The following is a 56,158-nucleotide window of genomic DNA, read 5'->3' on the forward strand; positions in this document are numbered from 1 at the left end:
CACGATCGCCAGATAGCTGAGTTTGGCTCTCTTTTTGTCAACGCTACTGGATCGGTTGAGCAAATTATACTGCGGTGTCTTCGACCGATATCGATGACTGAGAGTGTGAGAATTCTTAGACAGGCTCCCTATCAATCGAATTTCGCTCACCGGGTATCAGGTCGACGGAACACCGGGTCGACAGTTGCTGGAGACCGGCCGGTGTGAACTCAACGGCGGCATTTATCCGGTGTCGACGAAAACGGAGCTGTTCGACTTCTCGGCGCACGCGGATCACGAGGGGCTGCGGGCCTTTTTAAAGGAATATGACGGGTCGACGGTGCTGGTCAATCACGACGATTCCTGTGGAGCGTTCGCCGAGGAATTGCGTGAGGACGGATACGAGGCACGCGCTCCCGAGGTAGGCGAGACAGTCGAGTGTTGATCAGTGTGGTCGACTGAACCACCTGCAGTTATCGAGTCGTCAACATCACACGAGGTACCATCTTCAAGCGACGGGATCAACAGCTCATCTCTTCCATCGTTTCAGTCAAACCGCCTCACTCACTGAATTACCCAACCCAAGCACCGTCGACCCGATCACGGCGGCGATGATCACCGTCACCGCGACCATCAGTATCACACCGTTTACTGGACTGACGCCCGAATTGTCATTGAATAAGTCTTGTACCCGATTTACATTAACAAATATTATTATTACTCATTTATTAAACATTCAGGTGACTGGATAGATTTGTGCCGCAGATGTTCAGTGAATACAATATGATATTCTGCAAGACCTGCGTCACCAACTACCCAGCGGCGACTTTTGCCGTAACTGACGTGCATAAACCGCTACAGAGATATGCGTAGTATACATGACCGAGGGTTTCAACACGCGGAGTCTCCACGCTGGCACCGAGCCGGACCCCGCGACCGGCGCACGGGCACCGCCGATCTATCAGACGACATCCTACGTCTTTGACGACGCCGACGGCGCGGCCGAACTCTACGCGCTCCGCGAGGAGGGCGACGTCTACTCACGGGTCTCGAACCCGACCGTTCGCCAGCTCGAAGCCCGCCTCGCAAGCCTCGAAGGCGGCGTCGGTGCGGTCGCCACCGCCGCGGGAATGGCCGCGCTCGACTCTGCAACGACGATTCTGGCCGAAAGCGGCGACAACATCGTCGCCAGCAGGGATATGTACGGCGGTACAGGAGCCTACCTCTCGAAACTCGCCCCTCGGCGCGGCATCGAAGCCCGCACGGTCCCGACCCTCGACTACGACGCGTATGCGGCGGCCATCGACGAGAACACCGCCTACGTCCACGTCGAAACCCTCGCCAACCCCTCGCTGGTCACCCCGGATTTCGAACGCCTCGCAGACGTTGCCCACGACCACGCCGTCCCGCTGGTCGTCGACAATACCTTCGGGACGCCCTACCTGTGTCGACCGCTCGAACACGGTGCTGACATCGTCTGGGAGTCGACCACGAAATGGATTCACGGCTCGGGGACCACGGTGGGTGGGATTCTCGTCGACGGCGGCACGTTCCCGTGGGACCACCCCGACGCGGACTACCCCGAACTGTCGGGCGAGAACCCCGGCTTCGGTTTCGACTTCTCCGAGCGATTCGGCGACCGCGCCTTTACCCTCGCAGCCCGGCACCGCGCCGTTCGAGCCCTCGGCAACCAGCAGGGCCCGTTCGACGCCTGGCAGACGATGCAGGGGCTCGAAACCCTCCCCCTGCGAATGGATCGGCACTGCGAGAACGCGGGGGCTGTCGCCGGGTTCCTCCGCGAGGACCCCCGCGTCGCGTGGGTCATTTATCCGGGCTTCGACGAGCATCCGACCCACGACAACGCCACCGAGTACCTCGACGGCTACGGCGGGATGGTCACCTTCGGCGTCGACGGCGGCTTCGAGCCAGCCAAAACGTTCTGCGAGAGCGTCGACCTCACGAGTTTTCTCGCCAATATCGGCGATGCGAAAACGCTCGTGATCCATCCAGCCTCGACGACCCACGCCCAGTTGAGCGCTGACGAACAAAAAGCCGCAGGCGTCGGCCCCGATATGCTCCGGCTGTCGGTGGGCATCGAGAACAGCGAGGATATCATCGCGGATCTGGATGCGGGACTGGCCGCGGCGGCGAACCAGCAGTGACAAATGCAATCAACCCAAGAGGAATAAAAGAATGAGCGCGACTGACGTCGACCGGGAGGCCGTCGAACTCGGGGAGTTCCACTTCGAGTGCGGCGAAACCATCGAGCAGTTAGAAATTGCCTACGAGGCCTACGGCGAGTTTACCGGTGACAATGCGGTGTTAGTCTGCCACGCACTGACGGGCAGTCAGAACGTCGCCAGCTACAACACGCCGGGCACTGCGGGCCAGGCCCGCGCCTGGTGGGGCGACATCGTCGGCCCCGGCAAGGCCATCGACACCACCGAGTACTACGTGGTCTGTGCGAACGTCCCCGGCTCCTGTTACGGCTCGTCGGGACCCTCCTCGACCAACCTCGAGACAGGCGAACCATGGGGGTGCGATTTCCCACCCGTCACGATTGGCGACTGGACACGCGCCCAGCGTCGGCTCCTGGATCACCTCGGCGTCGGCCGCCTCAAACTCATCGTCGGCGGCAGCGTCGGCGGCATGAACGTTTTAGAGTGGGCCAAACAGTTCCCCGACGACGCCGAGCTGATCGCGCCGATCGCCGCGGCAGCCAAACTCGATCCGCAGTGTCTCGGCCTCGATGCCATCGCCCGGCGAGCAATTCGGAGCGACCCCAACTGGAACGGCGGTGACTACTACGGAACTGGCGACGAGGACGCAAGTCCGCCGCGGCAGGGACTCGCTATTGCCCGGCAGATTGGCCATCTAATGTATCTCTCGAAGGCGTCGATGGACCGCAAGTTCGGTCGGCGGTCGGCAGGCCGCGACAGCGGAATCGAGGGCAGCGACGCGCTGTTCCCGCCGGACAAGGCCGCCGCGTTTTTCCCCTATCGCGAGGTCGAATCCTACCTCGACTACAACGCCGAGCAGTTCACTGATCGGTTCGATGCGAACAGCTACCTCTACCTGACGCGGGCGATGGACGACTACGATCTCGCCGAGGGGTACGGCACCCCGGATCGCGCCGTCTCGGCGTTCGAGGGCGAGGTGCTGTTGATCTCGTTTACGGGCGACTGGCATTTCACCGTCGAACAAAGCGAACTGCTCGCCGAAGCTTTCAGATCGGTCGACATCCCCGTCGCCCACCACGTGGTCGACTCGGACCACGGCCACGACGCCTTCCTCGTCGAACCCGAGAACGTCGCCCCGCCAGTGGCGGACTTCCTTGCAAGCGGCATCGAGGGGCGGGCGATCACCGATACGAACGACGAAGAGGAAAACGTCGACGGCGGCGAGACGGATTTCGCGCCGGTCCACACGAGCCTGTTTTCGGGCTAGGCGACGAGACCATCTTTTCTCGGTGAGATTGAGCGGTGGGCTTTAGGTTCGCAGCAGTTCTTGAGGCAGATACTATGTCCGAAGACAGTCACCGATTCGACACCCGAAGCATCCACGACGGAACCGCCCCCGACCCCGCAACCGGCTCTCGGGCACCGCCGATCTATCAGACCACGTCCTACGTGTTCGATGACGCCGCGGACGCCGCCGCCCAGTTCGCCCTCGAAAAGCCGGGCCACATCTACTCGCGGTTGATGAATCCCACGGTGGGGAGCCTCCAGGAGCGACTGGCCTCCCTGGAAGGCGGCGTCGGTGCGGTTGCGACGGCCTCCGGAATGGCGGCGTTCGATCTGACGACGTTTTTGCTAGCTGAGGCGGGCGACAACATCGTTTCGGCCTCGGCGCTCTACGGCGGCACCTACACCTATCTCACCCACACCGTCGAGCGTCGCGGCATCACCACTCGATTCGTCGACACCCTCGACTACGACGCCTACGAGGAAGCCATCGACGAGGACACCGCGTTCGTACACCTCGAAACAATCGGCAACCCCGCGCTCGTCACGCCGGATATCGAGCGGATCGCCGAGATCGCCCACGACCACGACACGCCGCTGTTCGTCGACAACACCTTCGCCACACCCGCACTCTGCCGCCCACTTGAGCACGGTGCGGATCTCGTCTGGGAGTCGACCACCAAATGGATTCACGGCGCGGGTTCGACGGTTGGCGGTGTCGTTGTCGACGGTGGCTCGTTCGACTGGGCCGAACACGCCGACAAGTACCCCGAAATCGGGGCTGACAACCCGGCGTATCACGGAATCAACTTCGCCGAAACGTTTGGGGACGCCGCGTTCACGTACGCGGGGATCGCCCGCGGGCTGCGGGATTTGGGCAATCAGCAGAGTCCATTCGATGCGTGGGTCACGCTCCAGAAATTGGAGACGCTACCGATGCGGATGGATCGCCACTGCGAGAACGCCCAGGTCGTCGCGGAGTTCCTAGAGAATCATGACGATGTCTCGTGGGTCAACTATCCCGGCCTCGAAAGCCACGAAACGCACGAAGAAGCCACCAAATACCTTGACGGCGGCTACGGTGGGATGATTTCGTTCGGGCTGGCAGATGGGTATGAGGCGGCACGGGGCACTGTCGAGTCGACCGAACTTGCCTCGCTACTGGCGAACGTGGGCGACGCGAAGACGCTGATCATTCATCCGGCGTCGACGACCCACCAGCAGTTGAGCGACGAAGAAAAACGCTCGGCGGGCGTGACGAACGACCTGGTTCGGCTGTCGGTCGGGATTGAAGACCCTCAGGATATCATTGAGGATCTGGAGCAGGCAATTTCCGCGTCGAGTTAGACGTTAGACGACCTGCTCGCCGTCGTCATCGTAGAGTGCGATTGCGTCGACCGGACACGACCGAGCAGCGAACTCGGCGTCGAACTCCTCGCCGTCGGGTACCTCAACGACGAACAGATCGTCCTCTACCTCTTGGCTGCCAGCCAGATCGGCTTTTCCGGCGTCAAGGTTCTTCTCAAACGCATCCCACTCCTCTACGCACTGGTACATTCCGATACAGGTGTCGCGGTCGAATTCGATCTTCATGGGTCCGTGTTGGCGGGTGGGCTACAAAGCCATGTTGGAGCGCTACCGCGCAGTCGTTGGGGGCGTGGACTGCATCGAATCGCTACATCGAGTCGAATACAACTGTAATCGAGTCGAGTACGGTTATATACCACACCGCGATTGCTCTCCGTCGACACTGACGCGACCAATCAGTTTTTGAGAGTGGCCCACGCGGCTGTAGCTGTGACGCTCGATCCGATCCACGTCGACGCTATCGCTCGCCTCGCAGGGTCGGTCGCCGAGACGGCCGACGACAGCGACCACGGGGGGTTCGCTACGACAATCTTCGAGGAGTGGCTCGATCCGCTCACCGATTCACGGGGAAAACGCGTCATCGAACCGCTCGGTGACCAGCAACTGCGCCACGTCGACATCGACACGGTCGCGCTCTGTGATCGACCCTTTTCGACGGTCCACGGCATCGACTCGGGGACGATCAACCCGACGGCATTTAAAAACGGACTGGTCTTGGACCTCGCGCACGCTGCGATGGGTGTCGAACCCACGGATGTCTCGAGCCATCGAGCCCGAACCATCGTCGCGACTGCCCACACGAACGATCCGACTGATGTTACCGATGGTCAGTGGATCACATACGACGGGGGCCACAGCCGGTATCGGCTGATCAGAGCCCCATCGATCAGCGGCTACGCCGAGGTAGTCGTTCACGCGCTCGCGCTCTACTTCGCCGAAGGCTCACATGCGCTCGCACACGCCGACGCGGTCGACGAGCTACTGGTTCTCGATGGTCCGCTGTACCCCAAAGAGATCTTGACCTGGCGGGATCGAACCCCCGAACTCGAAGAGCTCACGTACGAAGCCCGACCCAAACGTGTTCTCGAATTCTACATCCGGCTGGTCGAGCGGTTCGCCGAACGCGAGGTGCCGCTTGTTGGCTTTGTCAAAAACCCCTCGGCGCGTGTGATCACGAGTACCATCGCGAACAAACAGACCGGCTTCGACGCCCCGTGGCCCGACGACACCGCCTTCTTTACGCGTCTGCTCGAACGCCACCACCTGTCGGAGGGAGGTTCGAAATCGGCCGCCGAACGCCGACGGACCGATGAACTCACCTTTACTTCGTGGTTCGTCTCGCGCGGCGGGCCGGATGGCACGATGGCAGCGGCGGGTGATGCGCTTGGCGTCGACCGGAAGCTCGATCCAGAGTGCTACGAGGTGACGTTCTGTATCATCTACGACCCGCGCCACGACATCTGCTACAAACTCGAAGCACCCTATGCGGTGACACGGGACCCCGAGGTTCGACACCAGCTCACCACGCAGGTGCTCTCTGAAGTCGCTGCCGAGCGCGGACCGCCCCGGGCGGTCGCCAAAGCCGACGAACTCGCCCGGATCAGCGCGGCAGAAAAAACCTCGCTCCGCCGGAAATTCGAAACTCAGTTCGACAGCGAATCGCTTCGGACCTACGACTCGGTTCGGTGGCCTGAGGCCGAAAACTGAACAGCCGCGATCACTCGTCGAACACGAACCCAGTATTATAACGTAGCTTTCACGTAGGCGCCGTCGAGATAGGTGACGATTCGGTCGACGATGCCCGGATCGTCGCTCCAAAAGCCGTAAAACTCGTTGGGTGCCCGTTCGGTCGCCAACAGCGCGGTTTTCGACAGTTCGTGGCCGCCGCCATCGAAGACGACGAACCACGACCGTGCAATCTCCTCGGCTGACTCGGCGTGGTGGGTTACTCCCTCGATTTCGACCGCCGGGCCGTCGGCGACCGCGAACGTGTGGATATCGACCCCTGTGGCCGCCAGTCGTTCGTATGGCTCGCGCTGGTTCAACAGCTTCGTGGCGGTCTGAAAGCCTGCATACAGTCGACCATCGCCGACCCTGAGCGCCCGATCTTCGATCTCGTGAGAGATGGCGATCAGCTGGGCCTTGTCGTAGGAGGTAAACGTCGTTTCTTTTAAATACTGGAGGATTTCATGGTAGGCCGAGTCGTCCGTTCCGAGATCAGTGGTTCGGAGCGCCCCGCCCGAGACCAGTGATTCGAGCTGATCGGCGGGCACTGCCGACAGCACCTCGTCGTCGAGCTGAAGAACCACGACCCCTTCTGGCTCACCCGAAGTCGTGTACTGGCTGGCGATCTCGACGTTCTGCGTCGCAAAATACTCCCTGAGGTCCTCGAACAGTGTGCTGTCTGCTGGCGGGTTGAAAACGACGAGCGTTTTCTCGTTCCCTTTGACATACTGGATAACATCCCTCAGGGACATGCTACACGTAGTTTGTCCATCTACATAAACATTTTTCAGACATGATCGGTTCGGGCACCACCCTCCTTTGCGATCCGCTACGCAGAAGCTGGCATATATTTAATAAATTTTAACCCTAAAATATATACATCATTGGTAACGAGTGCCAAGCATGAGGCACCTACTCAGCCGACTAGTGGTCACGGATACGGAGGAACGCACCGAGCCTGACGAGACAGCAACCACAGGGCAGTCGAATTCGGTTGAGTGGGCAGACGTTACGACGACCGGATCCGATGTCGACCGAGGCGAACCGGCTGACTCGACGGCGTCGGACCAACCGAAGTCCACGACCGAGACACTGACCCCGGAGGACAGCGGACTCGTCGAAAGCGTCGTCGAGGCGATGGGGGAGCCGACGATGCTCGTCGACGAATCGGGGCGGATCACCACGATCAACAGCGCGGCCTGCGAGCGGTTCGATACAGCTCAGGAGGACGCTGTTGGCGAGCGACCGGCGACGATCCACGGTGGTAGGAGCCTGTGTGCAGAGGTTTTGGAGACAGGCGAGGAGATCGCCGAGCAGCGCGAAACAGTCGACGACGGCGAGACCGAAACCATGCTCAACAGGACGGTCACACCGCTGGTCGACGGCGGGAGTATTGTCGGTGCCATGGAGACGGTCACGCTGCTGACCGACGACAGCGACCTCGAAACGAAAACCAAAGAACTCGAAGCCTACCAAGAGATCGTTCTGGAGGACTTGCAGGACAAGATCGTCCGGCTTGCCGAGGGCGATCTGACCATGGAGTCGACAGTACCTGCACCAAGTGCAGAGTTCGAAGAAATGGAGGCTGTCCATGATGAGTTCGTAGAGCTCAACGAGTACCTGATGACTGCGGTCGAGAACTACCGAGAAGTGCTCTCGCGGCTCACACTCCTGGCGGACGATCTCGACGACACGAGCGGCGAGCTAAGCGCTAACAGCGAAGAGGTGACCGCTTCGATCGAGGAGATCAGCCAGTCGACCGAAGAGATCGCCGGCGGCACCCAAGAGCTTGCCGAACAGACCGACGAGGCGGATATGGCTATCTCGTCGCTGACCGCCACCATCGAGGAGATCACTGCCTCGGTCCAAGAGATCGATGCTGAGACCTCCGAAGCAAGCAAACTCGCACTCGAAGGCGTCGAAGAGGGCACCGAAGCCGTCGACCAGATTCGAACGGCGACCGAGTCGACCGGCGAAATCACTGAGGAGGTTCGGACGCTCGAATCGAAGATGGAAGAGGTAGGCGAGGCGCTTGAGGTCATCTCGTCGATCGCCGAACAGACCAACCTCTTGGCGCTGAACGCGGCGATCGAGGCTGCCCGCGCCGGCAAAGAAGGCAACGGCTTCGCGGTCGTCGCCGACGAGGTCAAATCGCTCGCCGAGGAATCCAAGGAGTCGGCCGAAGATATCGAGGCGATCATCACAGATGCCCAAGACCAGACCGCCGAAGTCGCCGACCAGATCAGCCACACCAACGACGAGGTCACCGAAGGAGCCGACGCTGTTGAGACGGTGGTCGACCAGCTCGAAGCCATCGAGGCGTCGGTCGAAGGAACCAGTGCGGCGACCGCCGAAGTCAGCGACGCCGTCGAGAGTCAGGCCGAAAACATGGACAGCTTCGGCGCGACCGTCGACAGCGCCGCCTCGATGGCCGAGGAGCTATCAGCGTCCGTCCAACAGATCTCCGCGGGTATCGAACAGCAGTCGACCGCGACCGATCAGGTCGCCGACCGTGCAGTCGATCTGAGTGCGACCAGCGAGGAACTCTACGAACGGATCGACCAGTTCAGACTCGCCAAAGACGAGTCCGCGAACGTCGACAGTATCGACCAACAGTAACGACCGTCTCTACCGGTCGAGAAGTATTCGGAAACGGTTTTTGTGGAAATTTTCTAGATTTTTTCTCTGAACTGTCAGAAAACGGTCGCCGATGCGCCGTAGAAATCTCAGTACTGAGAATTTACGGGCGACAGTTAAACCCGCTCCGGATTTAGCCGTTTCATGACTGACTACACGGTTCTCTGTGTCGCACCCGACGCCGACGAGATAGCCACCGCACTGGCGACCGCTGATCGGCTCCGGCCGCTGGTTCGAACCACGGCCGCGGGGGCGATCGAGGCTCTCGAAACAACGTCGGTCGACTGCGTCGTGACCGACAATGTGCTCGAAGATGGCTCCGCGGTTGCGGTTATCGATGCGGCACGAGAGTGCTCACCACCGATACCAAGCGTGCTGTTCACCGATATGGATCCCGAGTCGATCGAGACGGGCGAGTTCGACTCAGTCGGGATCGAGTACGTCAACAGCGCCCGATCCGACGGGTTGGATCGGCTCGCGTTCGTCGTCGAGGATGTCATCACACACAACACGCAGGCTGGATTTTTGTTGCCACCGAACGAACAGGATCGAATCGAGGCGCTGAGACGGTACGATGTCGACTCGCTGCCGATCGAGCAGAGTTTCGATCGACTGACCGGACTGGTCGCCAGTCATTTCGACGTCGCTGTCGCCTTTATCGGACTGATCGACAGAGCAACCGAACGGTTCGTCGCCTGTACGGGCGCAGACTGGACACAAATGGACCGAGAAGAGTCGATCTGTACGCATAGCATGCTCCAAGACGAGGTAATGGTCGTCGAAAACATCGACGAGGACCGACGCTTCCAGGACAATCCTGCCCTCGAAGCCCGTGGAATCGTTTCCTACGCAGGCACAAATATCAATACACCAGAGGGTCAAACAATAGGACAACTATGTCTGATCGATCACGACCCCCGAAGCTACTCGGCCGACCAACGGGCCGATCTTCAGGAGTTCGCTGAGGTCGCTATGGAGCTTCTCGAACTCAGATACAGGGTGGAGGATGTCGACACGGAGGCCCGCTAATGAGGACCGCCCAAAAAGAAGGCTTTGAGGTACCGTCGCTCCCGCTCGACCCGATTCCCCAGGGGACGAGCATTCTGTTGACCGGCGAGCAGACCGAGGCAATCGAGGCCGTCTTCTATCAGCTCGTTGGCGCACAGGAGAACGAACGGAGCCTGATTTTGGCGACCGAAGCCAACGGCCGAACGGTCAACCGGGAACTCGACCGCGTCGACTACGGTACGAGCAGTCGCTCGACAGTGCTCACCTGTGGCGGGGCAACCGCCGACGAGTCAGTCGAAACCGTCGACGACATCGCCGACCTCACCGGCGTCGGGCTGCAGTTTTCGGCACTGGTGACCGAATCGGGGGCGATGGGTGCCTCCCAGCGTGCAGGCATCCTGCTGTGTTCGAGCATCTGCCGGCAGGTCGACGACATCCGGTCGGTGTTCCGGTTTTTAAATAGTAACTTCCTCGCTCACCTCCGCCGTGAGGGGATCATGGGCGTCTGTGCGGTCGATACCAGCACGAACACGGATGGTGGAATCGACGGCATCGTCGACAGCATGGCAGGGGCGTTTTCGGCCCACATCGAGATCGAAGCGGTCGACGGCGACGAACTACTGCTCCGGTGTCGGGGTCTCGACGCGCCCGACGAGTCGGTCACGGTTTCGCTGGCCGACTAACACACCCGAGAGAAGCGACAACTTATGCGGGATCGACGGGAACGGTTTCGGTTTCGACGGAGTCGGGGTCGACGCCGATTCGGGCGAACTGTGTTTTGATGTGCTCTTCGGCTGCCTCGAGCGCCTGCTCGCGGGTTTCGAAGCCACGAGCCATCGGTGACTCGAAGGCGACGCGGATCTGTTCGCCATCGATCTCGATGGGCGAACCGCCGCTTTCGACCTGGTAAAACGAATCACAGACCCAGACGTACGGCGCGTCTTCGTCCGGTGCGCCCCTGTAGGTCGGCGGCTCTTCGCCTCGCTCGAAGACAGTCCCGGTGAGCGCCGTTCCACCGCCGTGGCCCCGGACGAGTAACATACACACCATACAACGCCGAGACACAAAAGGTAGTGCAGTCAGCGCCGCTGTTCCGGCTCGGCGGCGGGTTCGGCCACGAAATCGAGCAGGTGTTCGACGACCGTCGCGGGTTCTTCGTGGAGAACCCAGTGGCTTGCGTCAACCAGTTCGAGCCGCCCGTCCTCGCAGTACTGGCGGCTCTCGGTGGCCATCGACTGCTCCAAGAACTCGTCGTCAGCGCCCCAGACAATTAACGTCGGCGTCGAGACCGTCTGGCGAGTCGGCGTTGGTCGGTGGCGGACGATCGCCCGATACCAGTTGATCATGCCAGTCAGCGCGCCAGGCCGGGACCACGCCGATCGGTAGCGTGCGAGATCGGTCTCCGAGAACGCGCCGGGGTGGCTGGTCGACGTCAGCGAGCGTGTCAGCAGCCGGTGGTCACCCAGTTGTGAGGAAAGTTCAGGAAGCAATGGAAGCTGAAACCACAGCATATACCAACTCTTGCGGCGCTGGCTCCAGCTTCTGCGGAGAGTTCGTTCGAAAACGGTGGGATGTGGGACGTTGATGATACACAGTTTCGACAGGCGATCGGGATGCTCCAAGGCGAGCCACCATGCGACTGCGGCCCCCCAGTCGTGGCCCGCGACGATCGCGCGGTCGCGGCCACAGGCATCAATCAGGCCAACGATGTCGGCCGCCAGTTCGCGGATCTGATACTGATCGACACCGCTTGGTTTGTCGCTGAGGTTGTAGCCGCGCTGGTCGGGGACGACGACTCGATAGCCCGCTTTGGCCAGTGGTCCGATTTGGCGGTGCCAGCCGTACCAACACTCCGGAAAACCATGTAAGAGGACGACGAGTGGGCCGTCTTCGGGACCGGCCTGGACCGTATGAAGCTGAATGCCGTTTGTTTCGACGAACACCGAGTCGGCCGACATCGATTCCGGGAGGACAGCAGCGTCGACGGCAGGCATCATAGAGAACGCTACGACGAGCGGAGACCTAAACGCTGTGGCAACCCGTTCAAAACGTGAACAGCGATTCGGCGTCGAGCTTCTGTTTCTCGTAGAAGCCACGACCTTTCAGCCGTGGAACTGGGTGAGTATGGAGCGTTTGGGTGTCGAGATCGTAAATCAGCGGAAAGACGCTCGTCCGGCGGTCGGCGACAGTGTAGGATTCGGTCGCGAACTCGATTAGATCGGCGCTTGGATTCGAAACCGCTACGACGAGATAGCCAAAGAGGTTCTCGACCGATCCGGGAGCCGATGGCGCAGTCGTCGCCACAAGGGTTCGAAACTCATCGGCGAGGTCCGCGATCGAATCACGGTCGACGGTATCGATCGCATCGGCGTCGACGACCGTTATGAAGACCGACGTCACGCCGATCGTCGGATCTTCGGTCCGTGTGTGCCACACCGGGTCGAACCGTGTGTCCAACTGCTCGGTGATCGCTTCGAACTCCGCATCAAGAACTGCGTTCTCGACACTCTCATGATAACTCTGTGTGTCCATACTGTCATCTGTGAGTTTCAGAGTATATGTTATTCGGTGTACGATAGCCACCACCGATCTATCGGCTCCCCAGTGGTGTCTTCGAGCAGATACTAACGACGTTCTACAGAATTGACGCAACGACGGGAGGGTTTTTTTGCTGGCCACCATTTGGGCACACATGAGGTTCGATCCAGCGACCACGGCGCTTGTCGTCGTCGACATGCAAAACGGGTTTTGCCACCCCGATGGCTCGCTGTACGCTCCCGCAAGCGAGGCCGCTATCGATCCCGTCACGACCCTCGTCGACGGTGCCCACGACGCCGACGTGCAGGTGATCTACACCCGGGACGTCCACCCGCCTGAACAGTTCGCCGAGGCCCACTACTACGACGAGTTCGACCGCTGGGGCGAACACGTCCTCGAAGGTTCGTGGGAGGCCGAGATCGTCGAGGAACTCCCTGTCGAAGAGGAAGATCACGTCGTCGTCAAACACACCTACGACGCCTTTTATCGAACTGAACTGGAGGGCTGGCTCCGCGCGCATGGCATCAAGACGCTGCTGCTCTGTGGGACGCTCGCCAACGTCTGTGTGTTCCACACCGCGGGCAGCGCGGGCCTCCGGGATTTCAAGCCTGTCGTCGTCGAGGATGCGCTGGGCTACATCGAGGAGGCCCACCGCGAGTACGCCGTCGACCACTCGGCGTTCCTCTACGGCGAGGCGATCACGCGCGAAGCTATCGAATTCAACTAACTCGGCTCGCCCGAACAATTAACGCCCTTGCAGCGAACACACTGTGTATGGCTCCCGGCGATCTCACTGCAGTCGACGGTCATCCGGACATCTACGCTCTCGACACGGGCATGTACGATGTCGCAGACTACGGCTCGGTCTACATTCTCGACACCGACCGACCGGCGATCGTCGACACCGGAATTGGGACGAATCGACAGCATATTTTCAACGCACTCGACGAACTGGGAATCGACGAGCTTGCGTTCGTCGTCGTGACCCACGCACATCTAGACCACGCTGGCGGTGCGGGTTTTCTCGCTGAGCGCTACCCGAACGCGCAGGTGGTGACCCACCAACGAGCAGTTCGCCACCTCGTCGACCCGAGTCGGCTGATAGCTGGAACCAAAGCCGCCGTCGGTGAGATGTGGACCTACTACACCGACCCCCAGCCAGTGGCCGACCACCAGATCAGTGGACTGGCAGACGGCGACCGCGTCGACCTCGGTAGCATCAGCCTAACGGCCCACGAGGCCTCGGGCCACGCCCCCCACCAACACGTTTTCGAGACTGACACGGGCGTGGTCTTCACGGCTGATGCCGCCGGACTCTACGTTCCAGCGCGCGACGAAATCCACGTCACCTCACCGCCGCCGCAGTTCGACATCGATGGCTGTCTGGCTGACGTATCGATGATCCAATCGCTCGAACCCGAACGACTGTGTTTCGGCCACTTCGGTCCGAGAACCTACAATGAACGACTGTTAGACGGCTACAAACGCTCGCTGGTCGAGTGGGTCGAAGCGATTCGTCAGCGCCGCGAGACCCTCGAAAGCGACGAAGCCGTCATGCAACACTTCGTCGACCACACGGAGTTCACCGAAATCTGGGGCGACGAGAAGGGCCGCGAAGAAACCAAACTCAACGTCCGCGGTGTGCTTGCGTTTCTCGATCAACGAGAGTAGGCCATCACAATGAGTCACTGACGCCGGATGTCCGACGTTTATACCGATTGGCGCTATCGCTCGGATATGGACCTGCGACAGGTAGAAGCCGCCGTCGATCACGAGCCAATGGGGTCGACAACGATCCCGGAGCTGTTTTTCTCGACGGCGCAACGTCACCCCGCTGCGACCGCCCAGTCGTACAAGGGCGGCGTCTACGACCGTTCGCTCAGTGCGGTCGGAGCCGTGGCTGCGGCTCCCGATGGCCAGTACGCCGAGCTCACCTACAGTGAGGTCGAAACGCTCGTTCGTCGGATCGCCGCTGGCCTTCTCGAGCTCGGGCTCGGCTCCGGCGACCGGCTCGTGATCGTCTCGCAGACGCGCATGGAGTGGACCCAGATCGACCTCGCAACCCTGGCGGCGGGCGGCGTGGTCACGACAGCCTACCCCTCGTCGACGGACGACCGTCTCGAATTCCTGTTGACTGATCCCGAACCGACTGGCATCGTCGTCGAAAACAGCGACCTCCTTCGCCGTGTGCTCTCGCTCGACGCGGTCGATCCCGAGTTCATCGTCGTTATCGACTCCCTACCGGACGGCAGCGGCATGGCGGGTGCGGTTCGCGACAGTGACGACATTCTGACAGTAGGAAGTCTTTACCAGCGTGGATCGAACACTATCGACTCGGAAACGGCGACGCGTGAGCCGAGTGACCTGGCGAGTGTCATCTACACGTCAGGAACCACTGGCCAGCCGAAGGGCGTCATGCTGAGCCACCGGAACCTCTGTGCCAACATCGACGGGATGATCCGTCGGTTGCAACCGTCGTCGACTCTCACCGACGCTCCACGACTCGACCACACCAGTCGACAGCTGTCAGTGCTGCCGCTGGCGCACGTCTTCGAGCGACTCGTCGGGTCGTATCTACCGCTTGCCGCCGGGGCGACCATCGCCTACGCCGAGTCTCCCACGACGCTCGTCGCCGATTTTCAGTTGGTCAAGCCGACCTACTTCACGGGAGTCCCACGGCTCTACGAACAGTTGATCGAGGGGTTCGCCGCCAACGCTGGCGGTTCGGCATTCGCCGATCGAGGGTTCGACTGGGCGATCGACATTGCCGCGCGCTATCACCGCGCCGACCCAGCCGGTCGACGGCTGCGAGCGGCCCACGCAATCGCAGATCGCCTCGTGTATTCGACGATCAGAGACGCCCTTGGCGGCCAACTGGAGTTGTGTATATCCGGCGGCGATAGCCTCCCAGCCGATCGCTGTGCGACGTTCCACGGAATGGGCATCCCGATTTTCGAGGGGTACGGCTTGACCGAAACCGCTCCGGTCGTGAGTGTCAATCCACCGGGAGCCCCGATTGCTGGGAGTATCGGCCTCCCGCTGTGGAACGTCGAGACCTGTCTGGACACCACTGTGGCCGAGTCGACCGACTCGGTCGGCGAACTATTGGTTCGTGGGCCGAACGTGACGTCGGGCTACTGGAACAGCCACGGCTCGACCGACAGCAGTGACAGCTTGTCAGTACAAATTAATGACGCATCTGGCCGGAGCAACGACTTCGTCGACCGAGATGACGGCCGATGGTTTCGTACGGGTGATTTGGTCGAAGAGCTTCCGAATGGCTATCTCGTGTTCCACGGTCGACGAAAGGAGATTGTCATCCTCTCGACGGGAAAAAACGTCTCGCCAGTTCCGCTCGAAGTTGCGGTCTGTGCAGAGCCACTCGTCTCGCAGTGCTTGGTCGTCGGTAACGGTCAGCCAGCAGTTGGCGCGCTGATCGTTCCCGATTTCGAGGCCGTTCGGCGATGGGCCGCCCAAGAGGACCTCAATCTCTCGGATGACCCAATAGAGATCATCGCAAACGAGCGAGTACAGACACGGATCGAGCGTGCTATCGAGTCGGCGACCGAACGGTTCGAACCACACGAACGAATCACGCGGATTCGTCTCCTCGAAACGTCGTTTACAGTCGAAAACGGACTGCTGACTCCGACCGGGAAAGCCAAACGCCAGGCGATATCAACCCGGTACGCCGATCGAATCGCCGACCTCTACACGAACTGAACTGCCAGACAGATCCCACGGGGCCGACAGGAGGTCGACGAGGGACTGTCATGAACCTCTATTTAAATAGACGGTGTCTACTAATAAAGGCCACGAGGGCTCGTGATGGAACTGCCATGATGGACGCTAACCGGTTGTGTGGTGGGTTGGATCGTTGCAGTCGACTCGACCGAGAGACAAGTCTCACGGAGAGTGACAAGTACCACACAGATTATCTTCTGTGCTGCCAATGGAGGGGGTATGGCTCGTGTTCCGTACGTCGACGAGAGTGGACTGCCGGCAGATCGTCAAGACCTGCTCGTTTCGGCCCTTCAAGGCAAACAGCTCAACATCTATCGTGCAATCGGTAACAACCCTGCAGTGTTGTACGGCCTGCGGACGTTTGTCGGCAGTCTCTGGCAGGATTCGGGGCTTGATCCCGAACAGCGTGAACTGGTGATTCTGGCGGTTACCTGCGAGACCGAGTCGGCCTACGAGTGGCACCAACACGTCGCCATCGCTCGGGACGTCGGTGTCTCCGACAGCGATATTCTCGCGATTGCAGCGAACAACCTCGACCACTTCGACCGAGGTGACCGACGGCTCATCGAGTACGCTCAGGCAGTCGTCCGTGATTCGGTCGACGACGAAATCCACGACGCTGTGGCGGCCACGTACGACCCAGCGACGGTCGTCGGCATTGCCTCGCTCGCCGGCGGCTATCTACTGGTCGCCCGCCTGCTTTCGGCGCTCGACGTCGAGACCGAAGGCTCCTTCGTCGGTTGGCGGCTCGAGGCCGACGAGTAGTTACCGGGTTGGTTTCGAGCGATTCAAGTAGTTGCTGGCACTTTCCACGGTATATGAAAGATCAGGGACGCTCGACGCGAAAGCGGACAGGCGGTCGACTCAAACACTTCAACAAAAAGAAACGCGACCAACTAGGCCGCGAGCCCGCCGAGACGACCGTCGGCGAGCCGAGACTCCAGATCATCGACTCGCGTGGCACCGAACAAAAACTCCGCGCGCTGTCGACGAACGTTGCACAGCTCTCCGATGGAGATGAGACGGTTGAAGTCGAAATCGAGGACGTCGTCGAAAACCCCTCGAACGTCAACTACGTGCGACGAAACATCATCACGAAAGGTGCAGTCATCCGCACCACCGAGGGCGAAGCCCGCGTGACTTCACGACCCGGTCAGTCCGGCCAGGTCAACGCCGTCAAACTCGACTGAGCGTCCGTTCTTTTTGTATCGGGTTTACAAGCATTCCGCCCCGTAGCCATCGGTATGAATCTCACGACGCTAACCGCCCGGTTAGACGACGAACTCGACACAGAGGCCTACGCCGACGTCGACGCCAGCGCCAACGGCCTCCAGGTCGGCCCGTCCGAAGCCGACGTAAGCCACGTCGCCTTCGCGGTCGACGCTGCCGAAGCGACAATCGAAGCGGCCGCCGAGGTTGGCGCTGACGTCCTTGTCACCCATCACGGCCTGTCCTGGGGTGGCATCGAGCGTGTGACGGAACGACAGTACGGCCGAATCGCGCCACTGATAACCAACGGGATTGCGCTCTACGTTTCGCACCTCCCGCTCGACGGCCACCAGCAACTGGGCAACGCCGCAGGAATCGCCGACCTGATTGGGCTCGACGACACCGATGGCTTCGGTTCGATGGGACCGGTCGCGATCGGTCAGCAGGGTCGACTGGCCGATCCACGTCCAATCGATGAGATCACGAGCCAACTCGAAGCCGAACTTGAAGGAACCCACAGCGTGCAGGCGCTCGATTTCGGCCCCGAAACGGTCGAGCAGGTCGCCATCGTCACCGGCAGTGGCGTCGACTGGCTCGACGAAGCCGTCGCGGCCAGCGCTGACCTGCTCATCACCGGAGAGGGCAAACAACAGGCGTATCATCAGGCCCGAGAGGCAGGAATCAACGTTCTTCTGGCGGGCCATTACGCAACCGAAACGTTCGGGGTTCGGAGCCTCCAAGCGTTGGTCGACGACTGGGGCGTGTCGACGAGCTACCACTCCCACCCCACGGGACTCTAACCCGAGCCACGGCCACTCTCAGCGCTGATAACTACGTGTTGTGGTTTTATTATACCGGCAATCTTACCAGTCAGTATCACTATGAGTACGGACCAATCATCGAATGCCATTCGCGACAGTTACGCAGCCAAGCTCACCCTGTCGCTTCTCGGTATCGTGGGGATCGTCGTCGGTGCGGGGCTGTTTGTCCACATCGAAGCAGCCGAGGCGCTCGGTACCCAAAGCGGGGAGATCGGCTCAAGTATCCTCGGCCTACTGCTCGTGACGGTGATTAGTCTAGCCCTACTTGGCGTCACGATCGGAAGCCAGACGATTATTTCGTTGCGACATCTCGCCTCGAAGGCCGACCGGATGGCCGACGGCGATCTCGACGTCGACCTCGAAACCAGCCAAACCGACGAGATCGGCCAGCTCTACCGCTCGTTCGACTCGATGCGACGGTCGCTCCGAGCGGAGATCGCGAACGCGGACGAGGCCGCACAGCAGGCCGAAGCGGCCAGAGAGGATGCAAACCAGGCCCGCGACGAGATGGAACGTCGGGCCAGTCGGATCGAAACGCAGGCCGAACGCTACGAGCAGGTGATGCGAGAGGTCGCTGCCGGGGATCTGACCCGGCGCGTCGACCCCGCCAGCGAGAGCGAAGCCATGCAGCAGGTCGGACTCGCGTTCAACGAGATGCTCGACGAACTGGAAGGAACCGTCGGCGAGGTCACGACGTTCGCCGACACGGTAGGCGAGGCCGCACAGGGTGTCGACGACCGCGCCGAAGAGCTCCAACGAACGAGCGGTGGCGTCTCCGAAGCCGTTGAAGACATCTCCGAGGGTGCTCACCAGCAGACCGAAAACCTCCGAGATGTCGCCGGCGAGATGGACGGCCTGTCGTCGGCCGCCGAAGAGGTCGCCGCAACGGTTGAAACGGTCGCCAACACGACCGAGAACGCGACCGACGCCGGAACCGATGGCGAGGCCGCGGCTGCCGACGCACTCGAACAGATGGCTGCCGTCGAGGAGACTACCGGCCAGACGATGGCGGACATCGAGACGCTCGACGAAGAGATGACCGAGATCGGTGAGATCGCCGATATGATCAGCGACATCGCCGAACAAACCAATCTCTTGGCCCTCAATGCCTCGATTGAGGCCGCCCGTGCTGGTGAGGAAGGCGCAGGCTTCGCGGTCGTCGCCGAAGAGGTCAAATCGCTCGCCGAAGAGACTAAAGACGCTGCCAGTGAGATCGACGGCAAAATCCAGCGCGTCCAGACGAAAACCGGTGAAGCCGTCGACGGCATGGACGAAACCTCCGAGCGGATCAGCCAGGGCGTCGAGACGGTCGAGGGTGCGATCGACCAGCTCAACAACGTTATCGAGTACGTCGAAGAGATCGACGGCAGTATGAGTGAGATCAACCAGACGACCGAAGATCAGGCTCGCGCGGCGGGCGCGGTTGTCGACATGATTGACGAGGTCGCAGACATCAGCGAACAGACCTCCAACGCCGCCGACAACGTCACCGAGACGACCGAGCACCAACTCGACAGCCTCCGGACGGTCGAACGCGAGGCCGCCCAACTCGGCGCACAGGCCGAAAAACTCAGATCGGTGCTCGAACAGTTCGAGGTCTCGACCGACGGCCACAGTGGCTCGGTCACAGAGCCGACCAGCACGACGACCAACCGAATCACGGTCGACAGCTCGAAGACTGCAAGTGGATCGATGGCCGCAACTGACGGTGGCAAACACACCGAAAGCGGCTTCGAGTTCGGGGATTCAGAATGATCCTGTCGACCACACAGTGGGCCGCGGTGGGGGCGTCCGTGCTCGCAGCCGGGACGCTCCCGTCGCTGTATTTCGTCTTCAGTGATTCGGAGAACCGTGCGTACTACGGGATTCTTGCGGCGATCACGGCGATCGCTGCGGTCTCGTACACACTGACTGCGCTCGGAATCGGGACCATCTCTCTCGACGGGGCGAACTTCTACACGCCGCGCTACGTCGACTGGGCGCTGACGACGCCGCTGTTGATTCTGTATATGACACTCCTCTGTAAGCCAGGCAAACAACTATATGGCCTCCTGATCGGCCTCGATATCGCGCTGATCCTGCTCGGTGTCGCGGCTATCTTCACCGAGGGTGTAGTCTCGTTGGCGCTGTTCGGTGCCGGTTGTGCCGCCTATCTCGGGTTGGCGTACCTGCTCGTGGTCGAACTGCCGGCGCGGGCGACGTTCGAAACCGACCGCGTGGCGATCGTCTTCACCAAACTCCGCAACCTAACGGTCGTTCTCTGGACGATGTACCCCGTCGTCTGGCTGTTGGCCCCGGTCGGGTTCGGCTTCTTGCTGCCCAACACGGAGATGATGGTGATCGTCTACCTCGATATCATCACGAAAGTCGGCTTCGCGCTGTTCGCGCTTGTCGGCCGAGACGCGCTCAGCCCGCTGGAGAACGAGGCGCTGGCGATGGACGCCAGCGACGAAAACAACTCGGGCGTCGCCCCCGAGTTCGCCTAACTCTCGTTGTTTCTACTCGATTGATTCCGTGCCGCCATCGGTCGCCACATCCGACAGCAGCGACTCGAAGGAGTCGACCCGATAGTCGCCGAGAACACACCGACCGCGCCGGGCCGGACCGTGGCGTTCGACGTGAATCCCGTCGAGCCCGGCGTTCCAGGCGGCCCCGATATCGCTCTCGCCGTCGCCCGCGAGCACGCCGCGCTGGTCGGCGTCGACGCCCAGTTCGGCCATCGCGTGGACCACCGGTGCGGGGTCAGGTTTCCATCCGAGCTGTTCGGTACAACAGACGACCGTGTCGAACCAGTCAGCGATGTCGAGATGGCGCAATACGGGTTGGGTCAGAAAGGACTGGCAGTGGGTCACCAGACCGACTGGCACGTCCTGTTGGTCGATCTCACGCATGAACGAGGCCGCATCGGGATGGAGGTACGTCGACTCCGCACGCACGAGCGGCTGCTCTTCGTCGTGGAAGACGGGCCAGAACTCCGCCGGGTCGATCCCCCACTGGCGGAGTACGGGATCACGCGCCCCGCTGAGCCCGTGCCAGAGCAGTTCGGCCTCGCGGTCGCTAAAGTAGCGACCCAGCCGATCGCCGACGCGGTCGAACACCTCACGGGTGTACGACCACTCGGTATCGATCAGCGTCCCGTCGAGATCGAACAGCCAGAAATCGTACGCTTCAGTGACCATTGGACAGGTAGCTACGTGACGATATTATATGTGTGTTACGGTGTGACAAACGCATCGATTGCGGACCAGTTTACCACCGTGTACTTGCGGATGAGGCGAGGCCAAACATCGTCTGCGTGGTGTCGACAGATCGCCTCCGTCAGGAACCGATCTCATGCAGCGTCATCGACCTCACGAACGTGAATCGAACTGCCGAGATGATTGTGGAGCACGTCGTCGACCGAGTCGGCGTTGAACGCCGCCAGATCGTCGGCGATCGCTCGGCGGAGTGCCTCAAGCGACGACGGGTCGGTTTCGAGTTCGCTGAAACTGATCGACCGCACCGGCACGCCGAGTTTCTCGGCCGCAATCGACCGCATATGTGGCTCGTCGTTGAGTTCGCCCCGCCAGAGGTTGTACTGGAAAAACCGCCACCCCTCCTCGCCTGGCGTCGACGCGGGAATCCGAAGCACGGTTTCGAACTCGTTCGGGTCGACTCGAACTTCGTCAGGATCGAGGCGAAACCCGAGGCGAAAGACGTAGGCCGCGGCCATCAGTACTCGTCGTCGAACAGTTCGGCGAGCCGAAGGTCGTCGTCGGTAATGCCGCCGGCTTCGTGGCTCGTCAGCCGGACTTCGACAGTTCGAAAGCCGATGATAAGCTCGGGGTGGTGGTACTCTTCGTCGGCGATCTCGGCGAGATCTCTCGCGAAGTCGACGCCGGCGAGATAATCATCGAACTCGTAGATGCGGACGATTTCGTTTCCCTCGCGATCCCAGTCGTTCGGGAGCTGTGCGTCGACTTCGTCTTCATCGAGCGTCATACAGAGGTGTCGACGCCCGGCTCAATAACAGTTGGTGCTGAAGTCAGCTGGGAAAATACGACTGGTTAGTCGTCCGAGAGCTGTTCGAGAACGTGCGGCGGGATCTCCTCGCCCGAGACGTTCTCGGGGAGTCGTTCTGACAACTCGTCCGACCGGTCAGCCGGCTGATCAGTCAGTCGGTCGGTTGAGTCGACAGCTGTGTCAACATCGGCCTCAGCGTTGGCGTCGACCGGTGGGAACTCACCGTCGAACTCCGGGTTAAATAGCTGCATTGCGGTCTGAATCGTCGTCCAGTCGTCCTCAGCAGCAGCCTCCCGGAGGCTTTTGGTCGGAGCTGACAGTAGTTGGCCGACAAGCGAATCGGCGAGCGATTCGATCACCTCGCGCTGTTGGTCGGTCAGTTCGCCGTGCGAATCGAGCTTGGCGAACGCGGTGGCGACCTCCCGATTTTTCATGCGCTCGGCGCTCTCATACATCGTTCGGATCGACTCGTCCGCCCGCTTGCGTTTAAATAGGGAGATGAGTCGGTCGAACTCCTCGTCGATCATTGTTTCGACCGCTTCGGCGGCGGTCTTCCGACGGCGGTGAGTCGACTCGGTGACCGATTCGAGGTCGTCGATATCGAACACCTCGACGTTCGTTAGCTGGGCCGCCTCCGGATCGATATCTCGTGGTTGGGCGAGATCGATACAGATCGTCTCGCCCGCGGATGCCAGCCCCTCGCCACAAAGAACGTACTCCGGGCTCCCCGTCGCCGAGATGATAACTGTTGCCTGTTGGGCCGCTGACGCGGCCGCATCGAGACCGATGGCGCTTGCGTCGACGTCCAACGTGTCGGCGATGTGTGTCGCGTGGGGAATCGTTCGGTTGGCGACCAGAATACGGTCGACACCCGTCGATTCGAGCGCCGTCGCCGCCAGCGAACCCATCTCGCCAGCGCCGACGACCAGCGCGGTCGAGCCGGTGAGATCGGTTTCGCGGCCAGCGAGCCTGACCGCCGCCGACCCCAGCGAGACGACGCCCTCGTTTATCTCGGTCTCCGTGCGAGCGCGCTCGCCGACGTGGATCGCCTTCATGATCGCGTCGTCCAACAGCGGGCCGATCCCGTCGGCCGAGCGCGACGCCTCGAAGGCGGTTTTGAGCTGGCCAATAATCTGGTCCTCGCCCAGAACGAGCGATTCGAGCCCGGCGGCCACACGCATGAGGTGCCGTAGGCTCGCCTCGTGGTCCATGTGGTCGACCGCGCCCTCGCGGACGTCGGCGACCAGTTCCGAGAGGACGTGGCGTCCCTGCTCGGCGCGGTCGGTGACGACGTAGGCCTCCGTGCGGTTGCACGTCTGGATGGCAAACGCCTCCGAGACGCCCGGTTTAGCCCGAAGTTCGGCGACCCGGTCGGTGACCGAGCCACAACTTGCGGCTTCGATCTCGTCGACGGATGCATTGGTATGGGAGACGCTCACGCCCGTGATGACACCGGTCCGAATCATCGATGCCCTCCTGTCATATCGTCGTATTCGGCTCCCATTACGCGTTCTGCCTCTTTTCTTGCCTTGGGAGTACCCGTATGTAAAGCCTTCCAAACGGCCGACGAACTGACAACCGATCGGAGCGCTTGGCGGCGCTTTTCGGCCGACGCGTCCGACGTTTTCAGCTCGGCGCGAAGCTCGCCGGTGAGCTCGGCCATCGCCCCGGCGTTGCGAATCTCGGCTTCGATCTGTTGGCGGAGATGCCGCGAGAGCACGGGACTCTTCGCGCCGGTCGAGATCGCCACCGAAACTGGCCCGTCTCGAACCGTTGCTGGCACGACTACGCTGCCGACCGGACGCTCGCCCGATTGGTCGGTTCGGTTCACAAGAATCCCACGCTGGTGGGCGACTTCGTCGACCGCCCTGTTGAGTTCGCTGTCGTCGGTCGCGGCGACGACGAGTGCCGGGTCGATTCGGTCGACCCACGCGTCGAGCTCGGCTGGCTCGGGGGCTGCACGGATCCGGTCGACACCGGCCAACTCGCCCTCGTCGAACCGATCGTCGAACACCGGGCTGATGACGACGACGCGCGCCTCGCGGGCAAAGCGGCGAGCTTTGCGGGCCCCGACGCTCCCGCCGCCGAAGACGAGCACTGTTTGATCGCTGAAGTCGTGGTAGAGCGGAATCACTCGGTGTTTGCCTCCGCGCGCTCGGCCAGTCGGATGCCGGTCTTTTTGAGAATCCGCGTTGAAAACAGCGAGTCCCAATCCTCGTCGTCGACGTCCCAAAAGTCGTCCATTCGCGCTTTGACCTGCTGGATTCGTTGTTGGCTCTCGGCCTCAGTTCTGCCATGGGTCATCGCAAAGAAATTGTACGGCCAGACGCCCTCGTGGCGCGGACGCTGGTAGCAGTGGGTGACGAAGCCGAGGCTCGCGATTTCGGGGCCGACCTCCGAGACTAGCTCGTCGGGGACGTTCCAGACGGTCATTCCGTTTTCGGTATAGCCCAGCGCGTAGTGATTCGGGATGACGCCAACGCGGCGGACCTTTCCCTCCTCATTGAAGCGCTTGACCGTGGCGATCACCCAGTCGACATCGGCGTCGAGCGCGTCGGCCACGTCGCGGTAGGGGGTTGCGGTGATCGGCAGGCCGCCCTGAATTTCGAGCACGAGATCCCGCTCGGCGGGCGTCAGCGTCGACTTGTCGCTCGGTTCGACCGCGGGCCCGAGGTGAGCGAGGTCGACGTCCCCGTCGCTGATCGGTCCATCGAGCATGAACTTGGCCTCGACCCGGAACTCCTGAATCTTGGGAAGGTTATACGTCTGTTGGCCGGTTTCAGTCTCGATCTCGTCGAGGACTTCCTCGATGCGGTCTTCGTCGGCAACCGAGACGACGAACCACATGTTCAGATAGGGGTGTTCGCGCTCGTAGTTGTGAGCGACCTCTCTAAAGGAGTTCACTTGCTCGGCGACTTCGTCGAACCGTTCGGGCGGGGCGTGCATGGCGACCAGCGAGGCGTTGCCACCGATTGCTTGGGCGTTGACCAGCGCGCCAAAGCGAGTAAGAATTCCCTTGTCGTCGAGGTGTTTAACGCGCGCGAGAAGTTCGTCCGCAGAGACGTCGACGCCGCGGTCCCTGAGCGCGGCGGCCGCTGGCTCGAAGGGGCGTTCGACGGTCGGAAAACCGCCTTGAAACGCGTTGACGATTGCGCGGTCGAGCCTCGATAAATCCGCGTCGACCTGTTGCATACTGATACTCAGCGGTCGGTGAGAATAAGGCTCACGGAGCGGACGAGCCTCGAACGACGAACACGGACGCCAGCGACCGGAATCTGTCACGATTGACCCGAGACGATTTCGGCCCAGATGGGAACGTTTAGGCCGACAGATTGTAGTCAGATACACAGACAGTCGCGGCACCCCGCCGCGAAACGTGGAGGTCACCTGCCGGACAAACGGGCGCACATCGGTTGTGCCGGCTCGTAGCTCGGAGTTATCATGAGATCAAGACAGTTGCTCACCAGGCTCGAACCAATCCTGTTGGTCGCCATCGGCGGCTTCGCGGGGGCCAATCTCCGGTACGTCGTCGACCTCGTGGTTCCGGGCTCGCTTTCAGGGACCTTTTTCGTCAACGTCGTCGGCAGTTTCGCACTCGGCGTGCTGGTGTACGACTCGTTGGACAAGCCAGCGATAACCGACAACGCCCGGCTGGTGTTCGGTACGGGGTTTCTCTCCTCGTTTACGACCTACAGCACGTTCATTCTCGATACCGTGCTCGCCGAGCCGCTGACAGCAGTCGACTACGTCGCAGCAAGCTATCTGGTCGGTTTTCTGGGAGTGCTCGCCGGTCGACGGCTCGTCACCGGAGGTGAACGGTCGTGGTCCTGACCGAGCCGGCATATCTCGTCGGAACGGGTGGGGCCATCGGCGCGGTGCTTCGGTATCTGGTCGCCAGGTGGGTCGTCCGGTGGCGCGGCCCGACGCGATTTCCCACGTCGACGCTCATCGTCAACATCGTCGGGAGCTTCGCGCTCGGCTGGCTGTTGTTCTGTGGCTACAGCGAGGCCGTGACGCTGTTTTTCGGGGTCGGTGTCTGTGGTGCGTTTACGACCTACTCCTCGTTTAGCGTCCAGACGGTGCGGCTCTGGGAGGACGGGATGGGCGGGCTCGCGGTCGTCAACGTGATCGGAAACCTCGTACTCAGCGGACTCGCGGTCGGCTTGGCGTGGCTTCTGGTCTGACTGACTATTTAAAGGAAACCGCATCGAGGTCGACTTCGAGATCGTCGACCGACTCGTTGAACGCGTCGACGAAGCGAGCCACATCGCCGGCCAGCGCCCGGACGTCGGGCGCAGACGGTGGGCTGTACTGCGAGAGCAGATACACACCACCCTCGCCGCCGACTCGGAGGTACGACACCTGTTCCTCCTCCCATTTGAGCTCCCAGCGCGTGCCGTCGACGGTCGTCGAAAACGTGCCGTAGTCGGTGCCTTCGTACCGATAGCACTGCTGGGCGATTTCGGTGGCGACCTTGTGGATCGCCGCGACGATTCGGTCGCGGTCGGCGACGACCGAGGCCGTCGACCGAACCTCGGGGAATTCGGTGTCGATCTCGTCGAGAATGCCCTCGCGCGAGGCGACGAACTCGTTGTACGCGTCGACAAACGCGCCGTAATCGGTCATCGCATCCAGCAGGGCTTTCGGCTCCGGTGGTCGCTTGGTCGAGATCACGTAGGTTTCGGCTCCCGATCGGCCTTCGAACAGGAGGAATTCGAGTCGACCGGCTTCATATTTGACCGTCCACTCGCCGCGGTCGGTTCGGAACGTCCGGCGGCCGTAGTCGCCGCCCTCTAACAGGGCGAGTTCGCGGGCGATCTCACCGGCGTGGGCGGTCACCTGCGTGAGAATGGCTTCGCGCTGCTCGCGGAGTTCCTCGGTTGTTTTAGCGTCTGTTTCGAGGCCGTCGACCATTCATCTCTTGTAAGTGGGTCAGGCGAATAAGTCGTGCGTTGCGGTGGCCGTTTATAAGTAAAAGGTTCTGTTGAAATCCTCAAGCAATGACGGGTTTCAGGCGTTGTGCTAAATACACAGCGCGTATCTCGCATGGTGTCTGTTAGATTGGGGTACCACTAGACGTGCAAGTCAGCCCGAAACTGGTTGGTAGATGCACTATCTGATCGGTGATGGCGTGGGGGAGTCACCTTGAGCCGCGGCCTAATTTAACACCCAGAAGCGATAGTTGAGATAGGCGGCGAACGAGACCCAGAGAAGATACGGTGCGAGGAGGAGTGCTGCCCGTCGATCAACGCGGTCGAAGGCCCACATCGTCGTGACGATGAGTAGCCAGAGGAGTCCGATCACGGCCAGCCCCCACCCGAGTTCCTGCAGTCCGAAAAAGACGGCTGACCATCCCAAATTGAAGACGAAGTGTACCACGAATACGCCAAGAGCGATCCAGACCTCGCGGGGCGAAAACTCGATTTGTCGCCAGACGAGCCATAGTGCGACTCCGATGAGTGCGAACAGGGAGATCTAGACGGGGCCGAATACCCAGTTCGGTGGAGAAATCATCGGCCGCTGAAGGGTACCGTACCACGTGCTGAGACTTTGCATCGTGAAGACTGATCCGGAAGCTCCGACAATCTCAACGGTCAGGATAGCTATTGTGAGGGCGATGACAGGACGGTCGCGTGGAAATCGGCGGAATCGAGACACGAGTGATACCACGTAAACAGATTGGGCCCATTGGCCCAAAGTGTTGTACGTTGAATCTGGATTTCGGTCAACCGTCTCTCAGAGGAACTCTCTCCACCCCTCGGTGAGAGGCCGGTCGGCGCTTTGTTGCTGCACGCATCCTCTGTATCGGTCACTTGACCATCCACTAGTTACTGGATAGGTTGGCACAGGGCGTGCAAGATCGATCGCGCAAGTCAATCATGGGCAAGTGGTTGCGATCTGCAGATTAGATCGAGAAATACAGTCGGGTGACCTACCATGCCGTTTCGAATACTACGCGATTCCTGCCAGTAACTGCTCTGCTGCGCTCTCGGAAAGGTTATATATTAAATATACGTATGTTTATATGACCATATATAATGGAAGATAATGTTGGTCTGACGACGGTATCTCGCCGGAGACTACTCCAGACCGCCGGTACCGGGGCGGTAGTCATCGGTCTGGGCCTGGGAGCAATCCCGGGAACAGCGGCGGCGATGAACAAAGCGGAGTTGATCGAGGCAATGGCGAGCGAAACTGGGCTCTCGAAGGCGGACACAAAGCGGGCGCTTGATGGGTTTATCAACGCGACGACGAAGGCCCTGAAGAACGGCGATAGTGCCGTACTGGTCGGGTTCGGTGCATTCAGTATCTCGAAGCGCTCAGCCCGGACGGGACGGAATCCGCAGTCGAGAAGTGGGCCCCCTGCTGACTCGCCGGTGACCTTCGAGTCGTGCCCAGAGTTCGCAGCCGCTCTCGATCTCAATCCTGGCAAGGGCGACGAGGCCAGCGCCAAGTGTCGAGATGCCGACTTGACAATCGACGCGGAGTACATCGCGAGTGAAACGGGACGTGACCCCGAGAGCAGGCTCTCGGAGAAGGACGCACAACTGGCGCTGGATGCGTTCACCAACGTGACGACGCAAGCCCTAAAGAAGGGTGACAGACTGTCGGTGAGCGAAGGATTCGGTGTATTCAGTATCTCGAAGCGATCTGCACGGACGGGTAGGAATCCCCAGACGGGTAAGGAGATCCAAATCGCGGCAAAAAATGTGGTCAAGTTCAAAGCGGGTGCCGAACTCTCCAAGGCCGTCAACTAAGACTGGAGCGGCACACACCAAGGTCTCGATCAAGACGTTAAAAGCCTCTCGTCGGACTCTCGTTCACTAAGCCCCACAGGACTGACGGAAATACGATCCTGTAGCGCACTATAAGCAACTGCTGAATGCACCCTCTGTATCTTGCACACCACTTCTGCCAGGATTTTATCAGTTCAACAGGGCCAAATAACATAGACGATGGGCACGATGGGACTCCCGCGAGCGACCGCAGGGAGCGAGCGGGAGTAAATCGTGCCCGTGAAGGAACGAAGTGACTGAACGGGCACGATGGGATTCGAACCCACGATCGAGCAGTTAGGAACCGCTCGCCTTGTCCACTAGGCCACGTGCCCAAGTAGGTACTACTCGACAGTGGTTTGGTAAAAAACGCCCGGCCCGAACCGGCTTAGTTGGTTTTCTCGGTTTCCGTCTCGGTCTCTGGCTCTTCGGTGTCGGTCGTTTCGGTCGTGGAGTCCAAATCGGGGTTGCTGATCTCGCTGAGCTCGTCTTCGATCTCTTCGCGTCCTTTCTTGAACTCACCCATCGCCTGTCCCGTCGAGCGCGCCAACTTCGGGATCTTGTTCGCGCCGAACAAGAGCACGATGATGAGCACGATGACGAGCATTTCTGGGCCGACAGGGCCGAATAGTGGAAGCATGGTAGCCATCTCTATCAACCGATAACCCTGTCATAACTATAGGCTTTTTGCTCAGCAAACATCCAGCCCAAAGTGACTGGATCAGCAATAAAAAGAACTAGGTCGACCAGAACCGTTCTGCTCGCCGGTCGACGAACGCCAAACCGGTCGAACAACGAAACACTGAAACGACACACAGGCAAACGACGGGTATGGAACTGCGGGTTATCGAGAAGACTGAGACGGAACTCCGCATCGAAATCGCTGGCGAGGACCACACCTTCATGAACGTTCTCAAAGGCCAACTACTAAACACCGAGAACGTCTCGGCAGCGACCTACGACATGAATCCCGAACAGTCCGGCGGCCAAACAGACCCCGTGCTTTCGATCACGACCGAGAACGACCTCGATCCGCTCGACGCACTCGCGGCGGGCGCAGCGGCCGTCCGAGAGACGACCGACGAGTTCGTCGACGCATTCACATCGGCAGCCTAACGCGACAACACGAACTGAATCGCAATCAGAAGCTTTCGATTCGAAAACAAAGCGTTTTGTTCCGGATTTCGCTTACCGACGGTTTTCGAGCGAAACGACGTGCGTGGCGTCGACTGTCAGCCAGTGAGTCATTTTCTTTTCGGGGGGTTGACCTGCGACGGAGACGGTATACTCTTGGCGTCCGTCAGGTGTCGTCGTCGTCCGGCCCTCGAAGACAACCTCATCGGCTGGCGTAGGCCGAGACTCTCTGAGAGACCAGAGCAACGGTTGGATAACAGAGCTATGGAGGGGGTGATTGGTGGAGGACACGGTGACTCCGACGGTTTGCTGAATAAAATCTGTTGTCATTCAATGCTGACGAGTCAGCGACAGACAATTGTCAGTCGTCTCGGCACACATCGTGATTCAACGCCATTCGGAACCCGTTTTCGACACCGACTATCCATCTCAGAGTCGGACCGGAAGCCCGACCGAACGGAGGTGCGCCTTTACCTCTTGAATCGAGTACTCGTCGAAGTGGAAGATCGACGCCGCGAGCGCCGCGTCCGCGCCCGCATCGCTGAACACCTCGGCCATGTGTTCGGGACCCCCGCAGCCTGACGAGGCGATTACGGGTGTTGAGACGTGCTCACAGACCGCCTCGGTGAGCGGAATGTCGTAGCCGTCTTTCGTGCCATCGGTGTCGATGGAGTTGACGAACAGTTCGCCAGCGCCGCGCTCTTCGGCCTCGATCGCCCAGGCGACTACGTCTGTGCCGGTCCCTTCACGACCACCTTTGATCGTACACTCGAACCAGCACTCCTCGCCGTCGACGGTCGCGTAGTATTCGCCCTCGTCGTCGTACCGGCGGCGAGCATCCACGGAGATGACGATACACTGACTGCCGAAGGCAGTCGCTCCTTCCGTAATGAGTTCGGGTCGCTGGAGCGCGGCGGTGTTGATCGAAACCTTGTCCGCGCCTGCTCGGAGCGTCTCTTTGATGTCCTCCTTGGTACGGATGCCGCCACCGACGGTAAGCGGAATAAAGCACTCGTCGGCGACCTGCGAGACGGTTTCGAGCATCGTTTCGCGGCCGTCGGCCGAGGCGGTGATATCGAGAAAGACGAACTCGTCGGCGCCCGCCTCGTTGTAGGCTTTCGCCATCTCGACGGGATCGCCCGTATATTTGAGGTCCTCGAAGTTGACGCCCGTATAGACCGCGGCGTTGCCCTCGTCGTCGAGGTCGACGTCGATACAGGGGATGATGCGTTTTGTCAGCATTGGATACCGGTCAGTATGTGAGTGGGTGGTTTCACCGTTTCGACCGTCGACCAAGCCGATTGGCGTGCTGGCCGAAATCGCGTGGACTTAAGCACTGCCTGCACCATCGGCCCATATGGTCGGTTCACTCGTTGCGACGGCTTTTTGGGCCATGTTGCCCGCCTACGTTCCGAACAACGCCGCGGTGCTCGCCGGTGGCGGTCGACCCATCGACGGCGGTCGAACGTGGGGCGACAGGCGGGTTCTCGGTGACGGCAAAACCTGGCGTGGCACCGCGGTCGGCACGCTCATCGGGGTTTTGTTGGCACTCGGTCTCAATGCCATCAACGGCCCCGCCTCCGCGGCGCTCGGAGCTCCGCTGCCGACGTTTCCACTGCCCGCCGCCGTCGGGCTCGCCTTCGGTGCGATGGCTGGCGATATCGGCGCCTCATTTATCAAGCGCCGGAGCGGCCGCCAGCGTGGGGCGGCCTTTCCTGGCCTCGATCAACTTGATTTCGTCGTCGGAGCGCTCGGGTTGGCCTTCGTGTTCGCGACCGACTGGTTTCTGTCGACGTTCACCCTCGAAATCATCGCGGTTATCCTCATCATAACGCCGCTGCTGCACGTGAGTACCAACATTATCGCGTTCAAAATCGGCGCGAAAAACGAGCCGTGGTAGCCCGATCCTACTTATATAGATTATAAATCCGGTCCGTTCTCGGCGAGCCGTGTTTCGCCCGCCGAGACGCTCTCGCCCTTCTCGACGAGCAAGTCTTCGCGCGAGTAGGTGGCCGGTAACAGCACGTCGACGCGGCTGCCGAACGAGATGTGGCCGATGCGTTGGCCGCCCACCAGTTCGTCTCCCGGTTCAACGTACGGATGGATTCGGCGGGCGAACCAGCCCGCGATCAGGGTGACTTCGTACTCGCCGCAATCGATCACGACCCGCTCGTTTCGATCCGACTCCTTCGAAAAGGCCGGTTTGTAGGCTCCAGGACGGTGGTCGACCGACCGAACGGTGCCAGCCATCGGCGCGCGGTTGACGTGGACGTCGGTGACATTCATAAACGTCCCAACCCGGAGTCGCTCGCCCTCCTCGCGGATGACCGAGATGTGGCCGTCTGCCGGGGCGACGATCCCGGAGCCGGGTGGAGTGCGGTCGGGATCTCGGTGAAACCACAGCGAGCCGACGCCGAGCGCCAGCGCGATCACCGCGAGCGGCGGGCTGAGCACGGCTGCGGGGAGTGCGACTGCGAAGCAGGCCGCCGCATACCGCCAGCCGCCGGGGGCGACGGCGTAGGGGAGTCCGGCCATGTTATGCGGTCGACCGGAGTTCGCTCCGACCCTCGGCCCACGCCGCCAACAGGTGGGTGAGGTGGAGTCTGTCGTCGAGCCCCTCGGTCAGATCGAGATCGACCTCGCCGGCGAGCGCGTGGAGCCGAGTGATCTCGTTCGTGGGCAACTCCGAGCGCGAGCGGGCGACACGCAGGAGTTCGCCGAGCAACTCTTGGCCGTCGTAGCCGCCGTCGGAAAGGAGATCGTCGACCGTTTTTCGCGCCGATTTGAGCTCACCACGCTGGGCGTCGGTGAGCACACTGAGGAGTTCGTCGTCGTCACCGATCTCGCCCAGCGTTTCATATGCGGTTTGCATCGTGAGTTCATCGGCCTGAGTCGCGGTCGTTTGGGCGGTCAAGATTGCCCGCCTGAGGTCGCCGCCCGCAGCGCTGGCAATGAATTCGAGGCCAGCCTCGTCGTAGTCGACCGCTTCGGCGATACAGATTCGGTCGAGAACCGCGATCGTTTCGTCGGTTGTCGCCGACCGGAACGGAACCGGGAAACACCGCGACTGGATGGGTGCGATGAGCTTCGAGGGCTGGCGCGTCGTGAAGACGAACTGGGTCGTGCGGTGGTGCTGTTCCATTACTCGACGCAGGGCCTGCTGGAAGTCCTCGCGGATCGCCTCGGCGTTATCGAGCAAAAGCGTCTTGAACTCGCCCGAAACCGGTGCATAGCTCGCCGATTCCTTGAGTACGTGGCTGATCATGTCGCGTTTCGACAGCCGGCTCCGTCCGGTGAGGAACTGTCTGAATCGAGGGTCGGACGTGATCTCCTTTTTCGTCCGATTGAAGAAGTCCGCCACGTTGAGTTCGATTAGATCGGCCTCAGTGTCGTCGTGTACCTCGCGGGCGAGTGCGCGAGCGGCGGCGGTTTTGCCAACGCCCGGTGGCCCTTGAAGAATGAGATTCATCGGCTCGCCGACCGTGCGTTTGAGACGGTCACGGACCTCCGGTTGGGGGAGCTCCGAGAGATCGGGCGCGTACGTATCGGTCCACAGCGGCGCGTCCATTGGCTATCCTATCGACTCCGTAGGGAAGAATCGGTCGGTTACGGTGGCGCTCGAGAGGTACGGTAGCTGCTACTTACCACGTAGTAACATTTACACACACTGCCAAACGATCAGTCAATAATCACATGGGCACAAAACGATCAGTCGGAGAAGCAACGCTTGTGGTTCTCGCAGTCGTGGCTCTACTGTTTTCAGCAGCGTTCCTTCCGGCTGGCGGCAGCCTATTCGGTGAGGGCGGGTTTGATGGCGAACTCCCCGGCGGTCTCAGTGGTGAATCGCTGGATGTTGATGGTGGACAGGGCGGTGAGGCTGGCTCGGAAGGTGGCCTGCAGTTCGAATCGATTGAGGGACTGAACGGCATTGGCTCGTCGAGCGGTTCGTCACTCATGCAGCCACCGTCCGAATCACCGATAAGTGGTGACCGTGGCTCCAATGAGGGCGAGAAGTCGGTTCCCGTGTTCGTCGTAGAGTCGTCCGAGGACACGTACTGGCGACAGAAGGCGTACACCGAGTACACCGGGACCGGCTGGGAGGAGTCGGCCGAAACCCAGTCGATCGACGATGGGGTCCCGAACGAGGAGTTGACCCAGGGGAGTCAGACGATAGAGTACGAAGTGACACTCCTCGAAGAGAGCCAGTCCTTGCCGACGGCGTGGCAGCCCGAATCGGTCGAGTTCTCCGATGAGTCGATCGACACCGAGATCGAAGCCTCATCAGTCGGTGGCATACAGGCCGAGCGTCAGGTACCCAAAAACACGAGCTACGTCGCCGAGAGCGCAGCACCCACTGACGATCCAAATGAGCTTCGCGAGGCCGACGGCAGCGATCCAACCGAAATCGAAGAGACGTATACACAACTCCCATCGAACACTCCTCCGCGCGTAGGTGACTTTACAGACGATGTCGTCGACGGTGAACCAACGCGATACGACCGGGCTGTCGCGGTCGAAAACTGGCTCGAATCGAACAAGGAGTACTCGCTGCAAACCGATATCGATACGACCGAACCGATCGCCGAACAGCTACTGTTCGAGGTCGACGAGGCCTACTGCCAACACTTCGCGACGACGATGGTCGCGATGCTCCGAAGCCAAGACATCCCCGCACGCTACGTCGTCGGCTACTCGGGCGGCCAGTCAGCTGGCGAAGACGAGTATCTCGTTACCAGTGACAGGGCCCATGCGTGGGTCGAGGTCTACTTCCCGGAGACGGGCTGGGTTCGGTTCGACCCGACCCCTGGTGAGGCGGGAGATCCATCCGAGGGAGATCTCTCGGTCGACACGCCGGAGCCGCCGTACAACGTCTCGCTGAACCGCTCGGCAACTGTCGGCGCGTCCGTCTCGGTATCCGTCGAGAAAAACGACAGCAGCGTCTCCGGTGCGCCAGTCTACGTCAACGATGAACGCGTCGGCTGGACCAACACGAACGGAAACGTTTCGACCACGCTTCCGTACACCGAAGATATCACCGTCGACGCCCGTAAACCGGGCTCGGAGACGAAATACGATGGCGACTCGGAATCGGAGTCGGAGTCGGAATCCGCATCGGGTTTCGAAGGGATAGATAGCCAACTCGCAGCCACGGCCGGACAGGTGGCAACACAGGCTTCCCTTGCGACCGTCCATCTGGCCAGCCCAGTCGCACGTGAACTCTCCACACCGATTTCCCAGTCGGAGGGATCGTCCGGATCGTCGTCGGAAACGTACGAAGCCGAGACCGAGGGTACGGTCGACGTCGGCGGAAACCGGACGGCTGGTGGGACAGCGGTGGTCAAGGTAGCCGTCGACGATGTGGCGGTTCCGAACGCGAACATCAGTGTCGACGGCGAACCGGTCGGCACCACCGACGACGAGGGGCTGTATGAACTTTCGTTGGAAGAGTTCGAGCCTGGAACCTACACAGTTGCCGCAACTCGAGAGCCAGTCTCGACCACCGACGAATTCGAGGTGACCGCCCCCGATGCGAATGAAGAAGACGAATCGGATCCGCTCGCACCGAACGTATCGGTCGAGCCTGACCTCGTCGCCCTCCCAGGAGGGTCGGCGACAGCGACCGTCAGCCGTGACGGTGAGCCGGTCAGCGACACCCCAGTTCGAGTCGACGGCGAGGTCGTCGGTCAAACCGACGAAAACGGTACCGTCGCCGTTTCGTTTCCGTTCGCGAACGCCGTGGAGGTAAGTGCGAGTCTCGACGGCCAGCGTACCAATGAGTCGGTCGACGGGTTGTATCGAAATGCAGCGGCGATCGGTGGCGGACTTGTTATCGCCATCGCTGCTACAGGCGGCCTCGCGTACCGGCGTGGCGTGACGCTCGCAGGTATCAAGCGAAAGCTCGCAGTGGGTGTGCAACTGCTCGTTAGCCTTCCACACCGACTGACAGCGTTGTTGGTTCGGCTGGCGTCAGCTTTCGAGCGCGTGGTGGTCGGAATCTGGAGATGGCTCCGAGCGATTCCCGCGCTGCTTTCGGGCTCGCTCATCGATATTCTCCGCCTGTTCGACCCACGTCGACTGCTGGCGGTTGTGATTGGCTGGCTTCAAACCGCTTCCGAAGAGTTTGGTGGCGATGGGAACCCAGACGCCGAAACGCACGCGGCGGCGGGTGAAAGCCCGAAGCCACGGTCGGCCGAACATCGACGGATCAGATCGATCTGGAACGCGTTCGTTTCTGCGGTGCGACCGCCGCGGTTCACGAAACGGACGCCCGCCGAAATCGGCCGGTATGCGGTCTCTCGTGGGCTCCCTCAGCGTCCGATCGAGTATCTCACCGATCTCTACCGGTCGATCGAGTACGGTCGGCGGTCAGCCGACGATACCCAACTCGAACAGGCACGAGATGCGCTTTCGAACGTCAAGAATAGCGAGGGCAACGAATGAGTGGGCTTCCGCGGGCGCGGCATGTTCTGCTCGGGCTGTGTATTGTCCTCACGCTCGGTTCGGCCGCTATCGTGGGCTACTGGCCGGAACTACTACCGGCGGTTGTCGAAACCGCGATCGATGAGGCCACCGCCGAGTTCGATACACAGCAGGCGATTTTGCTGATCGGGGTAGTTCTCGGCCTGCTGGGTTTGGGTGGCTCGTGGATGTGGCGGACGAACACGGCTCCATCGGCGCTCTCGGATATCGCTGCCAAAACACCGGACCGTGATGTGGAGATCAACGGCGCGCCACTGACCGAGACGTACGACCGTGTCCGTCACGGTCTGTACGGTGACAAGCAGGCGATCGACGATGCGCTTCGCGACGTCGTGGTCTCGCTTGGCGATCGACAGTTCGAGGACCGAGCGGCCGCCCAGCGCTACGTCGACGAGGGCAAATGGACCGACAACCGAGTAGCCGCCGCCTCGCTCACCACGACCGACAGCGTCGATTTCCCGCTGTGGTATCGCGTCTACGCGTGGCTGTATCCCACCCACGCCTATACGTATCGGACCAACCAGACCCTGCGTGCAGTCGAAGCGGTCTGTGCCACGACGGTATCGGGCTACGCTCCCCCAAGCCGACCGACGCGACGGCGAGACAAACTCCGCTCGCTGTTCGGATTGGAGACGGAGGGCGATCGCTGATGCGGATCTACCGCTTTCGAAGCCTCCGCGCGTATGTGATTATCCTAGTGGCCGCAGGGGTTGCCACCGCATCGATCCCGCTGGTGATCGCAGCCGTCGTTCCGCTGGTGTTCGTTCTGTACGGGGCGCTCGCCACCACGCCGACGATCGACGAGAACGTCCGAATCAGTCGTGAACTCTCGCCCGAGACACCGATGCCGGGCCAGCCGGTGGAGGTAACGCTCTCGATCCAAAACACCGGCGAGGCCGCGCTCACCGATTTCCGATTCGTCGACGGCGTTCCCCAAGAACTCGGCGTGATCGAGGGCTCACCACGGGGAGGGACTGCGATCGGCAGTGGGCAGACCCACTCGGTCACGTATACGCTCGCCGCAGACCGGGGAACGTATGCGTTCAGCGATGTAACTATTCGTGCTCGCAACGCCGGTGGCACACGGCTCGTCGACACGACAACCACGGCGACAGGGGCAACCGAGTTCACCTGCCAGGTCACTGTTGATGACATTCCAGTTCAACAGACAACGGCGTACGCGGGTCAGTTGGCGACGAACAGTGGCGGACCGGGCGTGGAGTTCTTCGCGACGCGCGAACACCGCCCGGGCGATCCAGTCAAACGAATCGACTGGCGACAGTACGCCAAAACCGGCGAACTGGCGACAGTCATGTACCGCGAACAACACGCCGCCCACATTGTCGTCCTCACCGACAGCCGCCCGTCGACCCACGTGGCCGCCGATCCGTCCGAACCGACTGGGGCAACGCTCAGTGCGTATGCGGCGACGATCGCCACCGAGGTCCTCATCGACGATGGCCACCACGTCTCTGTCGGTGCGCTCGGGATCTGCGATCCACAGACGCAAACCGGCCCGCCAGCGTGGGTCTCCTCAGACGAGGGGGCTTCGTTCACGAGCCATGCAACGGCCGTCTGTAACGCCGCTGCAACGACGAACGCGACGGCTGAAGACGCCACGTCGACCGACGATTCAGCGGCCGATGTTGCTGGTGAGGCCGAAGCTACCTCCGAGGGCGAGACAGACGCCACGCCATCGAGTGTGTTCGCCGACGGGGGCACCGACTGGCATCGGCTTCGCTCGCTCGTCCCGACTGGTGCGCAGGTGCTGTGTTGTACCCCTGCCACCGACGACGCGATCGTCGACCTCGTCGAATCACTCCGCGGCGACGGTCACGAGGTGACGATCCTCTCGCCGCAGTCGACCCGCGAGAGCGTTGGGGGGCGAACCGAAGCACTCCGTCGGGCGGTTCGTCTCGACCGAATGCGCCTGTTGGGGTCGTCGGTCGTCGACTGGGACCGCGAAGAACGGCTTTCGGTCGCACTCAAGCGAACGCTCCAGACGGGCAGGGGGTTGCACTGATGTCGACTCGACGGCTCCTGCCGATGGCGCACACTACCCCGTTGGCATCGCTACTGATCGGATCGTTCGTCGCTGTCGGAATCTGGCTGTTCACCCTTTCGGTCGGCGAGTTCGTCGGCATCCCGGTCGCCTGTCTCGCTGGCGGGCTGTTGGGAGTCGTTTCGTACATCCACAGCACGGAGACCCCGATCGGGCGAGTGCTTGCGAGTCTCTTGGTCCCGGTGACGGGACTTGTGGCGTTGGTCGCTGTCGGCCTCACGATCCAAGAGGTAATGACCATCGGATCGTTTGGAGATGCGACGTTCATCCGATCGATCATCGGCTATCTCGGCGTGACGGTCGCCGCAGGAATGGCCACGTTCGGTGTGTTCGCCACCCGTCATCGCGGGATCGGAAACGGCGCACTCGCGACGCTTTGGCAGACCGCGGTGATCGCCCTGGTCGGCGCTGGGGTCGTCTTAGGTGGGCTATTCATCGTTCGGTTCGAAGCACTCACCACAATCGGAGACTCAGGCATTGGCGGCACAGCTGCCAGCGACTCGTTCGTCTCGGGGTTCTTCAGCGAGTTCGTCTTTGGGCCCACCGAGCCAGGAATCGTCCTGATGACGTTCTGTGTGCTGGCAACGTTCACCGTCGGCACGCTCAAGATATTCCTCAGTGTCGCCCCGATCGTCGAACTCACTTCGCAGTCGAACCAACAGCAGGTCAGTAAGACCCTTTCGCGAGTCGACAAGTGGCTCACGATGACGTTCGCACTGGTGGTCGGTCTCACAGTTGTCGTTATCGTGTTGACGGCCTCACCAACCGAGATCGCGGAGTTCGAAACACAGTACGCCGCGGTGTTCGAGCTCTGTGCGTCGAGATCGCTTCGCTGGGTGCTCGTGGCCGCGATCGGGGTGCTGGGGAGTGGCTCACTGTTGATCGGTGGGCTCAAACTCGTCACGGGAAGCGTGACAAACGCAGTCGACACGCTCGTGCCAGCCATTATCGTCGGGGGCGGCTCGGTGGCTGTCGCGATCGTCGGCGCGCCGGTGGTGCCAGAACTCACCGCACAGTTCCCCGATTCGACGCCCTCGGTCGTCTACGATATGGTTACCGCACTGTCGCCGGCGGGAGTGCTGCTCACCGCGATTTCGGTTTCGACGTTTGTGCTGACGCTTGCGCTGGCGCTGATCGTGACTGGTGGCTGGATGAAGTACCTGCCGCGACACAACGCTGCTGGCAGTATCGCGGGTGCGAGCCTTGGATTCGGCGCGATCGCGATCGGTATCGGCGGTGGTCCGAGCCTGATCGTCTTCGCGATCGTCGCGCTGTCTGTGTTCGTCTGGAGTTTGGGCGATCTGAGCGCCACAACGCGTGAGGAACTCGAATCGACCGCCTCAATCAAACTGGAGGCGATACAGGCGCTGTCGACGCTGGGGCTCGCGACCCTGAGTGTGCTCGTCACCTGGCTGCTCTACACGGTTGTTCTCGAACGGATGCTTCTGAGCGACGCGACGCTCGTAGGGGTAGTTGCTTCAGTGATGGGTATCGTCGTGCTCGTGCTTTCGCTTCGAGGCTGAACGACGCCTCGACCGACGATTTCTGTGGTCACTGTGTGAACAGTATTTAAATAGAGAGGGTCGAGACGATCGTGCGAATGCTGTGGTCGGTGTTGCCGATTAGGCCGCGTCGGCGGTCGCACCCGGCACGTCGACGCTGTTGAGAACGCTTTCGACGACATGGCTGGCGTCGATGTTCTTGATAGCCGCCTCAGATGTCAACACGAGCCGGTGTGTCATCACCGCTGGCGCGATGTTCTTGATATCGTCCGGGGTTACGTAGTCGCGGCCAGCGATGAGCGCCCGAGCCCGTGCGGCCTCGAAAAATCGTTGGATTCCACGGGGCGAGACGCCCGTTTCGACGCGCGGGTCCGCACGGCTTGCTCGTGCGAGATCGACCAGATACGCTCGCACTTCGGCTTCGATTCGCACTGCTTCGGGAACCTCTCGCATGCGGGCAACCGTGTCGGCGTCGACGACTGGCTCGACCGTTGGCATCTGTGTGGTTCGGTCGGCTCGGCGAGCCAGAAGTTCGAGTTCACCGCTCCGTTCGGGGTAGCCGATCGACGTTTTGACGATAAATCGATCGCGCTGAGCCTCGGGCAGTCGGAAGGTTCCTTCCTGTTCGATCGGGTTCTGGGTCGCGATAACGAAAAACGGGTCCGGAAGGTCGTAAGTCGTTCCGCCAACGGTGACCTGGCCTTCGTCCATCGCCTCCAGCAGTGCCGACTGGGTTTTCGGCGGGGCGCGGTTGATCTCGTCGGCCAGAACGATGTTGGCGAACACCGGCCCCCGCTGGAACCGGAAGTCGCCGTCCTGTTCATTATAAATAAGCGAGCCCGTGATGTCGCTCGGAAGGAGATCCGGGGTAAACTGGATCCGGTTGAACTCCAGATTCAATGCGTCAGCCAACGCCACCGCGGTGAGCGTTTTGCCCGTTCCGGGAACGTCCTCCAGCAGAACATGGCCACGTGCGAGTAGCCCGCTCGCAACCGTCACGAAAAACTCCCTCTCGGTGATCACGGCCTCGCCAATCCGATCGATAACTGCATTGATCGTCTCGGCTGCGGTCGTGATCTCGTTCGTCTGTACCATGTACCAATTGCTTTCGATGGCACCAACTTATCAGTTATTGTGAAAACTTCGGAGTAGTGACCACCAATCGTTCATCGAACGTCAAACAACCCATACGTTGACGACGACACAGCGGGCCGCTCACTCCTTTTGTGCCACACGGACATCGTATCCATTGTCGACCACGAACAACCGATCATCGCGGTTTTCGACCCGGAGCGGCCCAACGCTCGCCGACTCGTTGGTCGCCGGAAGCGTTGCTGACTGGTCGACCGATTCAGTGGCCGATTCGTTGCCTGACTCGGTGGTCGATTCGTTGCCTGACTCGGTGGTCGATTCGTTGCCTGACTCAGTGGTCGATTCATTGATTGACTCAGTAGTTGATTCGTTGCCTGACTCGGTGGTCGATTCGTTGCCTGGCTCAGTAGTTGGTTCGCCACTCGGATCGTCGGCAGGCTCTGTACTGTTGGTTGTCTCCGCTGTATTCGAATCGTTAGCGTCGGATTCGACCGGATAGACCGAGACGATAAACACCGTTTCGGCCGCACTGATCGAGACCTTGTGTCCCGAAACGACGGGCTCGGCGGTCGCACCATCCGAGGTGAACGCGGTTTGGCGTTCTGTCTCGTCGGCAAGTTCGACGCGATAGGTCGACTCGCCGCCGACAGTTTCCCACCCGGTGCGCTCGACGTCGACCGACTCGCGCCAGCCGACCCCGCCGATCGTGACTGTCGACTCACCCTCGGAGGCGAGTTCGCCGGACGAGAACTCGGTCGACCAGATGTGGCGGTCGGTGTTGCGGACGATCACGCCCGAAGTGTTAAGCTGGGTTGACTCGCCGAAGCCCTCCAGGGGGATGGCGCTCAGTTGGCCGTCAGGGACGTCCTCACCGTAGGTGATTTCGTACCCGTCGACTTCGATCGGATCGCCCGGCAACGCGGCGTCGTCGGCCGTCGTGAGGTTGACTGGGATCGCCGGGCCGACGACGAGTGCTGTGACACAGACGAGTACTAAGAGTCCGGCCTCGCGGCGGGTAATTGAGCCGAGCGCGTCCCGTGTCGTCTTGGGGTCGACCACTGCCCAATCGACAAACAGGGGCTCGTCGCGCGCGACCACGGCGTAGGTGACGACCGCCACGAGTGCGAACACCAGCGCCAGGCCGAGCGCCCGGTAGAGTACGTACGTCTCGTTGCCGCGGAACCAGTAGATCGCCCACAGCGACCGCGAGACCGCAAAGACGAGCACGCCAGCCCAGATAAAAACCGCGGGCGGTGGCGATTCGTCGCGAACCCGAAGCAGCACCAGCCCGACGAGCAATCCAATCAGTAGGCCGACCGCGTGGCCCTGAACGGCGATTTCGGCCCACCACGGCGTGCTATAACTGGCTTCGGCGACCGACACCTGTCGAGGAAGCATCATCGCGTCGACCAGTCGGCCGAGCACGCTCTGGGCGACGCTCGCGATGATAACGGCCACCGGATAGCGGACCAGCGCGAAGCCCGCGAGCGCGAAGATAGCAGTCGAAAAGCCGATCACGGGCCCGAGCGTCACAAGCGTCCCAGCGAGCCCAACGAGGCCTACTGCGGCCGGAAATACGATCACCGCACGGGCGATTGGCTCGGTCCAGAGGCGCTCGAAGCGCGCTGCAACCAGCGACTTCGTGTCCCTGTCGGTCGGGCTGTCAACGCCGCTTTCGGCATGAGCGTCGACGTACTCGTCGAGACGTCTGTTGAGGCGGTTTGCTGTGCTCCGGTCGGTGTAATGGCCCAACCAGTACTCGGCCAGCGAGCCGAACGCCAGCGTCCCCAGGAGGTTGCCGATCAGGTGGCTCTCGCTGGCGTGCGCAAAGCCAGCAACCAGCATACCGATCGGATCGAAGTAGCTCCAGGCCCGAAACGGCAGGACAACCGGCTTGCTTGGATCGGCATACCCGCTCTGTACGCCGTAGTAGACGCCGAGAAGGAGGCCACAGACGACGAACGTACCCCACGGCACACCGTAGACGAATCGATCGGTGAGCGGGCGGGTCAGCCGAGACGTCGGTCGGCTCACCGCGACAAGCGTGCCGACAGCCAACAAGAGTGCTGCGAATAATACGATTCGATCGAACGGAAGCTCAAACAGCCCGTCGGTGACGGTCTCCGAGAACGACGTGACGCCGGTCGAAACCCACCCTCGGCTCACGCCAGTAGGTGTCGACATCTCAGTTCGACGCCGTCTGCGGGTCGACCACGGCTACAGTTTGCTTTCGGCGTCGTCGGCCAATTCCTTCATGCGCTTGCCGACCCGTCCCGCGTTCGAGAACTCGTCTTCGCTCATCGCGGTGGCGAGCGCGTTGCCCAGCACGAAGACCGCGTGTTTGTGCTCGCTTTTGGATTTGTGGACGTGGTCAGGCTCGACGCTGAGCTCGTCGTACGGATCGAACAGTGAGGAGTCGACCGTTTCTTGGGCCCGGAAGCTCTCCATAATCGTCACCATCTGTTCGTGGAGCTCCAGCAGTTCGTCTTTATGCATAACGGTTCGTAGGAACGGTTCTCATTTAAGAATTGTTGCGATACCGCGACGGGGTGGGTTAGAACACGTACTCGTCTTCGTGACCCATCATGCCGTCGTCTTCGAAGCCGGAGCCGGAGTTCGGGTCGTCCATCGGCCCGCTGGTTTTGTAGGCTTTCACACCGGTCGACAGGAGGTTTTCGATCGCTTCTTCGCGGTTGAGAAACTCTCCCTGTTCGACAAGCTGGGCGATTTGCATCTCTAGGTGTTCGGGGATGTTGATCTCGACTTTCGGCATCTGAACAACCGGGAGTTACCGGAGTGCCTATTTAAAACCACCGGCGTTACTGACGGGCTGCGTTTCGGCCAGTGGCGGTATGTATACGGCCGCCGAGACCCAACGTCAACTATGGTTACTGACGTCACGGATCTGTACGCCGAGTTTGGCGACAGCCGACTGCCGCCGGGCCAGCGCGAAACCGATGGCTTTCCAGTACTCTCGAAAGGCGGCACGCCCGCCGTCGACCCCGCTGAGTGGACCTTCGAGGTCTTCGGCGCGGTCGACGAGTCACTCGCACTTTCGTTCGACGAACTGCAGGCACTGCCAAGCGAAACCCAACGCCAGGATTTCCACTGTGTGACCGGCTGGAGCAAGTTCGACTGCGAGTTCACGGGCGTCTCGTTTCCGACAATCGCCGAGCGCGCGGACGTCGACAGTTCTGCATGCCACGTCATGTTTCACTCCGCCGATGGCTACACGACCGACCTCCCGCTCGACGATTGTCTGCGCGAGGAGGTCCTGTTCGCCTACGGCTACAACGGCGAGGGTCTGCCTGCCGACCACGGCGGCCCGCTGCGCGTGGTCACGCCGCACAAGTACGCTTATAAAGGCGCGAAGTGGGTGACGGGCGTCGAGCTGCTGACCGAGCCCGAACGGGGCTTTTGGGAACAGCGCGGCTATTCGTCGACGGCGAACCCGTGGAACGAAGCGCGATACGGATGAGGGTTCCATGCGTCGACGCCCTGTCGATAGTCACGCTCAAGAGTCCGGAGTCCGGAGGTGTTGGTCATGGAGTCGCCGCGCGCAGCCGATCGACCGCTGCTAATTAGCCGGTCGGTTCGGCTCGACGGCACCGAGCTATCGTTTCGTGCGGTTCTGAACGCGCTCGACTCGCCACGAACGGTCTGGGACGCATCCGACGAGCCGACAGTGATCGCTGGCGGAGCCGCCGCAACGCTCACCGCCGACGGCCCCGAGCGGTTTGATCACATCAGAGCCGCCGCCGAATCGCTGTTCTCCTCCGGTGACGTCCACGCCGGCACCGAAGCCGCCTGTCCACGGCTGTTTGGCGGCTTTACCTTCCACGCCGACGAGCCGTCGGCAACGAACGCGGCGGCTGTCGACACTGATGGCGACGGATCCAGAGCCGACACTGATGGCGGCAGATCGACGGTCGACACCGATGGCGGCACTGCGTTCGAGTCGGCCGAACCAATCGACCCGGTCGAGCCAACCCACGAGTCGCTGTGGACGGCGTTTCCCGACGCGCGGTTCGTCTTTCCGCGCGTTCAGGTGACGATCACCGACCGCGGGCCGTGGCTCACAGTCAACGCGGTTGGCCCCGACGCCTCGGTCGACGCGGTCGAATCGCGGCTCGAAACCGAACGCGAACGCATCAACTCGCTGCCCGTCGCGGCCCCCGAAACGCCGCAGCCGGGCATCGTCGACCGTCGACGGACCACCACTCCCGAGTCGTGGCGTGCGGGTGTCATCGCTGCCACCGACCGCATCGCCGCCGGCACGCTGCAGAAGGTGGTGCTCGCACAGGCGCTCGAAGTCGACCTTGCGGCCAATCTCGCGGTCGACGACATTCTCTCTCGGCTTGGCGAGAAATACCCGGCCTGCAACCGCTTTTTACTCGAACCCGACCACCCGGAGCCGCCAGCGTTTTTTGGCGCGACGCCCGAAACGCTCGTCTCGCTTCGCGGACGAACGGTCGAGACCGACGCGCTGGCCGGCACGACGGGGCGCGGCGAGACACCCGCCGAAGACGAGTGGCTCGCCCGCGAACTGCTGGCCGACCCGAAGAACGTTCACGAACATGATCTGGTCGCCGAAACCATCTGCGACCAACTCGCGCCGTTTGCCGCCTCGGTATCGGCCGGCGACCGACAGATCCGTCGGCTTGCGACCGTCCAACATATCCACACGCCGATCACCGCGGAGTTGGCTGAGGACACCCACGTCCTCTCGCTCGTCGAAGCACTCCATCCGACGCCCGCCGTCGGCGGGCTGCCGCCGGATCGGGCGCTCGAAACCATCCGCGAAACCGAGCCGTTCGACCGTGGTTGGTACGCCGCACCGATCGGTTGGATCGATGCCGCTGGCAACGGAACGTTTGCGGTTGGACTCCGATCAGCGGTCGCCACACGTCGACAGGCCACTCTGTTCGCGGGTGTCGGTATCGTCGCCGACAGCGATCCAGACCGCGAGTGGGATGAGATCGAACTCAAGTTCCGACCAATTCTGGACGAACTCGAAGCCGAGTGACACGGCCTCAGCCAGAGGGACACAACTTTTACTCAGTACTGAGTTGTTATTTTCATGTACGCAGAATCGCTTCGGGTCGGGCTTCTCACCGACGGAGAGTTGTCGGCCGAACAACGGGCAGCCAGCGACTGGCTCGACGAGCGCGTCGACACTGAAACCGTCGCATTCGCGGATCTTGACCGGGCGATCGACCTCGTCGACGTGCTCTGGTGGCACCGCACAGACCCGATCGAGCCGACGGCGCTCGCGGCCCAGCGGCCGAAAATCGAGTCGTTTCTCCAGGCAGGCGGCGGGCTGTTGCTCACGCTCCGGGCGATGGCCGCCGTCGAGCCGCTGGGCGTCGACAGCGTCTCTCCCGACGCCGTTGGCGTTGGGCACGAACATGAACCGAGCGGCGTGCTCTGGAAATCCGTTTATAAAGACCATCCCGCCGTGTCGGCGGTCGACTCGCTGCGAGTGCCGATCTGTGACGGCGTCACCGCACCGTTCGCCCGATACGAGGGCGTACTCCCGTCGACCGGCGAGGCGTTGGCTGGCACCGTCAGGGATGGCTATGACGTGCCACACGAACTCTCGGTGATCTCGTGGGCCGTCGACGACGGTTCAGTGCTTGGTGTCGGTGCGCCGCTGTCGCTCGCCGAGCCACAGCTCGAAGAGATCGTCGAGAACCGAAATCGGCTGCTCGACGGCTGTCTCCGGTCGTTGGCGAGCGACGGAAACACGCCGAGTCGACCAATGAATGCGTCCAAGTTGGGGGCCCTCCGCCAGCGACTCTCCGATGATCCCTTGCGGCCGGGGTACCACCTCACCGCGCCAGCCAACTGGCTGAACGATCCCAACGGCCTCATCCACTGGAACGGCCGCTACCATGTCTTCTATCAGTACAATCCCGGCGGCCCGTTCCACAACACGATCCACTGGGGCCACGCCGTAAGCGACGATTTAGTCCACTGGAGCGATCTCCCGGTTGCACTGACACCGACGCCGGGTGGCCCCGACAGCATCGGCTGCTGGTCGGGCTGTGCAGTCGACGACGACGGCACGCCGACGATCATTTATACCGGCGGCAGCGGCCGCAACCAGTTGCCGTGTCTAGCAACGTCGACCGACCCCGATCTCCGCGAGTGGGACAAAGACGAATCGAACCCGATTATCGACGCGCCGCCCGCCGAACTCGATGTTCTCGAAACCGACGACTGGGCCGCGGAGTTCCGCGATCACAACGTCTGGCGCGTCGACGGCACCTGGTACCATCTCATCGGCACCGGTCTGGCCGACGACCGAGGGGCGGTTCTCTGTTATACCTCAGAAAACCTCCGTGAGTGGACGTACGAGGGGCCGCTGCTCGTCGGCGAGCCCGCCGCGCCCGGCACTGTCTGGGAGTGTCCCGAACTCCTGGATTTCGGCGACAAACAGCTGCTTCACGTCTCGAACTACGAGACGGTTCGCTACTTCGTCGGCGAGCTTCAGGGCACGGAGTTCGTGGTCGACCACGAGGGCATCCTTGATCCGGGCGACTTCTACGCCCCGCAGTCGCTTCGCGACGGCGACCGCTACCTGCTGTGGGGCTGGCTGAAAGAGGCCCGCGACGAGCGCGCCCAGTGGGACGCTGGCTGGTCGGGCGCGCTCTCGATTCCACGGGTCGTCTCGCTCGGTCCGGATGGACGCATTCGCCAGCGGCCCGCCGCAGAACTGACTGCGCTTCGCGAGCGTCTCGTTCACGACAGCGAGTCGACCGCGCTCGCCGCTGACAAGCGACACGCGTTCGACGGCTCACGACAACTCGAAATCGAACTGACAGTCGGGCTCGACGATGCGGCGTCGGTCGAATTGGCGGTGTTCGAGTCGACCGACGGCGAACAAGGGACCGTGATCAGGTACACTCGCGAGGGAGAACTGATCGTCGACCGAAGCGAGTCGAGTTTCGACGACAGAGTGACCGCAGAGGGCCAGTCGATCAGTGTTCCGCCGCACGACGAACCGCTGTCGCTGAGCGTCTTTCTCGATGACTCGGTGATCGAGCTGTACGCCAACGAACGGCACTGTCTAACCAGCCGTGTCTACCCGACCTGCGCCGACAGCACCGGTGTTTCCCTGGTCGCCAGAGATGGACGGGCGACGGTCGACTCGCTGTCGATCTGGGAACTTTCGTCGACAGTCGGAGCCGTTAGTTCGGCTAAAAAGTGAGACTCAGACGGGACTAACTTGTTATAAATACAGATTGGATTGACGGCTAATACGGCCCGTTGTACCGGTCAGATTCGACCCACAGATCCTCATCTTCGACAGCTGGTGGTGTCGATCGCCAGTCGGCCGGTGGCTCGTCGAGCCGGTCGGACGCAGTTGGGATCTGCCAGTGGTCGAGTGTGCCCCGAAGCCACGTTCGATCGTCGTCGACGCCGACCCTGAGCGTCGGCGCGAGCGTGCCGCCGAACCCGTTGAGTTGCTCGTCGCCCGGCCGGTCGGCGATCGCGTCGAGCGAGTCGCCCGAGAAGTCGTGGTAGTTGAGAAAGCTCTGGACGAGCAGCTCCTCACCGTGCGAAAACGCCATCCACGAGTAGGCCTGATACGGCGCAGTCGACGGGTTCGTGACGACCAGACCAGACCCGTTGAGCGGCCGGTAGTCGCCACCAAGTGAGTCGGCGACGAAGCCGTACAGCGCGTCGTAGCCGGCCAGTCCGGGCGCGAACGTGTGGACGTGACTGGAGACGAAGAGGTAGTACTGATGGTCGAGCATAGCGATATGGGGTCGTTCGAGTTCTTGATTGACACAGACACCATCGAGAATCGGTGCCTGGAACTCCCAGTCGAGCGTATCACCCGACGGCGAGACGGCGAGCCCGACACAGCCGTTGAACTGTCGCTGGCTGTCGTCGCCGCCACACGCCTCCGGCGGTGCTGGCGTATTCGATTCAAACAGGAGGTGAGTATGGCCGGTCTGCGGGTCTTCGAAGAACCACGGATCGCGGAAGGTGTAGGTCATCCCCTTCGACTGTTGCTGGGTTTCGTACCAGGTTCCATCCGGTTCGAGCAGAATCTCGTGGCTCCAGGGCCCCTCGATTCGCAGGTCCTCTTTGGTGGTTTCGATGGTTCCGCCGTAGCCCACCGCGAGCCGCTGGATATAGGTCAGTTCCTCGCTTTCTTCGCCGCCTGCGGCCGTGTAGTAGCAGTAGAGCTCGCCGTCGTCGTACAGCGCCGAGCCGGCCCACTGCCGCTGGCCGAGCGCCTCTGGTCCGAACAGCGGCCCTCGGTCATGCCACTCGCGGCCGTCCCGAGAGACGAAGTATCGTATTTCAGCGATATCGTGGCGCGTGCCCGGCAGAACATCCGCTGGTGCGGTGAGCGAGAACAGCACCCGCCAGCCGTCGACGCTTGCGATCCGGCCCTGTCGGTCTCGGAGCGCCCAGGTGTCCCAGACGTGGAGCCCGGCTGCAGGGTCGGTTTCCGGCGGCTCGGCCGGTGGAGCGACTGTTTCGGCCGTTCGCTTGATCCCGGCGGCTTGCTCGCGGGTCCATTGGCCCCACGAGCGATTGGTCGAATCCTCACCTACTGATCGTCCGTTTGGTCCATCGTGGTCGGTCATTGGCTATCGAGGAACCGGTCGACGGTCTGTCGGTCCGGCAGTGCGGTCATCGCGCCGCCCTCGGTCGTCGAGACGGCCGCGACCGCGTTGGCGAACGCGAGCGTCTCGGTGGGGCCCAACCCGTCGACCAGTCCGGCGATCGCACCGGCCAGAAAGGCGTCGCCCGCACCGGTCGTGTCGACGACGCTCCCGATTTCGTGGCCCGGATGGTGCCACTCGCCGCGGCCCCACGGCGAGTCGTCGCTTCCGACCGCTCGCGCGCCGCGGTCGCCTTCGGTCACCAGCACCGTATCGGGGCCTCTGTCGAGCAATCGGTCGGCGAACTCCCCGCCCTCGACGTCGATGGCGGTCGGCTCGAAGTCCGCGCGCGTCGCTTTCAGCACGTCGGTCCACAAAAGCATCCGTTCGAGCGTGAGCGTCATGTCGTCGTGTTTGTTCCAGAGTTCGGGTCGCGTATTCGGATCGAAAACGATCCCACAGCTGGCGTTGGCCGCGCGCTCGACCAATTCGAACGTCGCCGACCGGGAGGGCTCGGCCGATAGCGTCACGCCGCCGACGACCAGCCAGTCGACCGTCGAGAGCGTGGCGGTGTCGACCACGTCAGTCTGGAGCACGGTGTCGGCAGTACACTCACGGTGGAAGCTGAACTCCCGGTCGGCGTCGTCGCCGTGGCTGACGAACGCCAGCGCAGTCGAGTAGTCGACCTGTGTGATGAACCGGTCGGGAAGGCCTTCGGCCGAGAGTCTGTCGGCCAGAAACTCGCCGAACGGGTCGGTCGACAGCGTCGTACACAGCCAGGGCCGCTCGTCGAGCCTCGCCAGTCCGACCGCCAGGTTCGCGGGCGCACCACCGGCTCGGCGATGGAACGTCTCGACCTCAGCGAGTGGGCCGGTAGTCTCCGGAATGAAGTCGATGAGCGTTTCACCGGCGACGAGAACTGACGGCTCGCTCATCGGTCGGTGAGGAGCTGTCGGTGATGGTATCGGTTCGTTGACGGGTAGACCGGTGGGTTCGTGCGAATGTGGGCTGATCGTGGATCCATTACACACCGATGTTTAACATGGTAGATAATAAGGATAAAGGATATACAACACCAGTAGTAAATTTTTTCTTCCCGACCGACAGTCCGGATCCGCCGTCGGTCGAGACGTGCCTGTTCACTCACTGTCGGTCCAACCCGCCGGACCTATCAACGGCCGCGACCACAGGTCGGTAATGACTGCGCCGAACCGGAACACGCTCTGGGGGCGAGCGATCGCCGCCGAGCTTGCCCGAAACGGGGTCCGTACCGTCTGCATCTCGCCGGGAAGTCGGTCGACGCCCCTGACGATCGCCTGCGACGAACACGACGGAATCAGGACGATCTCCGCGCTCGACGAACGCTCGGCGGCCTACTTCGCCCTCGGCCGGGCCCGCCGCACCGGCGAGGTCACGCCGCTTATTTCGACCTCGGGCACCGCCGCGGCCAACTTCCATCCCGCCGTGATTGAAGCCTCCCAGGGCCGTGTGCCGCTGCTGTTGTTGACTGCCGACCGACCACCCGAGCTTCGCGAGTCGGGAGCCAACCAAACCGTCGACCAGGAGAAGCTGTACGGCGAGAGCGTCCGGTGGTACAAGGACCTCCCCGAGCCTGCAGCCGCCGACCGAACGCTCCGGTCGCTGCGAACCGATGTCTCTCGGGCGGTGGGCACCGCCGAGCGGACACCCGCGGGACCGGTCCACCTGAACGTCCCGTTTAAAAAGCCGCTGGAGCCGACGCCGGTCGACGGCGACGTGCCCGCTGATCTCTCATCGCTCGCTGCGATGGGCCGCGACAACGAGCGACCATTTATAAAGCGAACGGAGGGACAGCCGCAGTTGGACGATCAGGATCTCCGAAAGTTAACCGACGAACTCAGCGTCGACCGCGGGCTGATCGTCGCCGGACCGGCCGACCCGCCGGGGCTTACCGCCGAGTCCGTCACCGCGTTCTCCCACGCTACGGGGTTCCCGATCCTGGCCGACCCGCTTTCGGGACTCCGGTTTGGGGGCCACACCCGCGCCGCGCCGGTGATTGGGGCCTACGACGCCTACGTGAACACCGTCGTAACGGAATCGTGGCCCGATCCCGAGGTCGTCGTCCGGCTGGGTGCGTCGCCGACCTCGAAGCCGCTGCGGAAGTATCTCGCCGGGACCGACGCGCGGCAGTTCGTGGTCGACCCCGCGGGCGCGTGGCGCGAGGCCGAGTTCACGGCCACTGATCTCGTGGTCGCCGACCCCGACCGGCTCTGTGGCCACCTCTCGCAGATCGTTCGCAGCGGCGGCAGTGCCGACTGGCGGAACCGGTGGGTGCGAGCCGATTCCGAACACGGCGAGGTGGTGGACGACCATGCCGACGACCCCTTCGAGGGCGGTATTCTGGCCGACATGGTCGACGGGCTTGCGGACCCGGCAACCCTCGTCGTCTCCAACAGTATGCCCGTTCGGGATCTGGATCGGTTCGGCCAACCGTCGACGAAATCGATCACGACGGTTGGAAACCGGGGTGCATCCGGAATCGATGGCATCGTCTCCACCGCGCTGGGGGCGGCCCACGGAACGACCGATGACGTGACGCTCGTCATCGGCGATCTGGCCTACTACCACGACATGAACGGTCTGCTCGCCCTCCAGCGGGCAGACGTCGACGCGACGATCGTGCTTCTAAACAACGACGGTGGCGGGATCTTCCATCTGCTGCCTATCGAGCGCTTTGAGCCGCCGTTTACCAGCCAGTTCAAAACGCCGCATGGCATTGATTTCGAGCCGACCGGCGATCTGTACGGGCTGGAGTACCGGCGCGTCGACGGGCGGTCGGCGTTCCGTGAGGCGTACGCCACGGCGGTCGCGGCCGACGGCTCGCACGTGATCGAAGTCGAGACGGATGCCGAAGCGAGCCACGCGGTCCGCGAGGAGTTGCAGGCCGAGACAGTCGACCGGCTGTCGTGAGTGGTCGACACCGTCGTCATACGGAGTCGACCCAGGGCCGAACAGTTTTACGAGCGATCGACGAGCGTCGACCTATGACACACACGGAACTGCGTGCGGCGAGCGACGCGCTTGCGACGGCCGCCGACCGCGCCGCACAAGAACCTGACCGATCGGCTTCGCTGACCGAGAGCGCCGAAACGCTCTCGTCGCTCGCCGAGCGCGAGCGCGGGCCCGACCACGGTCGACTCGCCCGGATCGAGTACACGCTTCGCGAACTGAAATCGGACCCCGAAGACGAGGTCAGCGAGTCGATCGACGACGCACTCGCTCACACCACGGCGTATCGAAAAACGGTCCACGGCGTCTGAGTTCGGGGTCGACCGCGGTCGCACAGAACCGATCGAAAGAACGGATGTTACTTCTGGTTGAACGGCAGCTGTCTCTCGAACTGCCCGACAGTCCGTTGGATGGTCCGGCGAATCACCGGTGCGATCGTCTCGTGGCCGATGATGGTGAAGCCAACGACGACCACGCCGAAGCCCGTAATCGTCGTGGTCGAAACCGACTCGCCGAGCAGGAGTCCGCCGCCGATCGTGGCGACAACCGGGCTTACGTAGAACACCAGACTCGACTGGGTCGCGCCGATCTCGTCGAGCAGGCTGAAGTACAGAATATAGGCGACCGCGCCTGCGAAAACGCTGAGGTAGACGAGCGAGACGATCGCGCCGAGCGTCCACTCGACCGAAGCGGTCGACTCACCAGCGCCGATGCTGAGCGCGTGGAGCAACAGCGCGCTGATCGGCAGCGCCCACGCCGTCCGAACCGTGCTTGACAGTGAAGCGTCCGCGCGCCGGATGAGGACGGTTCCGAGCGCGAGACTCACCGCGCCCGCGAGCACGACCATCGCCCCGCCGCCGAACGTCTCGACTACTGTTGCTGGCCGAACGTCGATTACCATTCCGACGCCAATGAGTCCGACGACCGTGCCGACTGCGCCCGATGCCGAGAGCCGTTCGTCGCTGAGTAGGCCGCCGGCGAGCAGCGGCGCGAAGATGGGAACCAGCGCGAAGAGAATCGCGCCGACGCCACTGGAGACTGCGCCTTGGCCGACGAACAGCAGGCCGTTGGCGAGCCCGATGGCGAAGATACCGGCTGCGAGGATTCCCATGACATCCGCGCTGGTTTTCGGAATCCACTCGGATCGTGGACGAGTCACCACGACATAGCCGAAAAGCAAGAGGGCCGCGATGTCGAACCGAAGGGCGACGAGCAATAGCGGTGGAACCGACGCCTGGCCAGCTTTCGCCGCGACGAACGTCCCGCCGAAAAAGACACTCACGAGAATGAACATCAAGAGTGTCCGGTGGGTCCGTCGACTCATCACTGATCGCCTCCTGCGAGTCGTGCCCGATCGATCGAGCCACCGAACCTCTCTCGAGTGCCTGTCATACCTACCCAAAAGAGCCACAGCCGTATAAATTAATTCAGAAAGGATTTCAGAGTAAGAAAGTAGACACACGCTCGACAGACGGTCATGTACTGCAGCTCGGTCGTCGACTGATCGGATTTCACACCGTGAAACCGAGGCGAAACTGACTTCCAGCGGGACCCACATATGGGTGTATGGATCGGGTTCTCGAGGAGATCGAGTTTCTGGCGCTGTCGCCCAACAGAGTCGACGTGCTGGCGCTGTTGGCCGACCGAGCTCATACTCGTCAGGAACTCGGCGCGGAAACCGGAGCCTCACAGCCGACGCTGGGGCGGATTCTCAGGGATTTCACCGAGCGAAACTGGATCGATCGCAGCCCCGAGGGGTACGAATCGACGGCGACCGGTCGGCTCGTCGCCGACGGGATTGGCGAGCTGTACGACATTCTCGAAACAGAAATAAAACTCCGCGAGCTCGTCGAGTGGCTTCCAACCGACGAGCTCACCTTCGACCTCCGGGCGCTCAAAGACGCGACGGTCACCGTTCCGAGTCGCACACGGCCCGGCGCGCCGGTCGGACGGGTGACCGATCTCATTCGGGCCGCAAACCAGGTAACGGTTTTATCGCACGCGTTCAACGACCGAACGCTCCAAGTGGTCACCGACTGGGTGGCCGACGGCGGCCGGTTCGAGGGTGTGTTTTCAGCCAGTGCGATCAAGCCGGTTACCGATGATGCCGCGCTGGCAGATCAGCTCCGGCGGCTCGTCGACGCCGAGACGGCAACGGTGTACATATACGATGGGCCAGTTCCACTGGCGGTCACACTGACCGACAGTGTGGTGAGCCTGTTGGTTCGTGACGACACCGGTCGGCTGCAAGCCGCGCTCGATACCGACAGTCCCGCAGTCGCCGACTGGGCCAACGAAGTGTACAACCGCTACAGCGCCGAGAGTCGACCGCTCGATCTCCAACAGCTCGGTGAGTTCGAATAAGACGAACAGACCGACTCTCATCGGTATGTGTACTCCGTCTGTCACTCATCACCGGCACCTTCTGTCTTCGGTCTGTGTGCGCCTGTCGACAGCGCGACATGAACGCGATCGGTGGATACACATGTCTAATAGAAAGATACCCACAGCCTACGCTATTGAGAACCGCATTCATCATATCCATCTGTTTTCATTGCACCATAACTAATTTTTCACAGTAGTAAGCAAAGGCTATCGGACGGATTACCCCGGTGCAGCCAGCGATCAACGGGCCTAGACACCCAGGGTTACACTGTCTATGACACGACGCCTCGAAGACCAGCCAGCGTTCGATCAGCCCGAAGTCGATCTGTCGTCTGAGGTCCTCGAAATCAAACACCGGGCGTGCTCGGCTGCACCGAGAGCCCCTCGACGCCCACGGATGAACTATCGGATACAACATAGATACATGCAAAGAATTCTGATAAAATTGAGTACGAAACTATTGCGCTTTTTATTATCTGGTGTGGTGGAGGTTTATATCCTTGTTTCGACCGAGTCGTGTCGACCTGGAAAATGAGGGTAGTCTGTCTGGTAAGCTGATCGTTCAGTGATTACTGACCCACCAAATAGATGTGTTGAGCAGCGTTTCGATCGTTGCA

General features: G+C 61.6%; 53 protein-coding genes, 1 tRNA gene and 4 pseudogenes. 31 read left to right on the forward strand and 27 right to left on the reverse strand.

All coding sequences use genetic code 11. The features are described 5' to 3' along the window. Positions 1 to 127: 127 nt before the first annotated feature. A pseudogene (locus O2S87_RS02725) lies at positions 128 to 424 on the forward strand (MBL fold metallo-hydrolase RNA specificity domain-containing protein); the annotation flags it as partial. Positions 425 to 538: 114 nt separating this feature from the next. On the opposite strand, the pseudogene O2S87_RS02730 reads toward O2S87_RS02725, so the two are convergent. Beyond that, positions 539 to 691, reverse strand: a pseudogene (locus O2S87_RS02730) (type IV pilin domain-containing protein); the annotation flags it as partial. A gap of 166 nt (positions 692 to 857) precedes the next feature. Between O2S87_RS02730 and O2S87_RS02735 the strand changes: the two are divergent. From O2S87_RS02735 to O2S87_RS02745, 3 genes are all read left to right on the forward strand, one after another. Beyond that, a complete protein-coding gene (locus O2S87_RS02735; protein ID WP_475407269.1) occupies positions 858 to 2,141 on the forward strand; it encodes an O-acetylhomoserine aminocarboxypropyltransferase/cysteine synthase family protein in 1,284 nt (427 codons plus the stop codon). Between the two features lie 31 nt (positions 2,142 to 2,172). Next, positions 2,173 to 3,426 carry a homoserine O-acetyltransferase MetX gene (gene metX / locus O2S87_RS02740; RefSeq protein WP_475407270.1) on the forward strand — a complete coding sequence of 418 codons (1,254 nt, stop codon included), beginning with the start codon at positions 2,173 to 2,175 and terminating at the stop codon, positions 3,424 to 3,426. Positions 3,427 to 3,500: 74 nt separating this feature from the next. Then, entirely contained in the window at positions 3,501 to 4,790 is a 1,290-nt protein-coding gene (locus O2S87_RS02745) for an O-acetylhomoserine aminocarboxypropyltransferase/cysteine synthase family protein (RefSeq protein WP_475407271.1), read from the forward strand. A gap of 3 nt (positions 4,791 to 4,793) precedes the next feature. On the opposite strand, the gene O2S87_RS02750 is transcribed toward O2S87_RS02745, so the two are convergent. After that, positions 4,794 to 5,036 (reverse strand): ferredoxin, encoded by a 243-nt coding sequence (locus O2S87_RS02750; RefSeq protein ID WP_475407272.1) that lies wholly within the window; start codon positions 5,034 to 5,036, stop codon positions 4,794 to 4,796. A 204-nt stretch (positions 5,037 to 5,240) separates the two neighbouring features. On the opposite strand from O2S87_RS02750, the gene O2S87_RS02755 reads away from it, so the two are divergent. Next, entirely contained in the window at positions 5,241 to 6,518 is a 1,278-nt protein-coding gene (locus O2S87_RS02755) for a DNA double-strand break repair nuclease NurA (RefSeq protein WP_475407273.1), read from the forward strand. A 35-nt stretch (positions 6,519 to 6,553) separates the two neighbouring features. Here the strand turns inward: O2S87_RS02755 and O2S87_RS02760 are convergent, their stop codons facing one another. Continuing rightward, positions 6,554 to 7,288, reverse strand: coding sequence for a DICT sensory domain-containing protein (locus tag O2S87_RS02760; RefSeq protein ID WP_475407274.1), 735 nt, complete (start codon positions 7,286 to 7,288; stop codon positions 6,554 to 6,556). Between the two features lie 151 nt (positions 7,289 to 7,439). Between O2S87_RS02760 and O2S87_RS02765 the strand changes: the two genes are divergently transcribed. The 3 genes from O2S87_RS02765 to O2S87_RS02775 all read left to right on the forward strand — a co-directional run bounded on the left by O2S87_RS02765 (position 7,440) and on the right by O2S87_RS02775 (position 10,864). Beyond that, on the forward strand, positions 7,440 to 9,155 hold the full coding sequence (locus O2S87_RS02765) for a methyl-accepting chemotaxis protein (RefSeq protein ID WP_475407275.1): 1,716 nt from the start codon (positions 7,440 to 7,442) through the stop codon (positions 9,153 to 9,155). A 162-nt stretch (positions 9,156 to 9,317) separates the two neighbouring features. Then, a complete protein-coding gene (locus tag O2S87_RS02770) occupies positions 9,318 to 10,202 on the forward strand; it encodes a GAF domain-containing protein (protein WP_475407276.1) in 885 nt (294 codons plus the stop codon). Continuing rightward, a complete protein-coding gene (locus O2S87_RS02775) occupies positions 10,202 to 10,864 on the forward strand; it encodes a DUF7504 family protein (protein ID WP_475407277.1) in 663 nt (220 codons plus the stop codon). Before O2S87_RS02770 ends, O2S87_RS02775 begins: the two co-directional genes overlap by 1 nt. A 22-nt stretch (positions 10,865 to 10,886) precedes the next feature. Here the strand turns inward: O2S87_RS02775 and O2S87_RS02780 are convergent, their stop codons facing one another. From O2S87_RS02780 to O2S87_RS02790, 3 genes and pseudogenes are all read right to left on the reverse strand, one after another. Continuing rightward, positions 10,887 to 11,222, reverse strand: coding sequence for a DUF7113 family protein (locus O2S87_RS02780; protein ID WP_475407278.1), 336 nt, complete (start codon positions 11,220 to 11,222; stop codon positions 10,887 to 10,889). Between the two features lie 49 nt (positions 11,223 to 11,271). After that, a pseudogene (locus O2S87_RS02785) lies at positions 11,272 to 12,178 on the reverse strand (alpha/beta fold hydrolase); the annotation flags it as partial. A gap of 46 nt (positions 12,179 to 12,224) precedes the next feature. Next, positions 12,225 to 12,713, reverse strand: a complete 489-nt coding sequence (locus tag O2S87_RS02790; RefSeq protein ID WP_475407279.1) for a hypothetical protein — start codon at positions 12,711 to 12,713, stop codon at positions 12,225 to 12,227. A gap of 160 nt (positions 12,714 to 12,873) precedes the next feature. Between O2S87_RS02790 and O2S87_RS02795 the strand changes: the two genes are divergently transcribed. From O2S87_RS02795 to O2S87_RS02830, 8 genes are all read left to right on the forward strand, one after another. Beyond that, on the forward strand, positions 12,874 to 13,446 hold the full coding sequence (locus tag O2S87_RS02795; protein ID WP_475407280.1) for a cysteine hydrolase family protein: 573 nt from the start codon (positions 12,874 to 12,876) through the stop codon (positions 13,444 to 13,446). A 47-nt stretch (positions 13,447 to 13,493) separates the two neighbouring features. Further along, a complete protein-coding gene (locus O2S87_RS02800) occupies positions 13,494 to 14,390 on the forward strand; it encodes an MBL fold metallo-hydrolase (protein ID WP_475407281.1) in 897 nt (298 codons plus the stop codon). Positions 14,391 to 14,456: 66 nt separating this feature from the next. After that, positions 14,457 to 16,442, forward strand: coding sequence for an AMP-dependent synthetase/ligase (locus O2S87_RS02805; protein WP_475407282.1), 1,986 nt, complete (start codon positions 14,457 to 14,459; stop codon positions 16,440 to 16,442). A gap of 240 nt (positions 16,443 to 16,682) precedes the next feature. After that, positions 16,683 to 17,228 (forward strand): carboxymuconolactone decarboxylase family protein, encoded by a 546-nt coding sequence (locus O2S87_RS02810; RefSeq protein WP_475407283.1) that lies wholly within the window; start codon positions 16,683 to 16,685, stop codon positions 17,226 to 17,228. Between the two features lie 53 nt (positions 17,229 to 17,281). Then, positions 17,282 to 17,653: a 30S ribosomal protein S8e gene (locus O2S87_RS02815; protein WP_475407284.1), complete on the forward strand. Its 372-nt coding sequence runs from the start codon at positions 17,282 to 17,284 to the stop codon at positions 17,651 to 17,653. A 54-nt stretch (positions 17,654 to 17,707) separates the two neighbouring features. Further along, on the forward strand, positions 17,708 to 18,472 hold the full coding sequence (locus O2S87_RS02820) for a Nif3-like dinuclear metal center hexameric protein (RefSeq protein WP_475407285.1): 765 nt from the start codon (positions 17,708 to 17,710) through the stop codon (positions 18,470 to 18,472). An 81-nt stretch (positions 18,473 to 18,553) separates the two neighbouring features. Next, positions 18,554 to 20,248 carry a methyl-accepting chemotaxis protein gene (locus tag O2S87_RS02825; RefSeq protein ID WP_475407286.1) on the forward strand — a complete coding sequence of 565 codons (1,695 nt, stop codon included), beginning with the start codon at positions 18,554 to 18,556 and terminating at the stop codon, positions 20,246 to 20,248. Continuing rightward, a complete protein-coding gene (locus O2S87_RS02830; protein ID WP_475407287.1) occupies positions 20,245 to 20,979 on the forward strand; it encodes a bacteriorhodopsin in 735 nt (244 codons plus the stop codon). Before O2S87_RS02825 ends, O2S87_RS02830 begins: the two co-directional genes overlap by 4 nt. 12 nt (positions 20,980 to 20,991) lie before the next feature. On the opposite strand, the gene O2S87_RS02835 is transcribed toward O2S87_RS02830, so the two are convergent. The 6 genes from O2S87_RS02835 to ahbB all read right to left on the reverse strand — a co-directional run bounded on the left by O2S87_RS02835 (position 20,992) and on the right by ahbB (position 25,687). Next, positions 20,992 to 21,672 (reverse strand): HAD family hydrolase, encoded by a 681-nt coding sequence (locus tag O2S87_RS02835; RefSeq protein WP_475407288.1) that lies wholly within the window; start codon positions 21,670 to 21,672, stop codon positions 20,992 to 20,994. A 152-nt stretch (positions 21,673 to 21,824) separates the two neighbouring features. Continuing rightward, entirely contained in the window at positions 21,825 to 22,205 is a 381-nt protein-coding gene (lwrS, locus tag O2S87_RS02840; protein ID WP_475407289.1) for an LWR-salt protein, read from the reverse strand. Continuing rightward, entirely contained in the window at positions 22,205 to 22,474 is a 270-nt protein-coding gene (locus O2S87_RS02845; protein ID WP_475407290.1) for a 4a-hydroxytetrahydrobiopterin dehydratase, read from the reverse strand. Before O2S87_RS02845 ends, lwrS begins: the two co-directional genes overlap by 1 nt. A 65-nt stretch (positions 22,475 to 22,539) precedes the next feature. Continuing rightward, positions 22,540 to 23,961: a glutamyl-tRNA reductase gene (hemA, locus tag O2S87_RS02850; RefSeq protein WP_475407291.1), complete on the reverse strand. Its 1,422-nt coding sequence runs from the start codon at positions 23,959 to 23,961 to the stop codon at positions 22,540 to 22,542. Continuing rightward, complete coding sequence (locus O2S87_RS02855) at positions 23,958 to 24,629, reverse strand: precorrin-2 dehydrogenase/sirohydrochlorin ferrochelatase family protein (protein WP_475407292.1); 672 nt, start codon at positions 24,627 to 24,629, stop codon at positions 23,958 to 23,960. Before O2S87_RS02855 ends, hemA begins: the two co-directional genes overlap by 4 nt. Beyond that, positions 24,626 to 25,687, reverse strand: a complete 1,062-nt coding sequence (gene ahbB / locus O2S87_RS02860; protein WP_475407293.1) for a siroheme decarboxylase subunit beta — start codon at positions 25,685 to 25,687, stop codon at positions 24,626 to 24,628. The genes O2S87_RS02855 and ahbB overlap by 4 nt, the downstream gene beginning before the upstream one ends. A gap of 249 nt (positions 25,688 to 25,936) precedes the next feature. Between ahbB and O2S87_RS02865 the strand changes: the two genes are divergently transcribed. After that, positions 25,937 to 26,326 carry a fluoride efflux transporter FluC gene (locus O2S87_RS02865; protein WP_475407294.1) on the forward strand — a complete coding sequence of 130 codons (390 nt, stop codon included), beginning with the start codon at positions 25,937 to 25,939 and terminating at the stop codon, positions 26,324 to 26,326. After that, on the forward strand, positions 26,317 to 26,679 hold the full coding sequence (crcB, locus tag O2S87_RS02870; protein ID WP_475407295.1) for a fluoride efflux transporter CrcB: 363 nt from the start codon (positions 26,317 to 26,319) through the stop codon (positions 26,677 to 26,679). Before O2S87_RS02865 ends, crcB begins: the two co-directional genes overlap by 10 nt. Before the next feature lie 4 nt (positions 26,680 to 26,683). Here the strand turns inward: crcB and O2S87_RS02875 are convergent, their stop codons facing one another. Together O2S87_RS02875 and O2S87_RS02880 are read right to left on the reverse strand one after the other, a co-directional pair. Further along, entirely contained in the window at positions 26,684 to 27,409 is a 726-nt protein-coding gene (locus O2S87_RS02875; RefSeq protein WP_475407296.1) for a profilin-fold protein, read from the reverse strand. A gap of 243 nt (positions 27,410 to 27,652) precedes the next feature. Continuing rightward, positions 27,653 to 28,153 (reverse strand): annotated as a pseudogene (locus O2S87_RS02880) (TspO/MBR family protein). Between the two features lie 380 nt (positions 28,154 to 28,533). Between O2S87_RS02880 and O2S87_RS02885 the strand changes: the two are divergent. After that, positions 28,534 to 29,253, forward strand: coding sequence for an HU family DNA-binding protein (locus tag O2S87_RS02885; protein WP_475407297.1), 720 nt, complete (start codon positions 28,534 to 28,536; stop codon positions 29,251 to 29,253). Between the two features lie 280 nt (positions 29,254 to 29,533). On the opposite strand, the gene O2S87_RS02890 is transcribed toward O2S87_RS02885, so the two are convergent. Beyond that, a tRNA-Arg gene (locus O2S87_RS02890) sits at positions 29,534 to 29,606 on the reverse strand. 53 nt (positions 29,607 to 29,659) lie between these two features. Further along, on the reverse strand, positions 29,660 to 29,920 hold the full coding sequence (locus tag O2S87_RS02895) for a twin-arginine translocase TatA/TatE family subunit (RefSeq protein ID WP_475407298.1): 261 nt from the start codon (positions 29,918 to 29,920) through the stop codon (positions 29,660 to 29,662). Positions 29,921 to 30,102: 182 nt separating this feature from the next. Here O2S87_RS02895 and O2S87_RS02900 point away from each other — a divergent pair, with 182 nt between their 5' ends. Beyond that, positions 30,103 to 30,387: a DNA-directed RNA polymerase subunit L gene (locus tag O2S87_RS02900; protein WP_475407299.1), complete on the forward strand. Its 285-nt coding sequence runs from the start codon at positions 30,103 to 30,105 to the stop codon at positions 30,385 to 30,387. Between the two features lie 72 nt (positions 30,388 to 30,459). Here O2S87_RS02900 and O2S87_RS02905 read toward each other — a convergent pair whose 3' ends face one another. Together O2S87_RS02905 and hisF are read right to left on the reverse strand one after the other, a co-directional pair. Then, positions 30,460 to 30,735, reverse strand: coding sequence for a DUF7511 domain-containing protein (locus O2S87_RS02905; RefSeq protein WP_475407300.1), 276 nt, complete (start codon positions 30,733 to 30,735; stop codon positions 30,460 to 30,462). Positions 30,736 to 30,834: 99 nt separating this feature from the next. Next, positions 30,835 to 31,647 (reverse strand): imidazole glycerol phosphate synthase subunit HisF, encoded by an 813-nt coding sequence (gene hisF / locus O2S87_RS02910; RefSeq protein WP_475407301.1) that lies wholly within the window; start codon positions 31,645 to 31,647, stop codon positions 30,835 to 30,837. A 115-nt stretch (positions 31,648 to 31,762) separates the two neighbouring features. On the opposite strand from hisF, the gene O2S87_RS02915 reads away from it, so the two are divergent. Continuing rightward, positions 31,763 to 32,305 carry a CDP-2,3-bis-(O-geranylgeranyl)-sn-glycerol synthase gene (locus O2S87_RS02915; protein ID WP_475407302.1) on the forward strand — a complete coding sequence of 181 codons (543 nt, stop codon included), beginning with the start codon at positions 31,763 to 31,765 and terminating at the stop codon, positions 32,303 to 32,305. Between the two features lie 20 nt (positions 32,306 to 32,325). On the opposite strand, the gene O2S87_RS02920 is transcribed toward O2S87_RS02915, so the two are convergent. Next, positions 32,326 to 32,940: a protein sorting system archaetidylserine decarboxylase gene (locus O2S87_RS02920; RefSeq protein WP_475407303.1), complete on the reverse strand. Its 615-nt coding sequence runs from the start codon at positions 32,938 to 32,940 to the stop codon at positions 32,326 to 32,328. Position 32,941: 1 nt separating this feature from the next. Further along, positions 32,942 to 33,973 carry an AAA family ATPase gene (locus O2S87_RS02925; RefSeq protein WP_475407304.1) on the reverse strand — a complete coding sequence of 344 codons (1,032 nt, stop codon included), beginning with the start codon at positions 33,971 to 33,973 and terminating at the stop codon, positions 32,942 to 32,944. 161 nt (positions 33,974 to 34,134) lie between these two features. Between O2S87_RS02925 and O2S87_RS02930 the strand changes: the two genes are divergently transcribed. Genes O2S87_RS02930 through O2S87_RS02945 form a run of 4 tightly spaced genes read left to right on the forward strand, consistent with a single transcriptional unit; the run spans position 34,135 to position 40,470 of the window. Beyond that, positions 34,135 to 36,846: a transglutaminase TgpA family protein gene (locus O2S87_RS02930; RefSeq protein ID WP_475407305.1), complete on the forward strand. Its 2,712-nt coding sequence runs from the start codon at positions 34,135 to 34,137 to the stop codon at positions 36,844 to 36,846. After that, positions 36,843 to 37,535, forward strand: a complete 693-nt coding sequence (locus O2S87_RS02935; RefSeq protein ID WP_475407306.1) for a DUF7269 family protein — start codon at positions 36,843 to 36,845, stop codon at positions 37,533 to 37,535. Before O2S87_RS02930 ends, O2S87_RS02935 begins: the two co-directional genes overlap by 4 nt. After that, on the forward strand, positions 37,535 to 38,908 hold the full coding sequence (locus tag O2S87_RS02940; RefSeq protein ID WP_475407307.1) for a DUF58 domain-containing protein: 1,374 nt from the start codon (positions 37,535 to 37,537) through the stop codon (positions 38,906 to 38,908). Before O2S87_RS02935 ends, O2S87_RS02940 begins: the two co-directional genes overlap by 1 nt. Next, complete coding sequence (locus O2S87_RS02945) at positions 38,908 to 40,470, forward strand: hypothetical protein (RefSeq protein ID WP_475407308.1); 1,563 nt, start codon at positions 38,908 to 38,910, stop codon at positions 40,468 to 40,470. The genes O2S87_RS02940 and O2S87_RS02945 overlap by 1 nt, the downstream gene beginning before the upstream one ends. 99 nt (positions 40,471 to 40,569) lie before the next feature. Here the strand turns inward: O2S87_RS02945 and O2S87_RS02950 are convergent, their stop codons facing one another. The 4 genes from O2S87_RS02950 to O2S87_RS02965 form a co-directional block, all read right to left on the reverse strand. Further along, positions 40,570 to 41,544, reverse strand: a complete 975-nt coding sequence (locus O2S87_RS02950; protein WP_475407309.1) for an AAA family ATPase — start codon at positions 41,542 to 41,544, stop codon at positions 40,570 to 40,572. A gap of 120 nt (positions 41,545 to 41,664) precedes the next feature. After that, positions 41,665 to 43,725: a hypothetical protein gene (locus O2S87_RS02955; RefSeq protein ID WP_475407310.1), complete on the reverse strand. Its 2,061-nt coding sequence runs from the start codon at positions 43,723 to 43,725 to the stop codon at positions 41,665 to 41,667. A 33-nt stretch (positions 43,726 to 43,758) separates the two neighbouring features. Then, entirely contained in the window at positions 43,759 to 44,037 is a 279-nt protein-coding gene (locus tag O2S87_RS02960; RefSeq protein ID WP_475407311.1) for a UPF0058 family protein, read from the reverse strand. Between the two features lie 58 nt (positions 44,038 to 44,095). Then, positions 44,096 to 44,314 (reverse strand): DUF7120 family protein, encoded by a 219-nt coding sequence (locus O2S87_RS02965; RefSeq protein WP_475407312.1) that lies wholly within the window; start codon positions 44,312 to 44,314, stop codon positions 44,096 to 44,098. 111 nt (positions 44,315 to 44,425) lie between these two features. On the opposite strand from O2S87_RS02965, the gene O2S87_RS02970 reads away from it, so the two are divergent. The 3 genes from O2S87_RS02970 to O2S87_RS02980 all read left to right on the forward strand — a co-directional run bounded on the left by O2S87_RS02970 (position 44,426) and on the right by O2S87_RS02980 (position 48,754). After that, the gene (locus O2S87_RS02970) at positions 44,426 to 45,019 is read left to right on the forward strand and encodes a sulfite oxidase-like oxidoreductase (RefSeq protein WP_475407313.1); all 594 of its coding nucleotides are present in this window, start codon (positions 44,426 to 44,428) and stop codon (positions 45,017 to 45,019) included. Positions 45,020 to 45,085: 66 nt separating this feature from the next. After that, positions 45,086 to 46,567: an isochorismate synthase gene (locus tag O2S87_RS02975; RefSeq protein WP_475407314.1), complete on the forward strand. Its 1,482-nt coding sequence runs from the start codon at positions 45,086 to 45,088 to the stop codon at positions 46,565 to 46,567. A gap of 54 nt (positions 46,568 to 46,621) precedes the next feature. Continuing rightward, positions 46,622 to 48,754: a glycoside hydrolase family 32 protein gene (locus O2S87_RS02980; RefSeq protein WP_475407315.1), complete on the forward strand. Its 2,133-nt coding sequence runs from the start codon at positions 46,622 to 46,624 to the stop codon at positions 48,752 to 48,754. 46 nt (positions 48,755 to 48,800) lie between these two features. Here O2S87_RS02980 and O2S87_RS02985 read toward each other — a convergent pair whose 3' ends face one another. Continuing rightward, positions 48,801 to 50,150 carry a glycoside hydrolase family 68 protein gene (locus tag O2S87_RS02985; RefSeq protein WP_475407316.1) on the reverse strand — a complete coding sequence of 450 codons (1,350 nt, stop codon included), beginning with the start codon at positions 50,148 to 50,150 and terminating at the stop codon, positions 48,801 to 48,803. Next, complete coding sequence (locus O2S87_RS02990; RefSeq protein WP_475407317.1) at positions 50,147 to 51,103, reverse strand: carbohydrate kinase family protein; 957 nt, start codon at positions 51,101 to 51,103, stop codon at positions 50,147 to 50,149. The genes O2S87_RS02985 and O2S87_RS02990 overlap by 4 nt, the downstream gene beginning before the upstream one ends. A 262-nt stretch (positions 51,104 to 51,365) precedes the next feature. On the opposite strand from O2S87_RS02990, the gene menD reads away from it, so the two are divergent. Next, positions 51,366 to 53,117: a 2-succinyl-5-enolpyruvyl-6-hydroxy-3-cyclohexene-1-carboxylic-acid synthase gene (gene menD / locus O2S87_RS02995; protein WP_475407318.1), complete on the forward strand. Its 1,752-nt coding sequence runs from the start codon at positions 51,366 to 51,368 to the stop codon at positions 53,115 to 53,117. A 74-nt stretch (positions 53,118 to 53,191) separates the two neighbouring features. Beyond that, entirely contained in the window at positions 53,192 to 53,467 is a 276-nt protein-coding gene (locus tag O2S87_RS03000) for a DUF7553 family protein (protein ID WP_475407319.1), read from the forward strand. A gap of 47 nt (positions 53,468 to 53,514) precedes the next feature. On the opposite strand, the gene O2S87_RS03005 is transcribed toward O2S87_RS03000, so the two are convergent. Further along, positions 53,515 to 54,480 carry a DMT family transporter gene (locus O2S87_RS03005; protein ID WP_475407320.1) on the reverse strand — a complete coding sequence of 322 codons (966 nt, stop codon included), beginning with the start codon at positions 54,478 to 54,480 and terminating at the stop codon, positions 53,515 to 53,517. 242 nt (positions 54,481 to 54,722) lie between these two features. Here O2S87_RS03005 and O2S87_RS03010 point away from each other — a divergent pair, with 242 nt between their 5' ends. Continuing rightward, positions 54,723 to 55,520, forward strand: coding sequence for a helix-turn-helix transcriptional regulator (locus tag O2S87_RS03010; protein WP_475407321.1), 798 nt, complete (start codon positions 54,723 to 54,725; stop codon positions 55,518 to 55,520). The last annotated feature ends 638 nt before the right edge of the window (positions 55,521 to 56,158 follow it).

The sequence above is a fragment of the Halohasta sp. A2 genome, from assembly GCF_056175805.1.

Bases quoted from the DNA above. Each gene is read 5' to 3' on its own strand.
- O2S87_RS02920 (WP_475407303.1), bottom strand. From the start codon at position 32,940: ATGGCCGGACTCCCCTACGCCGTCGCCCCCGGCGGCTGGCGGTATGCG.
- O2S87_RS03005 (WP_475407320.1), bottom strand. From the start codon at position 54,480: ATGAGTCGACGGACCCACCGGACACTCTTGATGTTCATTCTCGTGAGT.
- menD (WP_475407318.1), top strand. From the start codon at position 51,366: ATGACTGCGCCGAACCGGAACACGCTCTGGGGGCGAGCGATCGCCGCC.
- O2S87_RS02970 (WP_475407313.1), top strand. From the start codon at position 44,426: ATGGTTACTGACGTCACGGATCTGTACGCCGAGTTTGGCGACAGCCGA.
- O2S87_RS02770 (WP_475407276.1), top strand. From the start codon at position 9,318: ATGACTGACTACACGGTTCTCTGTGTCGCACCCGACGCCGACGAGATA.
- O2S87_RS02940 (WP_475407307.1), top strand. From the start codon at position 37,535: ATGCGGATCTACCGCTTTCGAAGCCTCCGCGCGTATGTGATTATCCTA.
- O2S87_RS02825 (WP_475407286.1), top strand. From the start codon at position 18,554: ATGAGTACGGACCAATCATCGAATGCCATTCGCGACAGTTACGCAGCC.
- O2S87_RS02985 (WP_475407316.1), bottom strand. From the start codon at position 50,150: ATGACCGACCACGATGGACCAAACGGACGATCAGTAGGTGAGGATTCG.
- O2S87_RS02790 (WP_475407279.1), bottom strand. From the start codon at position 12,713: ATGGACACACAGAGTTATCATGAGAGTGTCGAGAACGCAGTTCTTGAT.
- O2S87_RS02760 (WP_475407274.1), bottom strand. From the start codon at position 7,288: ATGTCCCTGAGGGATGTTATCCAGTATGTCAAAGGGAACGAGAAAACG.
- O2S87_RS02810 (WP_475407283.1), top strand. From the start codon at position 16,683: ATGGCTCGTGTTCCGTACGTCGACGAGAGTGGACTGCCGGCAGATCGT.
- O2S87_RS02780 (WP_475407278.1), bottom strand. From the start codon at position 11,222: ATGTTACTCGTCCGGGGCCACGGCGGTGGAACGGCGCTCACCGGGACT.
- O2S87_RS02750 (WP_475407272.1), bottom strand. From the start codon at position 5,036: ATGAAGATCGAATTCGACCGCGACACCTGTATCGGAATGTACCAGTGC.
- O2S87_RS02915 (WP_475407302.1), top strand. From the start codon at position 31,763: ATGGTCGGTTCACTCGTTGCGACGGCTTTTTGGGCCATGTTGCCCGCC.
- O2S87_RS03010 (WP_475407321.1), top strand. From the start codon at position 54,723: ATGGATCGGGTTCTCGAGGAGATCGAGTTTCTGGCGCTGTCGCCCAAC.
- O2S87_RS02965 (WP_475407312.1), bottom strand. From the start codon at position 44,314: ATGCCGAAAGTCGAGATCAACATCCCCGAACACCTAGAGATGCAAATC.
- O2S87_RS02945 (WP_475407308.1), top strand. From the start codon at position 38,908: ATGTCGACTCGACGGCTCCTGCCGATGGCGCACACTACCCCGTTGGCA.
- O2S87_RS02775 (WP_475407277.1), top strand. From the start codon at position 10,202: ATGAGGACCGCCCAAAAAGAAGGCTTTGAGGTACCGTCGCTCCCGCTC.
- O2S87_RS02925 (WP_475407304.1), bottom strand. From the start codon at position 33,973: ATGGACGCGCCGCTGTGGACCGATACGTACGCGCCCGATCTCTCGGAG.
- O2S87_RS02960 (WP_475407311.1), bottom strand. From the start codon at position 44,037: ATGCATAAAGACGAACTGCTGGAGCTCCACGAACAGATGGTGACGATT.
- O2S87_RS02745 (WP_475407271.1), top strand. From the start codon at position 3,501: ATGTCCGAAGACAGTCACCGATTCGACACCCGAAGCATCCACGACGGA.
- lwrS (WP_475407289.1), bottom strand. From the start codon at position 22,205: ATGGCCGCGGCCTACGTCTTTCGCCTCGGGTTTCGCCTCGATCCTGAC.
- O2S87_RS02990 (WP_475407317.1), bottom strand. From the start codon at position 51,103: ATGAGCGAGCCGTCAGTTCTCGTCGCCGGTGAAACGCTCATCGACTTC.
- O2S87_RS02955 (WP_475407310.1), bottom strand. From the start codon at position 43,725: ATGTCGACACCTACTGGCGTGAGCCGAGGGTGGGTTTCGACCGGCGTC.
- O2S87_RS02935 (WP_475407306.1), top strand. From the start codon at position 36,843: ATGAGTGGGCTTCCGCGGGCGCGGCATGTTCTGCTCGGGCTGTGTATT.
- O2S87_RS02895 (WP_475407298.1), bottom strand. From the start codon at position 29,920: ATGGCTACCATGCTTCCACTATTCGGCCCTGTCGGCCCAGAAATGCTC.
- O2S87_RS02980 (WP_475407315.1), top strand. From the start codon at position 46,622: ATGTACGCAGAATCGCTTCGGGTCGGGCTTCTCACCGACGGAGAGTTG.
- O2S87_RS02905 (WP_475407300.1), bottom strand. From the start codon at position 30,735: ATGACAACAGATTTTATTCAGCAAACCGTCGGAGTCACCGTGTCCTCC.
- hemA (WP_475407291.1), bottom strand. From the start codon at position 23,961: ATGATTCGGACCGGTGTCATCACGGGCGTGAGCGTCTCCCATACCAAT.
- O2S87_RS02805 (WP_475407282.1), top strand. From the start codon at position 14,457: ATGGACCTGCGACAGGTAGAAGCCGCCGTCGATCACGAGCCAATGGGG.
- O2S87_RS02795 (WP_475407280.1), top strand. From the start codon at position 12,874: ATGAGGTTCGATCCAGCGACCACGGCGCTTGTCGTCGTCGACATGCAA.
- ahbB (WP_475407293.1), bottom strand. From the start codon at position 25,687: ATGCAACAGGTCGACGCGGATTTATCGAGGCTCGACCGCGCAATCGTC.
- O2S87_RS02950 (WP_475407309.1), bottom strand. From the start codon at position 41,544: ATGGTACAGACGAACGAGATCACGACCGCAGCCGAGACGATCAATGCA.
- O2S87_RS02865 (WP_475407294.1), top strand. From the start codon at position 25,937: ATGAGATCAAGACAGTTGCTCACCAGGCTCGAACCAATCCTGTTGGTC.
- O2S87_RS02815 (WP_475407284.1), top strand. From the start codon at position 17,282: ATGAAAGATCAGGGACGCTCGACGCGAAAGCGGACAGGCGGTCGACTC.
- metX (WP_475407270.1), top strand. From the start codon at position 2,173: ATGAGCGCGACTGACGTCGACCGGGAGGCCGTCGAACTCGGGGAGTTC.
- O2S87_RS03000 (WP_475407319.1), top strand. From the start codon at position 53,192: ATGACACACACGGAACTGCGTGCGGCGAGCGACGCGCTTGCGACGGCC.
- O2S87_RS02765 (WP_475407275.1), top strand. From the start codon at position 7,440: ATGAGGCACCTACTCAGCCGACTAGTGGTCACGGATACGGAGGAACGC.
- O2S87_RS02875 (WP_475407296.1), bottom strand. From the start codon at position 27,409: ATGGTCGACGGCCTCGAAACAGACGCTAAAACAACCGAGGAACTCCGC.
- O2S87_RS02735 (WP_475407269.1), top strand. From the start codon at position 858: ATGACCGAGGGTTTCAACACGCGGAGTCTCCACGCTGGCACCGAGCCG.
- O2S87_RS02830 (WP_475407287.1), top strand. From the start codon at position 20,245: ATGATCCTGTCGACCACACAGTGGGCCGCGGTGGGGGCGTCCGTGCTC.
- O2S87_RS02885 (WP_475407297.1), top strand. From the start codon at position 28,534: ATGGAAGATAATGTTGGTCTGACGACGGTATCTCGCCGGAGACTACTC.
- O2S87_RS02800 (WP_475407281.1), top strand. From the start codon at position 13,494: ATGGCTCCCGGCGATCTCACTGCAGTCGACGGTCATCCGGACATCTAC.
- O2S87_RS02820 (WP_475407285.1), top strand. From the start codon at position 17,708: ATGAATCTCACGACGCTAACCGCCCGGTTAGACGACGAACTCGACACA.
- O2S87_RS02975 (WP_475407314.1), top strand. From the start codon at position 45,086: ATGGAGTCGCCGCGCGCAGCCGATCGACCGCTGCTAATTAGCCGGTCG.
- O2S87_RS02835 (WP_475407288.1), bottom strand. From the start codon at position 21,672: ATGGTCACTGAAGCGTACGATTTCTGGCTGTTCGATCTCGACGGGACG.
- hisF (WP_475407301.1), bottom strand. From the start codon at position 31,647: ATGCTGACAAAACGCATCATCCCCTGTATCGACGTCGACCTCGACGAC.
- O2S87_RS02845 (WP_475407290.1), bottom strand. From the start codon at position 22,474: ATGACGCTCGATGAAGACGAAGTCGACGCACAGCTCCCGAACGACTGG.
- O2S87_RS02900 (WP_475407299.1), top strand. From the start codon at position 30,103: ATGGAACTGCGGGTTATCGAGAAGACTGAGACGGAACTCCGCATCGAA.